Annotated in this window: 50 protein-coding genes and 1 pseudogene (1 of these 51 only partly in view); 37 read left to right on the forward strand and 14 right to left on the reverse strand. The window is 61.0% G+C overall.

What is annotated here, in order from left to right:
- Positions 1-222: 222 nt before the first annotated feature.
- Positions 223-1,209, reverse strand: coding sequence for a taurine ABC transporter substrate-binding protein (gene tauA / locus HBO24_RS07590; protein WP_170059517.1), 987 nt, complete (start codon positions 1,207-1,209; stop codon positions 223-225).
- Positions 1,210-1,578: 369 nt separating this feature from the next.
- On the opposite strand from tauA, the gene HBO24_RS07595 reads away from it, so the two are divergent.
- The 8 genes from HBO24_RS07595 (at position 1,579) to HBO24_RS07630 (ending at position 8,814) form a co-directional block, all read left to right on the forward strand.
- Positions 1,579-2,904, forward strand: a complete 1,326-nt coding sequence (locus HBO24_RS07595; RefSeq protein ID WP_057960930.1) for an OprD family outer membrane porin — start codon at positions 1,579-1,581, stop codon at positions 2,902-2,904.
- A gap of 281 nt (positions 2,905-3,185) precedes the next feature.
- Entirely contained in the window at positions 3,186-3,824 is a 639-nt protein-coding gene (locus tag HBO24_RS07600; protein ID WP_057960929.1) for a peroxiredoxin, read from the forward strand.
- A 316-nt stretch (positions 3,825-4,140) separates the two neighbouring features.
- Positions 4,141-4,734, forward strand: a complete 594-nt coding sequence (ssuE, locus tag HBO24_RS07605) for an NADPH-dependent FMN reductase (RefSeq protein ID WP_057440432.1) — start codon at positions 4,141-4,143, stop codon at positions 4,732-4,734.
- Between the two features lie 93 nt (positions 4,735-4,827).
- The gene (locus tag HBO24_RS07610) at positions 4,828-5,796 is read left to right on the forward strand and encodes a sulfonate ABC transporter substrate-binding protein (RefSeq protein WP_057440431.1); all 969 of its coding nucleotides are present in this window, start codon (positions 4,828-4,830) and stop codon (positions 5,794-5,796) included.
- Positions 5,797-5,821: 25 nt separating this feature from the next.
- Positions 5,822-6,970, forward strand: coding sequence for an FMNH2-dependent alkanesulfonate monooxygenase (gene ssuD, locus HBO24_RS07615; RefSeq protein ID WP_057960927.1), 1,149 nt, complete (start codon positions 5,822-5,824; stop codon positions 6,968-6,970).
- Between the two features lie 9 nt (positions 6,971-6,979).
- On the forward strand, positions 6,980-7,768 hold the full coding sequence (ssuC, locus tag HBO24_RS07620) for an aliphatic sulfonate ABC transporter permease SsuC (RefSeq protein ID WP_029289469.1): 789 nt from the start codon (positions 6,980-6,982) through the stop codon (positions 7,766-7,768).
- Entirely contained in the window at positions 7,765-8,571 is an 807-nt protein-coding gene (gene ssuB, locus HBO24_RS07625) for an aliphatic sulfonates ABC transporter ATP-binding protein (protein WP_115129236.1), read from the forward strand. The genes ssuC and ssuB overlap by 4 nt, the downstream gene beginning before the upstream one ends.
- Positions 8,572-8,598: 27 nt before the next feature.
- Entirely contained in the window at positions 8,599-8,814 is a 216-nt protein-coding gene (locus tag HBO24_RS07630; RefSeq protein ID WP_003213899.1) for a TOBE domain-containing protein, read from the forward strand.
- A 106-nt stretch (positions 8,815-8,920) separates the two neighbouring features.
- Here HBO24_RS07630 and HBO24_RS07635 read toward each other — a convergent pair whose 3' ends face one another.
- The gene (locus tag HBO24_RS07635) at positions 8,921-9,553 is read right to left on the reverse strand and encodes a TetR/AcrR family transcriptional regulator (protein ID WP_170059518.1); all 633 of its coding nucleotides are present in this window, start codon (positions 9,551-9,553) and stop codon (positions 8,921-8,923) included.
- A gap of 210 nt (positions 9,554-9,763) precedes the next feature.
- Entirely contained in the window at positions 9,764-11,140 is a 1,377-nt protein-coding gene (locus tag HBO24_RS07640) for a glutamine synthetase family protein (protein WP_057440427.1), read from the reverse strand.
- A gap of 278 nt (positions 11,141-11,418) precedes the next feature.
- On the opposite strand from HBO24_RS07640, the gene HBO24_RS07645 reads away from it, so the two are divergent.
- The 8 genes from HBO24_RS07645 (at position 11,419) to HBO24_RS07680 (ending at position 20,660) form a co-directional block, all read left to right on the forward strand.
- On the forward strand, positions 11,419-12,207 hold the full coding sequence (locus HBO24_RS07645; protein ID WP_170059519.1) for a gamma-glutamyl-gamma-aminobutyrate hydrolase family protein: 789 nt from the start codon (positions 11,419-11,421) through the stop codon (positions 12,205-12,207).
- A gap of 39 nt (positions 12,208-12,246) precedes the next feature.
- Complete coding sequence (locus tag HBO24_RS07650; protein WP_029289457.1) at positions 12,247-13,605, forward strand: glutamine synthetase family protein; 1,359 nt, start codon at positions 12,247-12,249, stop codon at positions 13,603-13,605.
- A 55-nt stretch (positions 13,606-13,660) separates the two neighbouring features.
- A complete protein-coding gene (locus HBO24_RS07655) occupies positions 13,661-15,025 on the forward strand; it encodes an aspartate aminotransferase family protein (RefSeq protein ID WP_057960974.1) in 1,365 nt (454 codons plus the stop codon).
- A gap of 178 nt (positions 15,026-15,203) precedes the next feature.
- Complete coding sequence (locus HBO24_RS07660; protein ID WP_057440608.1) at positions 15,204-16,316, forward strand: polyamine ABC transporter substrate-binding protein; 1,113 nt, start codon at positions 15,204-15,206, stop codon at positions 16,314-16,316.
- Positions 16,317-16,557: 241 nt separating this feature from the next.
- Positions 16,558-17,652, forward strand: a complete 1,095-nt coding sequence (locus tag HBO24_RS07665) for a polyamine ABC transporter substrate-binding protein (protein WP_057440426.1) — start codon at positions 16,558-16,560, stop codon at positions 17,650-17,652.
- 67 nt (positions 17,653-17,719) lie between these two features.
- Positions 17,720-18,862, forward strand: a complete 1,143-nt coding sequence (gene potA / locus HBO24_RS07670) for a polyamine ABC transporter ATP-binding protein (RefSeq protein ID WP_029289449.1) — start codon at positions 17,720-17,722, stop codon at positions 18,860-18,862.
- A 35-nt stretch (positions 18,863-18,897) separates the two neighbouring features.
- On the forward strand, positions 18,898-19,779 hold the full coding sequence (locus HBO24_RS07675) for an ABC transporter permease subunit (RefSeq protein ID WP_169851359.1): 882 nt from the start codon (positions 18,898-18,900) through the stop codon (positions 19,777-19,779).
- Positions 19,776-20,660: an ABC transporter permease subunit gene (locus HBO24_RS07680; RefSeq protein ID WP_057440425.1), complete on the forward strand. Its 885-nt coding sequence runs from the start codon at positions 19,776-19,778 to the stop codon at positions 20,658-20,660. The genes HBO24_RS07675 and HBO24_RS07680 overlap by 4 nt, the downstream gene beginning before the upstream one ends.
- Positions 20,661-20,790: 130 nt before the next feature.
- Here HBO24_RS07680 and HBO24_RS07685 read toward each other — a convergent pair whose 3' ends face one another.
- Positions 20,791-21,432, reverse strand: coding sequence for an HD domain-containing protein (locus HBO24_RS07685; protein WP_057960922.1), 642 nt, complete (start codon positions 21,430-21,432; stop codon positions 20,791-20,793).
- Between the two features lie 258 nt (positions 21,433-21,690).
- Between HBO24_RS07685 and HBO24_RS07690 the strand changes: the two genes are divergently transcribed.
- Entirely contained in the window at positions 21,691-22,656 is a 966-nt protein-coding gene (locus tag HBO24_RS07690) for a GlxA family transcriptional regulator (RefSeq protein WP_115129231.1), read from the forward strand.
- A gap of 25 nt (positions 22,657-22,681) precedes the next feature.
- Here HBO24_RS07690 and HBO24_RS07695 read toward each other — a convergent pair whose 3' ends face one another.
- Together HBO24_RS07695 and HBO24_RS07700 are read right to left on the reverse strand one after the other, a co-directional pair.
- On the reverse strand, positions 22,682-25,051 hold the full coding sequence (locus HBO24_RS07695) for a penicillin acylase family protein (protein WP_170059520.1): 2,370 nt from the start codon (positions 25,049-25,051) through the stop codon (positions 22,682-22,684).
- Between the two features lie 27 nt (positions 25,052-25,078).
- Positions 25,079-25,654 carry a DUF6436 domain-containing protein gene (locus HBO24_RS07700; protein ID WP_057440424.1) on the reverse strand — a complete coding sequence of 192 codons (576 nt, stop codon included), beginning with the start codon at positions 25,652-25,654 and terminating at the stop codon, positions 25,079-25,081.
- A 111-nt stretch (positions 25,655-25,765) separates the two neighbouring features.
- Between HBO24_RS07700 and HBO24_RS07705 the strand changes: the two genes are divergently transcribed.
- Positions 25,766-26,707 (forward strand): alpha/beta hydrolase, encoded by a 942-nt coding sequence (locus HBO24_RS07705; RefSeq protein WP_170059521.1) that lies wholly within the window; start codon positions 25,766-25,768, stop codon positions 26,705-26,707.
- Between the two features lie 41 nt (positions 26,708-26,748).
- On the opposite strand, the gene HBO24_RS07710 is transcribed toward HBO24_RS07705, so the two are convergent.
- Positions 26,749-27,501, reverse strand: a complete 753-nt coding sequence (locus HBO24_RS07710) for a DUF2059 domain-containing protein (protein WP_057440422.1) — start codon at positions 27,499-27,501, stop codon at positions 26,749-26,751.
- Between the two features lie 131 nt (positions 27,502-27,632).
- On the opposite strand from HBO24_RS07710, the gene HBO24_RS07715 reads away from it, so the two are divergent.
- Positions 27,633-28,265, forward strand: coding sequence for a 2OG-Fe(II) oxygenase (locus tag HBO24_RS07715; RefSeq protein WP_057440421.1), 633 nt, complete (start codon positions 27,633-27,635; stop codon positions 28,263-28,265).
- Positions 28,266-28,267: 2 nt separating this feature from the next.
- A complete protein-coding gene (locus HBO24_RS07720; protein WP_170059522.1) occupies positions 28,268-28,762 on the forward strand; it encodes a DUF523 domain-containing protein in 495 nt (164 codons plus the stop codon).
- Between the two features lie 147 nt (positions 28,763-28,909).
- Here the strand turns inward: HBO24_RS07720 and HBO24_RS07725 are convergent, their stop codons facing one another.
- Positions 28,910-29,533 carry a transporter substrate-binding domain-containing protein gene (locus HBO24_RS07725; protein ID WP_115129227.1) on the reverse strand — a complete coding sequence of 208 codons (624 nt, stop codon included), beginning with the start codon at positions 29,531-29,533 and terminating at the stop codon, positions 28,910-28,912.
- Between the two features lie 134 nt (positions 29,534-29,667).
- Between HBO24_RS07725 and HBO24_RS07730 the strand changes: the two are divergent.
- Positions 29,668-30,092, forward strand: a pseudogene (locus HBO24_RS07730) (DUF4399 domain-containing protein).
- Between the two features lie 63 nt (positions 30,093-30,155).
- Here HBO24_RS07730 and serA read toward each other — a convergent pair.
- On the reverse strand, positions 30,156-31,385 hold the full coding sequence (gene serA / locus HBO24_RS07735; protein WP_170059523.1) for a phosphoglycerate dehydrogenase: 1,230 nt from the start codon (positions 31,383-31,385) through the stop codon (positions 30,156-30,158).
- A gap of 205 nt (positions 31,386-31,590) precedes the next feature.
- Here serA and HBO24_RS07740 point away from each other — a divergent pair, with 205 nt between their 5' ends.
- The 4 genes from HBO24_RS07740 to HBO24_RS07755 all read left to right on the forward strand — a co-directional run bounded on the left by HBO24_RS07740 (position 31,591) and on the right by HBO24_RS07755 (position 35,907).
- Positions 31,591-32,985: an FAD-binding oxidoreductase gene (locus HBO24_RS07740; RefSeq protein WP_057960917.1), complete on the forward strand. Its 1,395-nt coding sequence runs from the start codon at positions 31,591-31,593 to the stop codon at positions 32,983-32,985.
- Positions 32,986-33,009: 24 nt separating this feature from the next.
- On the forward strand, positions 33,010-33,675 hold the full coding sequence (locus tag HBO24_RS07745) for a fumarylacetoacetate hydrolase family protein (RefSeq protein ID WP_057440416.1): 666 nt from the start codon (positions 33,010-33,012) through the stop codon (positions 33,673-33,675).
- Positions 33,676-33,939: 264 nt separating this feature from the next.
- Positions 33,940-34,866, forward strand: coding sequence for an SdiA-regulated domain-containing protein (locus HBO24_RS07750; RefSeq protein WP_170044515.1), 927 nt, complete (start codon positions 33,940-33,942; stop codon positions 34,864-34,866).
- A 120-nt stretch (positions 34,867-34,986) separates the two neighbouring features.
- Positions 34,987-35,907 (forward strand): SdiA-regulated domain-containing protein, encoded by a 921-nt coding sequence (locus HBO24_RS07755; protein ID WP_057960915.1) that lies wholly within the window; start codon positions 34,987-34,989, stop codon positions 35,905-35,907.
- A 7-nt stretch (positions 35,908-35,914) separates the two neighbouring features.
- On the opposite strand, the gene HBO24_RS07760 is transcribed toward HBO24_RS07755, so the two are convergent.
- Together HBO24_RS07760 and rpiA are read right to left on the reverse strand one after the other, a co-directional pair.
- The gene (locus HBO24_RS07760; RefSeq protein WP_170059524.1) at positions 35,915-37,861 is read right to left on the reverse strand and encodes an autotransporter domain-containing protein; all 1,947 of its coding nucleotides are present in this window, start codon (positions 37,859-37,861) and stop codon (positions 35,915-35,917) included.
- A gap of 362 nt (positions 37,862-38,223) precedes the next feature.
- Positions 38,224-38,895, reverse strand: coding sequence for a ribose-5-phosphate isomerase RpiA (rpiA, locus tag HBO24_RS07765; protein ID WP_057960913.1), 672 nt, complete (start codon positions 38,893-38,895; stop codon positions 38,224-38,226).
- A gap of 136 nt (positions 38,896-39,031) precedes the next feature.
- Here rpiA and ilvA point away from each other — a divergent pair, with 136 nt between their 5' ends.
- Both ilvA and HBO24_RS07775 read left to right on the forward strand, forming a co-directional pair.
- Positions 39,032-40,546: a threonine ammonia-lyase, biosynthetic gene (gene ilvA, locus HBO24_RS07770; RefSeq protein WP_057440412.1), complete on the forward strand. Its 1,515-nt coding sequence runs from the start codon at positions 39,032-39,034 to the stop codon at positions 40,544-40,546.
- 40 nt (positions 40,547-40,586) lie between these two features.
- Positions 40,587-41,000 carry a DUF2269 family protein gene (locus HBO24_RS07775; RefSeq protein WP_057960912.1) on the forward strand — a complete coding sequence of 138 codons (414 nt, stop codon included), beginning with the start codon at positions 40,587-40,589 and terminating at the stop codon, positions 40,998-41,000.
- A 112-nt stretch (positions 41,001-41,112) separates the two neighbouring features.
- On the opposite strand, the gene HBO24_RS07780 is transcribed toward HBO24_RS07775, so the two are convergent.
- Positions 41,113-41,769, reverse strand: a complete 657-nt coding sequence (locus HBO24_RS07780) for an HAD family hydrolase (RefSeq protein WP_169960097.1) — start codon at positions 41,767-41,769, stop codon at positions 41,113-41,115.
- A gap of 143 nt (positions 41,770-41,912) precedes the next feature.
- Between HBO24_RS07780 and HBO24_RS07785 the strand changes: the two genes are divergently transcribed.
- The gene (locus tag HBO24_RS07785) at positions 41,913-42,392 is read left to right on the forward strand and encodes an RNA pyrophosphohydrolase (protein ID WP_053128161.1); all 480 of its coding nucleotides are present in this window, start codon (positions 41,913-41,915) and stop codon (positions 42,390-42,392) included.
- Between the two features lie 22 nt (positions 42,393-42,414).
- A complete protein-coding gene (gene ptsP / locus HBO24_RS07790; RefSeq protein ID WP_057960910.1) occupies positions 42,415-44,694 on the forward strand; it encodes a phosphoenolpyruvate--protein phosphotransferase in 2,280 nt (759 codons plus the stop codon).
- Between the two features lie 100 nt (positions 44,695-44,794).
- On the opposite strand, the gene HBO24_RS07795 is transcribed toward ptsP, so the two are convergent.
- Complete coding sequence (locus HBO24_RS07795) at positions 44,795-45,541, reverse strand: NRDE family protein (RefSeq protein ID WP_115129222.1); 747 nt, start codon at positions 45,539-45,541, stop codon at positions 44,795-44,797.
- Between the two features lie 213 nt (positions 45,542-45,754).
- On the opposite strand from HBO24_RS07795, the gene lgt reads away from it, so the two are divergent.
- Together lgt and HBO24_RS07805 are read left to right on the forward strand one after the other, a co-directional pair.
- Positions 45,755-46,567, forward strand: coding sequence for a prolipoprotein diacylglyceryl transferase (lgt, locus tag HBO24_RS07800; RefSeq protein WP_057440408.1), 813 nt, complete (start codon positions 45,755-45,757; stop codon positions 46,565-46,567).
- A gap of 51 nt (positions 46,568-46,618) precedes the next feature.
- Positions 46,619-47,590, forward strand: a complete 972-nt coding sequence (locus HBO24_RS07805) for a thymidylate synthase (protein ID WP_057960909.1) — start codon at positions 46,619-46,621, stop codon at positions 47,588-47,590.
- A 114-nt stretch (positions 47,591-47,704) separates the two neighbouring features.
- Here HBO24_RS07805 and cadR read toward each other — a convergent pair whose 3' ends face one another.
- The gene (gene cadR, locus HBO24_RS07810; RefSeq protein ID WP_057440406.1) at positions 47,705-48,154 is read right to left on the reverse strand and encodes a Cd(II)/Pb(II)-responsive transcriptional regulator; all 450 of its coding nucleotides are present in this window, start codon (positions 48,152-48,154) and stop codon (positions 47,705-47,707) included.
- Between the two features lie 85 nt (positions 48,155-48,239).
- Between cadR and HBO24_RS07815 the strand changes: the two genes are divergently transcribed.
- The 6 genes from HBO24_RS07815 to HBO24_RS07840 form a co-directional block, all read left to right on the forward strand.
- Positions 48,240-50,558: a heavy metal translocating P-type ATPase gene (locus tag HBO24_RS07815; protein WP_170059525.1), complete on the forward strand. Its 2,319-nt coding sequence runs from the start codon at positions 48,240-48,242 to the stop codon at positions 50,556-50,558.
- A 16-nt stretch (positions 50,559-50,574) separates the two neighbouring features.
- Positions 50,575-51,438, forward strand: a complete 864-nt coding sequence (locus tag HBO24_RS07820; RefSeq protein WP_057440404.1) for a LysR family transcriptional regulator — start codon at positions 50,575-50,577, stop codon at positions 51,436-51,438.
- Positions 51,439-51,675: 237 nt separating this feature from the next.
- Positions 51,676-52,740, forward strand: a complete 1,065-nt coding sequence (locus HBO24_RS07825; RefSeq protein WP_057440403.1) for a putative 2-aminoethylphosphonate ABC transporter ATP-binding protein — start codon at positions 51,676-51,678, stop codon at positions 52,738-52,740.
- A 1-nt stretch (position 52,741) separates the two neighbouring features.
- Positions 52,742-54,466 (forward strand): putative 2-aminoethylphosphonate ABC transporter permease subunit, encoded by a 1,725-nt coding sequence (locus HBO24_RS07830; protein ID WP_057960906.1) that lies wholly within the window; start codon positions 52,742-52,744, stop codon positions 54,464-54,466.
- Positions 54,467-54,492: 26 nt separating this feature from the next.
- Positions 54,493-55,518 carry a putative 2-aminoethylphosphonate ABC transporter substrate-binding protein gene (locus HBO24_RS07835; RefSeq protein WP_057440401.1) on the forward strand — a complete coding sequence of 342 codons (1,026 nt, stop codon included), beginning with the start codon at positions 54,493-54,495 and terminating at the stop codon, positions 55,516-55,518.
- 123 nt (positions 55,519-55,641) lie between these two features.
- A protein-coding gene (locus HBO24_RS07840; protein ID WP_115129217.1) for a TIGR03364 family FAD-dependent oxidoreductase crosses the window boundary here: on the forward strand, positions 55,642-56,700 show its 5' portion. Its footprint extends 75 nt past the window's final position; 1,059 of the gene's 1,134 nt are visible here — the first part of the coding sequence; it begins with the start codon at positions 55,642-55,644; the stop codon falls past the right edge of the window.

Consider the following 56,700-nt stretch of genomic DNA (forward strand, 5'->3'; position numbering starts at 1 on the left):
CATGGCCGATGCATTCCTTATCGGCGCTTTGGTGAAGGGGTGGGGCGAAGTCTCCCACGGTCTGTACTGGCTAGAGTCAGATGCTGGCTTTTAGTCCCACCACCCCTACAAGTCTAACCATACAAGCGGGCTTGCTCGCGAAGGCAGTGTGTCAGTCAGCGCATTTATTGACTGGCACACCGCCTTCGCAAGCAAGCCCGCTCCCACATTCTTTGTCCGGGTTTATTCTTTGATGAATTTTCCGGTCACATAGGCCGAATAGTCCGGTAACACGGTCTCTACTTTCCCTTGTTCCTTAAGAAACTTCGCCGTCTCCCCAATGGCCTTGGCTGTCCCACCATTGAGCAAGGCGTCGGTTCGCTGCGCCTGTGCATCGGGGAAGGTGCTGCCTTCCAGCAGTTCGGGGATGTCTGCGGCGTTTGCGCCGGTCAACCGGGCGATCTTTTGCACCGGGCCGGAATCCACCGTCCAGCTGCTTTTATTGGCTGCATAGTCGGCAAACGAATCCAGGGTGATCTTGGCAAACTTGGCCACGACCTCCGGATGTTTCTCGGCAAAGTCCTTGCGCACTACCCACACCTCGAACGTCGGCGCGCCCCATTGGCCCACCTCGGTAGCGTCGGTCAACGTCTTGCCGGTCTTGCGGATTTCTCCCAGGGCCGGCGACCAGACAAAGGCGCCGTCGATATCCCCGCGTTTCCAGGCTGCGGCAATTTGCGCCGGTTGCAGGTTCACCACTTTCACCTGGCGGGTGTCCAGGCCCCAGTGTTTCAAGGCCCCGAGCAGGCTGTAGTGGGATGTGGAGACAAAAGGAGTGGCAATGGTTTTGCCGATCAGGTCCTTGGGTGCGTCAATTTGGCTACCGTTACGTACTACCAAAGCTTCAGAACTATTGATTTGAGCCGATACGATGAACGCCACAATGGGTAGATTACGGGATGCGGCGGCCGCCAACGGGCTGGAGCCGAGATTGCCGATCTGCACATCGCCTGAGGCAATCGCGGTGATGACTTCCGGGCCACTGTTGAAGCGGCGCCAGTCGATTTTCTCGCCAATGGCTTGTTCGTAAAGGCCATCGGCCTGGGGCACTTTGCTCGGATCGATGCCGGTCTGGTAGCCGATGGTGAGGTTGGCTGCCTGCACGCCAATAGAAAGTGTAAGTGATAGTAAAACTGTAACAAATTGACTAGAGGATGCGCGTTTGGCCATGATGGCGTCGCCTTTTTGATCGTGAGTGACGTGTGCGGGATTCTGCTCACACTAAACGATCTAAAAAATGGCCAACAAATACCCTTTAGGAATTAGCTTATGGAGCGATACCCCACTGCGGGCTGGTTGCTCCATGGAAGGTGTTATTCCTGAATGGTATGAAAAAGGATGAAATAATTCTTTTTGGGTGTATGAAAAACTCATTACCCTGCAAGGACCAAATCAACTGCGGTTAGACGAAAGTAGTAGACACACAAGGTTACGATTGACTTGTCAGTCACTATCTGGCGCTAATCGCGCATCTGTGGATCGAGGGCGTCAGACCCGAGACCAAAGAACTACAAAAATTAGAAACGAGAGGAGCGGTACATGAAGAAGTCCACATTGGCGTTCGCCATCGCGGCTGGGGTTTTGGCTCAGCAAGCAGGCGCCGCTGGTTTTGTTGAAGACACCAAGGCATCCGTCAGTTCTCGGACCCTGTATTTTGATAACGATCAACGCGAAGGCGGTGCAGACCAGCGCGAAACGGCTACTGGCCTGAAGTTCAACGTCCAGTCTGGTTTCACTGAGGGCACAGTTGGCTTTGGTATCGATGCCCAGGCATTGGTCGGCTTTCACCTGGACGGTGGCCGTGGTCACCACCCAGACAGCAACTCCTTTGTTCCAAGCGACACCGACGGTTCGGCCGTGAGCAGTTGGAGCAGCGCAAGCGCCAACGTAAAAGCTCGCTTCTCCAAGACCGAAGCCCACCTGGGTGGCGCTCTGGCGCCAAACCTGCCGGTCGTGATCGCAAGCGATGGTCGTCTGCTGCCACAAACCTTTGACGGTGGCACTATCACCTCCAAAGAAATCGACAATGTAACGTTCAACGCCGGTCAGCTTGAGCACGCTACCGGGCGTGCTTCGACCAACAGCACGGGCCTGTCTGTTGCCGGTGCTAGTCAGGAAAGCAACCAGTTCCGTTATGGTGGTGCTGACTGGAAGGTCACCAAAGACCTGACCCTGCAGTACTACTACGCCAACCTGGAAGACTTCTATAAGCAGCACTTCCTGGGTCTGGTTCACGTCTACCCGATCACCGAAGGCCAGTCGTTCAAAACCGACGTGCGCTACTTCGATAGCAGCTCCGACGGTAAGAACGGTCAGGCTGGCTACCAGTTCAACAACAATGGTGGTTACGCGAAGGATGCTGGCGAGGTTAATAACAAAACCTGGAGCGCCATGTTCACCTACTCCCTGGGTGGCAGCGCGTTCATGGTCGGTCACCAGCGTGTCAACGATGACGGCGGTTTCGTTTGGTTGAACCAGGGCGGTGTGGTTGACGGCAATGGCCGTAACGAAGGTGCCGGGGGTTCCAGTTTCTACCTCTTCACCGACAGCATGATCAACTCCTTCGTGCGTGCGGGTGAAAACACCACCTTCGGCCAGTACTCCTATGACTTCGCAGCATTGGGCGTTCCAGGTTTGAAAACCTCGATTGCTTACCTGCATGGCGACAACATCAAAGCCAAGAACGGTGGCAGCGATCAGTCCGAGTGGGAACGCGATATGCGTGTCGACTACACCATTCAACAGGGCGCGCTGAAAGGTTTCGGTACTACGCTGCGTCATGGTGTCTACCGCGGTAGCGGTACCGGCATTCAGGATCAGGATCAGACTCGTCTGATCTTTAACTACACTTACAGCTTCCTGTAAGCCAAGTTAAGAAAAAAACCTCGCGATAAACGCGAGGTTTTTTTTTGCTCGTTTTGCACAAGTCAGGCTCACCCCCGCAAGCCCTTCCTGAATCCCTCTTTTTTACAGCGTCTCAAGGCCTTCTCGAACCTTGGGTGCATGTTGGTCTACGCCTCCGCCGCGGTCCAGTGAACAGACTTTTAATATTCCTTTATCGTCTAAATAAATTGATATTTATTCTTTTTAAAAATCCTTCAGCGCAGGCACAGTGGTTCCCATAAGCACTCATCAGGAGCCACACCATGAGCCTCAGACTGGGCGATATCGCCCCCGACTTTGAACAGGATTCCAGCGCTGGCAAGATTCGTTTCCACGAGTGGCTGGGCGACAGCTGGGGTGTGTTGTTTTCCCACCCGGCGGACTTCACCCCGGTGTGCACCACCGAGCTGGGTTTTACCGCCAAGCTCAAGGACGAGTTCGCCAACCGTGGGGTCAAGGCCATTGCCCTGTCGGTGGATCCGGTGGACTCCCACCACAAGTGGATCGAGGACATCAACGAGACCCAGCACACCGTCGTCAACTTCCCGATCCTGGCCGATGCCGACCGCAAGGTCTCGGACCTGTACGACCTGATCCATCCCAATGCCAATGACACGCTTACTGTGCGTTCGCTGTTCGTGATCGACCCGAACAAAAAGATTCGCCTGACCATCACCTACCCGGCCAGCACCGGGCGTAACTTCCATGAAATCCTGCGGGTCATTGACTCGCTGCAGCTGACCGACAACTACAAGGTCGCGACGCCGGCCAACTGGCAGGACGGTGATGAGGTGGTGATCGTGCCTTCGCTCAAGGATGAGGACGAGATCAAGAAACGCTTTCCCAAGGGCTATCGTGCGGTTAAGCCCTATCTGCGGCTGACCCCACAGCCCAACCGGTAACCCGAATCCAATGTGGGAGCGGGCTTGCTCGCGAATGCGGTGGTTCAGCAAGAAATGTGCTGACTGATACGCCGCAATCGCGAGCAAGCCCGCTCCCACAAGTTAATCGCATTTCAGGACTCACATAGCAGGGGTTTTCAGGCCGTTTCGACGGCCTTTTTTTTCGCCCGCCGAATGCTCTTTCTCATATGCAATTTAAGAATAAACAAATGAATAAATAAGATTTATAGATATATAAATCTGCTGATATGGTCTGTTCCATCTTGGCGCCATCGCTGCACTGCGAACCGCCGACACTTGCTCAAGGAAACTCCAGATGCTGGTCGTAACACTTGGTGGCAGTCCCAGTCAGCGTTCCCGCTCCGGGGTCTTGCTGGATCATTCCCGGCGCTGGTTGCAGCAGCAAGGCGTGGAAGTGGTGAGTTATCAGGTGCGGGACTTCCCGGCCGAAGATTTGCTGTATGCCCGCTTTGACAGCCCGAAGGTGCTCGACCTGCTGGCCCAAGTGGCCAATGCCGATGGTCTGGTGATTGCCACGCCGGTGTACAAGGCCTCGTTTTCCGGCGCGTTGAAAACCGTCCTCGACCTGCTGCCGGAACGGGCCCTGGCCCACAAAGTGGTGTTGCCCATGGCCACCGGCGGCAGCATTGCCCACATGCTGGCAGTGGATTACGCCTTGAAACCGGTGCTGTCGGCGCTGAAAGCTCAGGAGCTGCTGCATGGGATTTTTGCCGAAGACAGCCAAATTGCCTACGGCGAAGGCAGTGCCCAGGCGCAGTTGGTGCCGATCCTTGAACAACGCTTGAGCGAAGCCCTGGAGCAGTTCTACAGCGCCATGGCTCGCCGCCCGCAACCGCTGGACCCCCATGTGTTGAATGAACGTTTGTTGAGTGCTCGCTGGAGCATCTAAGCCGAACCCGAATACCAGAAACCCTCACCTTACTCAGCCGCCAACGGCCAAGCAGGTGCAGCCACAACCCTCATCGTCAATTTGGAGAGCGCCATGCGCACTGTCATCTTGCGTCGGGGCCTGGTCGCACTGTTTGCTGCGGCTGTGTCCTTCGGCGCCATTGTTCAAGCCCAAGCCGCAGAAACCCTGCGGATCGGTTATCAGAAGTACGGCACCCTGGTGCTGCTCAAAGCCAAGGGCACCCTGGAAAAACGCCTGGCGGACCAGGGCGTGAACGTGCAGTGGACCGAATTTCCCGGCGGCCCGCAGTTGCTTGAAGGGCTGAATGTGGGCTCCATCGACTTTGGCGTCACCGGCGAGACTCCGCCGGTGTTCGCCCAGGCCGCCGGTGCCGATCTGCTCTATGTGGCCTACGAACCGCCAGCGCCGACCAGCGAAGCCATCCTGGTACCCAAGGACTCGCCGATCACATCGGTGGCCGAGCTCAAGGGCAAGAAAGTCGTGCTCAATAAGGGCTCCAACGTGCATTACCTGCTGGTGCGCGCCCTGGAAGACGCGGGCCTGAAATACACCGACGTACAGACCGTGTTCCTGCCACCCGCCGACGCCCGTGCCGCCTTCGAGCGTGGCAGTGTCGACGCCTGGGTCATCTGGGACCCGTACCAGGCGGCTGCCGAGAAGCAACTGCAAGCCCGCACCCTGCGTGACGCCACCGGCATTGCCGATAACCACCAGTTCTACCTGGCCACCAAGCCTTACACCGAAAAACACCCCGAGGTGATCAAGGCGCTGATTGAGGAAGTGCGCGCCGTGGGCGAATGGTCCAAGGCCAACCCCCAGGAAGTCACTGAGCAAGTCGCACCGCTGCTCGGCCTGCCGGCTGACATCACCCTGACTTCGGTGAAGCGCCAAGGCTACGGCGCGCTGTTCCTGACCCCGGCAGTGGTCGCCGCCCAGCAGAAAATCGCCGACAGCTTCTACCAACTCAAATTGATTCCCAAGCCCTTGAGCATCAAGGACGTGATCTGGACGCCACCTGCGAGCGTTGCCAAAGCGCCGTAATCCGATTTCTTCAGGAGACAACTCCATGAGCCTCACTATTTTCTGGTTCCTGCCTACCCATGGCGACGGCCATTATCTGGGCACCGCTGAAGGCGCTCGCGCCGTGGATCACGGTTATCTGCAACAGGTGGCCCAGGCCGCTGATCGCCTGGGCTTTGGCGGGGTGTTGATCCCTACCGGACGCTCCTGCGAAGACTCGTGGCTGGTGGCCGCCTCGTTGATCCCGGTGACCCAGCGTTTGAAGTTTCTTGTCGCTCTGCGCCCCGGGATCATTTCCCCGACGGTGGCGGCGCGGCAGGCGGCGACCCTGGACCGGCTGTCCGGTGGCCGGGCGCTGTTCAACCTGGTGACCGGCGGTGATCCGGAGGAGTTGGCCGGCGACGGTCTGTTCCTCAGCCATGAGGAGCGTTACCAGGCCTCGGTGGAATTCACCCGCATCTGGCGTCGCGTGCTGGAAGGCGAAACCGTGGACTACGACGGCCAGCACATCAGCGTCAAAGGCGCCAAGCTGCTGTACCCGCCGATCCAGCAACCTCGGCCGCCGCTGTATTTCGGCGGCTCTTCCGAAGCGGCCCAGGACCTGGCAGCCGAACAAGTGGAAATGGTCCTGACCTGGGGTGAACCCCCGGCTGCGGTGGCGGAAAAAATCGAACAGGTGCGGGCCAAGGCGGCCAAGCTCGGGCGCACTGTGCGCTTCGGTATTCGCCTGCATGTGATCGTGCGTGAAACCAACGAGGAGGCATGGAAAGCCGCCGACAAACTGATCTCCCATCTGGACGACGACACCATTGCGCGGGCCCAGGCATCCCTGGCGCGCTTTGATTCGGTGGGCCAGCAACGCATGGCCGCCCTGCATGGTGGCAGTCGCGACAACCTCGAAGTCAGCCCCAACCTGTGGGCCGGCGTCGGCCTGGTACGCGGCGGTGCCGGCACGGCGCTGGTGGGCGACGGCCCGACCGTGGCGGCGCGGGTCAAGGAGTACGCGGACCTGGGCATCGACACCTTTATCTTCTCCGGCTATCCCCACCTGGAAGAGTCGTACCGGGTCGCGGAGCTGCTGTTCCCGCACCTGGATATCGAACGTCCCGAGCTGCCGAAAAGCGCCGGCTACGTCAGCCCGTTTGGCGAAATGGTGGCCAACGACATTCTTCCCAAAGCCGCGTCACAGAGCTGAGGCGCCGTCATGAACAGTCAACGGATTTTGCATCGACTGGCACCCTGGGCGCTGCCGATCCTGTTGCTGGCGGTGTGGCAGTTGTCGGTGTCGGCGGGCTGGTTGTCGACACGGATTCTGCCGGCCCCCAGCGCGGTGATTGCAGCCGGGGTGCACCTGGTCAGCAGCGGTGAAATCTGGACGCACCTGGCCATCAGCGGCTGGCGCGCCGGCCTCGGTTTTGTGATCGGCGGCGGCATCGGCCTGGCCCTGGGGTTTATCACCGGCCTGTCGAAATGGGGTGAGCGCCTGCTGGACAGCTCGGTGCAGATGATTCGCAACGTGCCGCACCTGGCGCTGATCCCGCTGGTGATTCTGTGGTTTGGCATTGATGAAACGGCGAAGATTTTCCTGGTCGCCCTCGGCACGCTGTTCCCGATCTACCTCAACACCTATCACGGTATCCGCAACGTCGACCCGGCGCTGGTGGAGATGGCACGCAGTTATGGCTTATCGGGCTTCAGCCTGTTTCGCCAGGTGATCCTGCCCGGGGCCCTGCCCTCGATCCTGGTGGGGGTGCGTTTTGCCCTGGGTTTTATGTGGCTGACGCTGATCGTTGCAGAAACCATCTCTGCCAGTTCCGGTATTGGCTACCTGGCGATGAATGCCCGGGAGTTCCTGCAAACTGACGTAGTGGTGCTGGCGATTGTGCTGTACGCGGTACTCGGCAAGTTGGCGGACCTTGCCGCGCGTGGCCTGGAGCGGGTTTGGCTGCGCTGGCATCCGGCCTATCAAGTGCATAAAGGAGGTGCGGCATGACCGCCCAACAACCTCCACGTCTGCTACGGGGCATCCCGCTGGCAGTGCGCACGTTGCGCAAGGCATTTGGCGCGCGGGAAGTGCTCAAGGGCATCGACCTGCATATTCCGGCGGGTCAATTTGTCGCCGTGGTCGGGCGCAGCGGCTGCGGCAAAAGTACCTTGCTGCGCCTGCTGGCCGGCCTGGATGAAGCCAGCAGCGGCGAGTTGCTGGCCGGCTCTGCAGCGTTGAGCGAAGCCCTGGAAGACACGCGGCTGATGTTTCAGGAAGCGCGCCTGCTGCCGTGGAAAAAGATCATTGATAACGTCGGCCTGGGCCTTAAGGGCAACTGGCGACCCCAGGCCCTGGAGGCGTTGGAAGCGGTCGGCCTGGCCGAGCGTGCCGATGAATGGCCAGCGGCGTTGTCCGGTGGCCAGAAACAACGGGTGGCCCTGGCCCGCGCCTTGATTCACCAACCGCGCCTGTTGCTGCTGGATGAGCCCTTGGGCGCGCTGGATGCCCTGACCCGGATCGAGATGCAGCAACTGATCGAGAACCTGTGGCGCAAACACGGTTTTACCGTGTTGCTGGTGACCCATGACGTCAGCGAAGCCGTGGCCATTGCCGACCGGGTGATCCTGATCGAAGACGGCGAAATCGGCCTCGACCTGCACGTCGAACTACCGCGCCCGCGGGTCCGTGGCTCCCATCGCCTGGCGGCCCTGGAAACCGAAGTGCTTAACCGTGTGTTGTCACTGCCCGGCACGCCGCCTGAGCCGGAACCTGTTTCACCGTTGCCTACGCAGTTGCGTTGGGCGCACTAACTCACTTGTCCCTTGAGGAATAACACCATGACTATCAAAGCGATCAACGTGCGTAACCAGTTCAAAGGCACCATCAAGGAAATCGTCGAAGGCGACGTACTGTCGGAAATCGACGTGCAGACCGCGTCCGGTATCGTCACGTCGGTGATCACCACCCGCTCGGTGAAAGAGCTGGAGCTGGTGATTGGCAGTGAAGTGATTGCCTTTGTGAAATCCACCGAGGTGTCGATCGCTAAACTGTGATGATCGCTCCCACGCTCCGCGTGGGAATGCACCCCGTGACGCTCTGCGTCACAAGAGCGGACGCAGAGCGTCCTATGAGGCGTTCCCACGCAGAGCGTGGGAACGATCATTGAGGGCGCTTGGGCAAAAACACCGGCAAATAAAGCCCCACATACGCATCAAACACCCGCATCCCTTCCTCCGCCATGCGCGGGGTGATCTGCCCATGTTGATGCACCGAGCGTGCATACACGCGGTCGCTCAGCTCCAGTGCCAGGGCAAACACGTCCACATCCGCCGGCAGCACCGGCACTTCAAAGTGGCGGTTGAACACTTGCTGCATCAAGTCCCCCAACTCCAGGTCATGCTGGCGGTCGGCCTGGGTCACTTCGGTGAGGCCGTGCTGGGCGAGGATTAGTTGGCGGGCGGCGGCGTCCTTGCTGTAGATCGCCAGCATGCGCAACTCCACCAGGCGCGACAGGTCGCGCCAGTGGTGCAGTCTGTCGTGGTCGATGGGGGCTTGCAGCGCGGCGCGGAAGGCGGCGTGAATGTCAGCGGTCAGGGCTTCGAGCAAGGCCGGGACGCTGGCGAAAAAGTGATACACCGATGACGGCGGAATCTGCGCCCGTTCGGCCACGCTGTAGATCGACAGACTGGCCACGCCTTCGGCGGCCAGCAAGGTGCGGGCAGCATCGAGGATCGCGTCGATCCGGGCCTGGCTGCGGGCGCGGGGTTTGCGAGGGGCGGCGGGGCGGGTCATGGATGTCTCCTACAGGGCAGCGGGCATTGTACGCGACCTTGATCGTTCCCACGCTTTGCGTAGGCACGCCTCTTAGGACGCTCTGCGTCCGCTGTTGTGACGCAGAGCATCACGGGCTGCATTCCCACGCAGAGCGTGGGAACGAGATAGCAGGCCATAAAAAACGCCGCAGGCCATAAGCCTGCAGCGTTCATTTGTTGCAGCATCCGCTTACACGGTATGCAGGTACCAGTTGTACTCAAGGTCGGAGATGGAGTGTTCAAACTCCTCCAGCTCACTTTCCTTACAGGCGACGAAGATATCGATGTATTTCGGGTCGATGTACTTGGCCATCACCTCGCTGTCGTCCAACTCGCGCAGGGCATCACGCAGGTTGTTCGGGAGGCTTTGCTCGTTCTGCTCGTAGCTGTTGCCTTCCACCGGTGCGCCAGGTTCGATCTTGTTGGTCAGACCGTGGTGCACGCCTGCCAGGACCGAAGCCATCAGCAGGTAAGGGTTGGCATCGGCGCCGGCCACGCGGTGTTCGATACGGACGGCGTCGGACGAGCCGGTCGGTACGCGAATCGCCACGGTGCGGTTGTCCAGGCCCCAGCACGGCGAGTTCGGCACGTAGAACTGTGCGCCGAAACGACGGTAGGAGTTGACGTTGGGGCACAGGAAGGCCATTTGTGCAGGCAGGGTCTCCAGCACACCGCCGATCGCGTGACGCAATGCGGCGTTCTGCTCGGGATCCTCGCTGGCAAAGATGTTCTTGCCGTCTTTGTCCAGGATCGAAATATGCACGTGCAAACCATTGCCGGCCTGGCCTGGGTAAGGCTTGGCCATGAAGGTGGTGTCCATCTCATGGTCGTAGGCAATGTTTTTGATCAAACGCTTGAGCAGTACCGCGTAGTCGCACGCCTTGATCGGGTCGGCGACGTGGTGCAGGTTCACTTCGAACTGCGCCGGGGCACTTTCCTTGACGATGGCGTCAGCCGGGATGCCTTGCTCTTTGGCACCTTCCAGAATGTCCTGGAGGCAGTCGACGTATTCGTCGAGGTCGTCGATCAGGTAGACCTGTGTCGAGTGCGGGCGTTTGCCGGAAATCGGCGAGCGGGGAGGTTGTGGCCGGCCGTTCACGTTCTCCTGGTCGATCAGGTAGAACTCAAGCTCGAAGGCGGCGCAGATGGTCAGGCCCATGTCGTCAAACTTGGTTACAACTTGGCGGAGCACTTCGCGCGGATCGGCGAAGAAAGGTTCACCTTCAAGTTCGTGCATGGTCATCAGCAGTTGCGCGGTAGGGCGCTTTTGCCAGGGTTCATTGCACAGGGTGTCGGGGATTGGATAACAGATTCGGTCAGCATCACCGATGTCCAGACCCAGGCCGGTGCTTTCCACCGTTGAGCCATTGATATCCAGGGCAAATAAAGAGGCCGGCAAGTTGATGCCTTTCTCGTAAACCTTGTGGAGGCTGGTGCGTTCGATGCGCTTACCGCGCACCACACCATTCATATCCGCAATTAGAAGGTCTACGTACAGAACCTCAGGATGATCCTTAAGGAACGCGTTCGCTTCGTTAAGCTGAACGGCACGCGGGGGTACCGACATGATGCAACACCTTTGTTGTTAAAAATATCAATCATTGATCTTTTCTGGTTTCAGTCAACCCGAACGGCTTGCCGAAGTCAAGCGAGGCCTTTTTTGCCCTAAAAAAGCGCCTTGAGGGGTTTTTTGCGGCTTTTTTGGGCAGTTTTGCCAGTTTGACCGGCTTAGGACTAGCAGGCTTGAGCGGGCCGTGTTGTATTTTTTACGGGGGTGTTGTGTAAAAAAATGAACAAGGCTAAGCTCGATTCAAACCCATAACAGCAATAATACCGGGGTGCTTCATGTCTGGCCTGCCGTTAATCGGCGTCACCGCCTGCTCCAAACAGGTTGGTCTGCATGCTTATCACATCAGTGGCGACAAATACGTCCGCGCCGTGGCAGTCGCTGCCAAGGGCCTGCCATTGATTATTCCGTCCCTGGCGGAGCTGTTCGAACCGGCCAATATTCTTGACGGTCTGGATGGCATTCTCTTTACCGGCTCCCCTTCCAATATCGAACCCTTTCATTACGACGGTCCGGCCAGCGCGCCCGGGACTGCTCATGATCCTGCACGGGACCAGAGCACCCTGCCGCTGATTCGTGCTGCGATTGCCGCAGGTGTGCCGGTGCTGGGGATCTGCCGGGGCTTCCAGGAAATGAACGTGGCCCTGGGCGGCAGCCTGCACCAGAAGGTTCATGAGTTGCCGGGTATGCTTGATCACCGCGAAGACGATACCCAGCCGCTGGACATCCAGTACGGCCCGGCGCACGCCGTGGCGATCACGCCGGGCGGGGTATTGGCGGGCCTGGGCTTGCCGGCCACGATCCAGGTCAATTCGATCCACAGCCAGGGCGTTGAGCGCCTGGCGCGGGGCCTGCAGGTCGAAGCGACCGCGCCGGATGGCCTGATCGAGGCTTTTTCGCTCAAACAGGGCAAGGCATTTGCAGACGCTTTTGCATTAGGAGTGCAATGGCACCCCGAATGGCAGGTAAGCTCCAACCCGTACTACCTCGCGATCTTCCAGGCATTTGGCGATGCCTGCCGAACGCGGGCGAAACAAAGAGACGCACACGCGTCAAACAACGCCTGACCTTTAATGGATGTCAGGAAACCCAGCCCAGAGGCATTTATGAGTAACAACCTCGACCAGCTCACCGATTGGTTGAAAGACCACAAGATCACAGAAGTCGAATGCATGATTGGCGACCTCACGGGGATCACCCGGGGCAAGATCTCGCCGACCAACAAGTTCATTGCCGAAAAAGGCATGCGCCTGCCCGAGAGCGTTCTGTTGCAGACCGTGACCGGCGACTATGTCGAAGACGACATCTATTACGAATTGCTCGACCCGGCCGACATCGACATGATCTGCCGTCCCGACCAGAACGCGGTGTTCCTGGTGCCCTGGGCCATCGAGCCCACCGCCCAGGTGATCCACGACACCTACGACAAGCAAGGCAACCCGATCGAGCTGTCGCCGCGCAACGTGCTCAAGAAAGTCCTCAAGCTCTACGCCGACAAAGGCTGGCAGCCCATTGTGGCGCCGGAGATGGAGTTCTACCTGACCAAGCGCTGCGAAGACCCGGACTTCCCGTTGCAACCGCCGATTGGCCGTTCCGGCCGCCCGGAAACCGGTCGCCAGTCCTTCTCTATAGAAGCGGCCAACGAATTCGACCCACTGTTCGAAGACGTCTACGACTGGTGCGAGCTGCAGGAGCTGGACCTGGACACCCTGATCCACGAGGACGGCACGGCGCAGATGGAAATCAACTTCCGTCACGGCGATGCCCTGTCCCTGGCCGACCAGATCCTAGTGTTCAAGCGCACCATGCGTGAAGCCGCGCTCAAGCACAACGTGGCCGCCACCTTTATGGCCAAGCCGATGACCGGCGAGCCCGGCAGCGCCATGCACCTGCACCAGAGCATTATTGATATCGCCACCGGCAAGAACGTGTTCTCCAATGAGGACGGCTCCAAGAGCGAGCTGTTTCTGCACCACATCGGTGGCCTGCAGAAGTTCATCCCCGAGCTGTTGCCGCTGTTTGCGCCCAACGTCAACTCGTTCCGCCGCTTCCTGCCCGACACCTCGGCGCCGGTGAACGTGGAGTGGGGCGAAGAGAACCGCACCGTGGGCCTGCGCGTGCCGGATGCCGGCCCGCAGAACCGCCGCGTGGAAAACCGCCTGCCGGGCGCCGATGCCAACCCGTACCTGGCCATCGCCGCCAGCCTGCTGTGCGGTTATATCGGCATGGTCGAAGGCATCAGCCCGAGCGCCCCGGTGGTCGGTCGTGGCTACGAGCGACGCAACCTGCGCCTGCCGTTGACCATCGAAGATGCACTGGAACGCATGGAAAACAGCAAGACCATCGAGAAATACCTGGGTCACAAATTCATCACTGGCTACGTCGCGGTCAAGCGGGCCGAGCATGAAAACTTCAAGCGCGTGATCAGTTCGTGGGAGCGGGAATTCCTGCTCTTCGCCGTCTGATGCGCCGGGTGCGGCCAGGATGGGCCGCACCTTCACCTACTTTTTGGAGATTGGTATGTCCAGCAACAACCCGCAAACCCGTGAATGGCAAGCCCTGAGCAACGATCATCACCTGGCGCCGTTCAGCGACTTCAAGCAGTTGAAAGAGAAAGGCCCACGCATCATCACCAACGCCAAGGGCGTTTACCTGTGGGACAGCGAAGGCAACAAGATCCTCGACGGCATGGCCGGCCTGTGGTGTGTGGCCATCGGTTATGGCCGCGATGAGCTGGCTGACGCCGCCGCCAAGCAGATGAAACAACTGCCCTACTACAACCTGTTCTTCCAGACTGCCCACCCGCCGGTGCTGGAACTGGCCAAGGCCATCGCCGATATCGCCCCGGCCGGCATGAACCACGTGTTCTTCACCGGCTCCGGCTCCGAAGGCAACGACACCATGTTGCGTATGGTCCGCCACTACTGGGCGATCAAGGGCCAGCCGAACAAAAAAACCATCATCAGCCGCAAGAATGGCTACCACGGTTCCACCGTGGCCGGCGCCAGCCTGGGCGGCATGACTTATATGCACGAGCAGGGCGACTTGCCGATCCCGGGCATCGTGCATATCGCCCAGCCGTACTGGTTCGGCGAAGGCGGCGACATGAGCCCTGAAGAGTTCGGGGTGTGGGCCGCCAACCAACTGGAAGAGAAAATTCTGGAACTCGGCGTGGACAACGTCGGTGCCTTTATTGCCGAGCCGATCCAGGGCGCCGGCGGTGTGATCGTGCCGCCAGCCAGCTACTGGCCGCGCATCAAGGAAATCCTCGCCAAGTACGACATCCTGTTTGTCGCCGACGAAGTGATCTGTGGCTTTGGCCGCACCGGTGAGTGGTTCGGTAGCGATTTCTACGATCTCAAGCCGGACATGATGACCATCGCCAAGGGCCTGACCTCGGGCTATATCCCCATGGGCGGCCTGATTGTGCGCGACGAAGTGGTGGCGGTGCTCAACGAAGGCGGCGATTTCAACCACGGCTTCACCTATTCCGGGCACCCGGTGGCTGCTGCGGTGGCCCTGGAAAACATCCGCATCATGCGCGATGAAAAAATTGTCAGCCGCGTCCATGACGAAACGGCACCGTATTTGCAGAAGCGTCTACGTGAGCTGGCGGATCATCCGCTGGTGGGCGAAGTGCGCGGTGTCGGCATGTTGGGTGCGATCGAGCTGGTCCAGGACAAGGCCACGCGCAAGCGTTATGAAGGAAAGGGCGTGGGCATGATCTGCCGCACCTTCTGCTTCGAAAATGGCCTGATCATGCGCGCCGTGGGCGACACCATGATCATTTCGCCGCCGCTGGTGATCAGCAAGGCCGAGATTGACGAGCTGGTGACCAAGGCTCGCCATTGCCTGGACCTGACTTTGGCGGCATTGCAGGGCTAAGTGCTAGGCTCAGGATGCAGCGGCTGCGGCTGTTGCATTCAGGTAATGATAAATGCGGGGCTTTGGTTGAAAGCCGGCCCCTGAACTTGCCAGACTGTCGCCCTGTTTTGTCGCCCTTCGACGGGCCATGAAACGTAGAAAAATGTGGCCCAAAAAAGAAAAATTGGAGCATGACCGAATGAAGGCATTAGGTTTGAAGAACGCCGGCAAGACCCTCCTGGCCTTGTCCCTGATGGGCGCAATGGCAGGCACGGCCCAGGCTGCCGACAAAGTGCTGCACGTCTACAACTGGTCCGACTACATTGCACCGGACACCGTAGCCAACTTTGAGAAAGAGTCCGGCATCAAGGTGGTGTACGACGTTTTCGACAGCAACGAAACCCTGGAAGCCAAGCTGCTGGCGGGCAAGTCCGGCTACGACATCGTCGTACCGTCGAACAACTTCCTGGCCAAGCAGATCAAGGCCGGTGTGTATCAGGAGCTGGACAAGTCCAAGCTGCCAAACTGGAAGAACCTCGACACCGACCTGCTCAAGGCCGTGGGTGATGCCAGCGACAAAGGCAACCTGCACGCATTCCCGTACATGTGGGGCACCATCGGCATCGGCTACAACCCGGACAAGGTCAAAGCTGCGCTGGGCGTCGACAAGATCGACTCGTGGGATGTGCTGTTCAAGCCCGAGAACATCGAAAAACTCAAAAGCTGTGGCGTGAGCTTCCTCGACTCGCCAACCGAAATGATCCCGGTGGCCCTGCACTACCTGGGCTACCCGACCGACAGCCAGGACAAGAAGCAACTGGCTGAAGCCGAAGCGCTGTTCCTCAAGATCCGTCCTTCGGTGGGTTACTTCCACTCCTCCAAGTACATCTCGGACCTGGCCAACGGCAACATCTGCGTGGCCGTGGGTTACTCGGGTGATCTGGAACAGTCCAAATCCCGCGCGGCTGAAGCCGGTGGCAAGGTTAAAGTTTCCTACGCCATTCCCAAGGAAGGCGCAGGCAGCTTCTACGACATGGTCGCCATCCCTAAAGATGCCGAGAACCTGGACGCCGCCTACCAGTTCATGAACTACCTGCTCAAGCCTGAAGTCATGGCTGAAATCACCAACAGCGTACGTTTCCCGAACGGTAACAAGGCTGCCACGCCGCTGGTGAGCAAGGATATCTCGGGTGACCCGAGCATCTATCCGTCGGATGCAGTGAAGGCCAAGCTGTATGCAATCAGCGATCTGCCGGCCGCTACCCAGCGCCTGCTGACGCGCAGCTGGACCAAGATCAAGTCGGGTAAATAAGCCTTGATAGGTGTGGGAGGGGGTTTGAATGGGAGCGGGCTTGCTCGCGAAAGCGGCGTGTCAGTAGAGGCATATGCAGGCTGACACGCCGCCTTCGCGAGCAAGCTCGCTCCCACACAAGCCCGCTCCCACCCATTAAATGACAGAAAGCTTTGCCGGATCGGTTTATCGAAGGTAAGTTGCGCGCCGGTTTTGTTGTCGGGCAACAACTTTGGGCCCAACTATTTAAGAGGACCTCCACTTGCCAATTTCTTTATTTCGCAAAGCCTTGCTGGTAGGGGCGGGTCTCACGTTGGCAGTCAGCGTGCAGGCGGCTTCGACTGTGCATGTTTATAACTGGTCGGACTATATCGGCCCCGACACCCTGGCCAACTTTGAAAAGGCCACCGGCATCAAGCCCGTCTACGACGTGTTCGATTCCAACGAAACCCTGGAAGGCAAATTGCTGGCCGGGCGCACCGGGTATGACGTGGTGGTGCCGTCCAACCACTTCCTGGGCAAGCAGATCAAGGCGGGCGCGTTCCAGAAAATCGACAAGGCGCAGTTGAGCAACTACGCCAACCTCGACCCGGCGCTGCTCAAGCGCCTGGAAAAGAACGACCCGGGTAACCAATACGCCGTGCCTTACCTGTGGGGCACCAACGGCATTGGCTACAACGTCGACAAAGTCAAAGAAGTGCTGGGTGTCGACAAAATCGACTCCTGGGCCGTGCTGTTCGAGCCGGAAAACATGAAGAAGCTGGCCAGTTGCGGCGTGTCCTTTATGGACTCGGCGGATGAAATGCTGCCAGCGGTGCTCAACTACATGGGCCTGGACCCCAACAGTACCAACCCGGCCGACTACAAAAAGGCTGAGGAAAAACTCCTGAAAGTGCGTCCCTACGTGACCTACTTCCACTCATCCAAATACATCTCGGACCTGGCCAACGGCAATATCTGCGTGGCCGCCGGGTTCTCCGGCGATGTGTTCCAGGCCAAGGCCCGCGCCAGCGAGGCAGGCAAGGGCGTAAACATCGCCTACGCGATTCCGAAAGAAGGCGGCAACCTGTGGTTTGACGTGCTGGCGATCCCCAAGGACTCGACCAACGTCAAGGAGGCCCACGCCTTCATCAACTATTTACTGCAACCTGAAGTGATCGCTCAGGTCAGTGATTACGTCGGCTACGCCAACCCTAACCCTGGGTCGGATACGTTGATGGAGCAATCAATACGCACCGACGAAGCGGTTTACCCACCGCAGGCGGTTCTCGACCGGACGTTTGTCAACTTCGAGCTACCCCCGAAAGTGCAACGCTTGATGACCCGTAGCTGGACCAAGGTCAAGACAGGCAAGTAAGGCTCACACTATCTAAGGTTCGTCTGTATTGGACGTTCTGCACTCTTTTTTTCTGGGAGTTTCGTAAATGGCAGTTGCCTCCGGCGCCTATAAGAAAGCCCTCGAGGGCGACCAGACACCGAAAAAGGTGTTGGTCAAAATCGACCGGGTCACGAAGAAGTTCGACGAGACGATTGCCGTGGACGATGTGTCCCTGGAAATCAAGAAAGGCGAGATCTTCGCCTTGCTCGGCGGATCGGGTTCGGGCAAATCCACCTTGCTGCGCATGCTCGCAGGTTTCGAGCGCCCGACCGAAGGGCGGATTTTCCTCGACGGTGTTGATATCACCGATATGCCGCCCTACGAGCGGCCGATCAACATGATGTTCCAGTCCTACGCCTTGTTCCCCCACATGACCGTGGCGCAGAACATCGCCTTCGGCCTGCAACAGGACAAGATCCCCAAGGCCGAAGTCGAGGCCCGCGTGGCCGAGATGCTCAAGCTGGTACAGATGAGCCAGTACGCCAAGCGCAAGCCGCACCAGTTGTCTGGCGGCCAGCGTCAGCGAGTGGCCCTGGCCCGTTCCCTGGCCAAACGCCCGAAACTGCTGCTGCTCGATGAGCCGATGGGCGCCCTGGACAAGAAGCTGCGTTCGCAGATGCAGCTTGAACTCGTCGAAATCATCGAGCGCGTCGGCGTGACCTGCGTGATGGTGACCCACGACCAGGAAGAGGCCATGACCATGGCCGAGCGCATCGCGATCATGCACCTGGGCTGGATCGCGCAGATCGGCAGCCCGATCGACATCTACGAAACCCCCACCAGCCGCCTGGTGTGCGAGTTCATCGGCAACGTCAATATCTTCGACACCGTGGTGGTGGATGACGCCGAAGGCCACGCAGTGCTCAAGTGCGCCGACCTGGACCGCGATATCTACGTGGGTTATGGCATTGCCACGTCGGTGGAAGACAAGTCGGTGACCTACGCTATCCGCCCGGAAAAGCTGCTGGTCACCACCGAGATGCCAACCTGCGAGCACAACTGGTCCAGCGGCAAGGTGCATGACATCGCCTACCTGGGCGGCCATTCGGTGTTCTACGTCGAGCTGCCGAGCGGCAAGCTGGTGCAGTCCTTCGTCGCCAACGCCGAACGCCGTGGCGCGCGGCCGACCTGGGGTGACCAGGTCTACGTGTGGTGGGAAGACGACAGCGGCGTGGTACTTCGCTCATGAACATGAAGAAATTCAAACGGCGATTGCACCGAATAATTCCCAGCGGCAAGCAGGTGGTCATCGGGATTCCGTTCCTGTGGCTGTTCCTGTTCTTCATGCTGCCGTTCTTCATCGTCCTGAAGATCAGCTTTGCCGAAGCCGACGTGGCGATCCCGCCCTACACCGAGATCTACACCTACATCGAGCAGAAGCTGGAGGTGGTGCTCAACCTGGCCAACTACAGCCTGCTGGCCGGCGACGAGCTGTACATCGCGGCCTACCTGGGCTCGTTGAAGATGGCGTTTTTCAGCACGGCCTTGTGCCTGCTGATCGGCTACCCGATGGCCTACGCCATTGCCAGTGCGCGCAAAGAGATGCAGACCGTGCTGGTGCTGCTGATCATGATGCCGACCTGGACCGCGATCCTGATCCGCGTGTATGCGTGGATGGGCATCCTCAGCAACAACGGCTTGCTCAATGGCTTCCTGATGTCCATGGGCCTGATCAACGAGCCATTGCAGATCCTCAACACCAATATCGCGGTGTATATCGGCGTGGTCTATTCGTACCTGCCGTTTATGATCCTGCCGCTGTACGCCAACCTGGTGAAGCACGACCAGAGCCTGCTGGAGGCCGCGTCGGACCTGGGTTCGAGCACCTTCAACAGCTTCTGGAAAATCACCGTGCCGCTGTCCAAGAACGGCATCATCGCCGGCTGCATGCTGGTATTCATCCCGGTGGTGGGCGAGTTCGTGATCCCGGAACTGCTGGGCGGCCCGGAAACCCTGATGATCGGTAAAGTGTTGTGGCAAGAGTTCTTCAACAACCGTGACTGGCCGGTGGCTTCTGCGCTGGCGGTGGTGATGCTGGCGATCCTGATCGTGCCGATCATTCTGTTTAACCGCAGCCAAGCCAAAGAGATGGAGGGCAAGGTATGAAGCGCTTCAGTTTCTCCAGCTTCATGCTGGTCGTAGGGCTGCTGTTCATCTACCTGCCGATGCTGATCCTGGTGATCTATTCGTTCAACGAATCGAAGCTGGTGACGGTGTGGGGCGGTTGGTCGATCAAGTGGTACGTGGGCCTGTTGGACAACACCCAGTTGATGGGCTCGGTGGCGCGCTCCCTGGAAATCGCCTGCTACACGGCGGTGGCCGCGGTGGCGCTGGGTACGTTGGCAGCGTTCGTGCTGACCCGTATCAGCCAGTTCAAGGGCCGTACGCTGTTTGGCGGCCTGGTGACCGCGCCGCTGGTGATGCCGGAAGTGATCACCGGTCTGTCGCTGTTGCTGCTGTTCGTGGCCATGGCGCAGATGATCGGCTGGCCCCAGGAGCGTGGCATCGTCACCATCTGGATCGCCCACACCACGTTCTGTGCGGCGTATGTGGCGGTGGTGGTGTCGGCGCGCTTGCGTGAGCTGGACCTGTCGATCGAAGAGGCGGCCATGGACCTCGGTGCGCGGCCGTGGAAGGTGTTCTTCCTGATCACCATCCCGATGATCGCGCCGTCGCTGGCGGCGGGCGGCATGATGTCCTTCGCGTTGTCCCTGGATGACCTGGTACTGGCCAGCTTCGTCTCGGGCCCGGGTTCGACCACCTTGCCGATGGAAGTGTTCTCGGCGGTGCGCCTTGGGGTCAAACCCGAGATCAACGCCGTGGCCAGCCTGATTTTGCTGGCGGTGTCGCTGGTGACGTTCCTGGTGTGGTTCTTCAGCCGCCGTGCTGAAGAGCGGCGCAAGAAGGCCATCCAGCAAGCCATCGAAGAAGCGGCAGCGGATGGCTGGAAACAGCCGGATGTACGCCGGGCGCCAGCACCGGTCTAAACGCCGGAACAGGCTCAAAATGTGGGAGCTGGCTTGCCTGCGATAGCAGAGTGTCAGTCACTGAAGATGTGACTGAACCACCGCTATAGCAGGCAAGCCAGCTCCCACATTTGATTGCATTTCAAGTTGATTAAGCCGTCCACGGCGACTGGCGAATCACTTCGACAAAGTTCATCGGCTTGAACCCCGGCTCCTGATCCACCAGCACATCGGTCTTCACGTTGCCAAACGTGGTCTGCGGGCGATGGCGCAACCCGTCGGCAAACGCGCAGATGATGCACTCCTTGAACCCTTCACCCCGTGGATGCGCATGCACCACCGCCTCGCGCTGCACGTGGGTAAACGCGGCGTAGTCCATGCCCAGCACGTCCATCTCTACGCCAGCGGTCACCAGGGCGACGGTAGGGCGCAGGTGCTTGGGCACGCCTGGCGTGGTGTGCAGGGCGATGGACAGCCATACTTGCTCGATATCGTCATCGCTCAAGCCATAGGGCTTGAGAAAGGCGGCGGCCGCGTTGGCGCCGTCCACTTCAAAACGCTCGTCATCGCTGCGGTGCCCGTCCATCAGGCCCAGGTCATGGAACATCGCGCCGACGTACAGCAGTTCCGGGTTATAGGCCATCTGCTTGCGCTCGCCGCTCAAGGCGCCAAACAGGAACACCCGGCGGGAGTGGTGGTAGAGCAGGTCGGATTCAATGTCGCGGATATATTCGGTGGTGGCCTTGGCCAGGGCGCTGTCGGGGATTTGGATGCCGGCGATGGTGGTGCTCATGGTCATGATCCTCAAAAAAGCGCGGGGTTGGCGCTGATGAGTGCAGTCTGATCGCCCAGTTGCCAGGCAACCACCGCCGCGGGGGCGCGATCCCGGCCAATGTGCCTTCATATCGCGCCATGGTTGTACACGATCCAATGTGGGAGCTGGCTTGTCTGCGATAGCATCGCCTCGGTACATCAGGTATACCCAGGTGATGCCATCGCAGACAAGCCAGCTCCCACAGGGTTTTGCGACAGTCCAGAGGAAGGTGTACCCATGCACAAGACCGTCGCGATCCTGATCTTTCCCGGCGTCCAGTCACTGGATGTGACCGGTCCCATGGATGTGTTCTGCGAGGCCAATCGCTTCCTGGCGCCGGAAGATCATTACCAACTCGAAGTCATCGGCCAGGTCCAGGGTCAGATCGCCTGCTCCAACGGCCTGTCATTGCAGGCCCACACCCATTACAGCGAAGCCCTGCAAGCCTATGACCTGCTGTTGGTCGCTGGCGGCCCGCAGTTGCCCTTCGAGGATTTCGGCCTGGCGTTCAATCAATGGCTGCAGGACGCCAGCGCCAGGGCCCGGCGCTTCGGTTCGATCTGTAACGGCGCCTTCATGCTGGCCCGGGCCGGATTGCTGGATGGCAAAACCGTTACCACCCACTGGAGCGATGCGGCTGATCTGGCGCGTCTGTGCCCCTCGACTCGGGTCGACGCCGACCGCCTCTACGTGCAGGACGGCAACCTCTACACGTCGGCCGGGGTCACGGCGGGTATCGACCTGTCGTTGTACCTGCTGGCCCAGGACCACGGCCCGGAAGTGGCCCTGAGCGTGGCCAAGCGCCTGGTGGTGTTTACCCAGCGCAGCGGCGGCCAATCGCAGTTCAGCCCGTTTCTCACGCCCCACGCCGAAGCCACCTCAGCCGTGGCACAGGTGCAGTTGTATGTGCTGGCGAACCTGACCGGCGACCTGGGCATTGCTGACCTGGCCCGCGCGGCCAATATGAGTGCGCGTAATTTCTCGCGGGTATTTGCCCGTGAAGCGCAGATCACCCCGGCGGAGTTTGTCGAGCGGGCGCGGGTGGATGCGGCGCGGGTGCTACTGGAAAGCAGCACGGCGCCGCTGAAGACCGTGGCCTACCAATGCGGCTTTCGCGACGCCCAGCACCTGCGCAGTGTGTTCAATCGCCGGCTGGGGGTGACGCCGCAGCAGTTCCGACTCAACTTTGCGGCGCCGGTTTGAGCTCCCACATGTTTAGTGTGTTTCTTCAGGGCTGTTGTGGGGGGCGGGCGGGCAACAGTTTGAGGGTGCCACGGGTATTGGCCTGGACCTCTTCTTCATCAAAATGCGCCTGTTCGTACCCGCCTTCGATATAGGTCTCGGCCTGATCGGCATAGTGCTTGTCGAATGGCACGCCGCTTTGGCCCACCGGGTTGATGGTCAGGGCGTGAGCGGCGTCGGCGAAGTCCACCAGGCGTCGGGTGGACGGGCCGTAAGTCACCGGCCACGGTGCCGGGCCAATGATTGCCGACAGGTTGTTCGGCACTTCGTGGCTGCCCGGTGCGGCAAACGGCCCGACATTGACGATCTGGTCCAGCGGCTGCTTGATGCCCAGTGGATGGCCGTGGGTCAGGGTATGGGCCTTGCCCCACTGCCATTGTGCCGGGTCGTCGCCGAAGGTGCTTTTCAGATGGGCCAGGCTGTTGTCCCAGGCGCGCTTGACGGTCGCGGCGCGCTGCCCGTTCCACCACGGCGAATCGGCAGTAGCGGCCAGGCGCGGCAAGGCGGCGTCGACCACACGGGTGGTGATCAGGGTCTTGAACATCTCGTCACCCAGCTTGGGACGAAAGGCCGCGTCGGTCAGGTCGTATAACAGTTGGTTGAACAGCGTGGCCGGGATCGACTCCACCGGGTAATCACCTTTCCACGCGGCCAACTGTTCCAGCAACTTGAGTTCGGCGGGATCCTTGACCACCTCGCGCAGCACCGGCAACAGCGGCGCCAGCAGGCGTGGCCCGTAGGCGGTGGTGGTGCCCAGTTGCAGGGCCTGGCTGTTGTCCAGGTCCCATTTGACCTGGTTGTCGCTCAATTGCGCGTTCAACTGTTGGCCACGGTCCGCCAGGTTGTAGTAGCCGGGGATCTGCATGCCAGTAGGTGACACCGGCTGGGCATTGGCCGAGACCACGTAGCCACGGGCCGGGTTTTCTTCCTGGGGGTTGGCGCTGAAGGGGTAGAAGCCCAGCTTGTCGGCCTGGGCGGTGCTGCCATCGAGGATGAATCCGGCGTTGGCCCCGGCCGGGCGGATCGGCAACTGCGCTGCAGCCCACCAGCCAATATCGCCCTTGGCATTGGCCCACACGATATTCAGCCCCGGCGCATGCACCTTGGCTACTGCCATGCGGGCCTTGGCCAGGGTGTCGGCGCGGTTGAGCTGGTAAAAGCCATCGAGGATCGGGTTTTCGGTATCGAGGAACGCCCACCACATGGCAATCGGCGTGGTGCCGGCATTGGCGCCGAGCACGTCGTTGATGATCGGGCCGTGGGGCGACTGGCGCAGGGTCAGCGTCACCGGGGCCTGGCCCTTGACCGCGATCTGTTGCTCGCTGGTCGTCATGTCGACCCACTGGTCGTGGTAGCGCACCTGGTTGGGGTTGTCCGGGTTGACCTGCTCGGCGATCAGGTCGAGGTCATCGTTCTGGAACATCGTCAGGCTCCAGCCGAACGCTTTGTTGTGGCCCAGGAACGCCACCGGCACCAGGGCGTTGTGATAACCGTAGAGTTCAAAGCCGGGCGCCGACAGGTGCGCCTCGTACCACACCGACGGCACCGAGAAGCGGATATGCGGGTCGCCCGCCAGCAACGGCTTGCCGCTCTTGGTGCGGTTGCCGCTGATGGCCCAGGCGTTGCTGCCTTCGAACTGCGGCAGGCCATTGTCGGCCAGGGCCTGCTCGCTGAGGCGGGCGATGGCACTCAAGCCCTGCCAGTCGGCGGCGGCCAGGCTCAGGTCGCCCTTGGGTTTCCAGTCGAGGTCAAACACCTTCAGGTAGTCGCTGCCCAGTTGGTCGCGCACGTAGGTCAGCAAGGGCTCTGTGCGAAAAGCTGCGGCAAAGCTGTAGGCCAGGTAGCCGGCGATGCTGATGGTGTCTTCGGCGGTGAACGGCCGCTTGGGGATGCCCAGCACGTCAAACTCCATGGGGCTGGCGTGGCGGTCCTGATATTGGTTGATCCCGTCCAGATAGGCTTGCAGGGCCTTCCAGTGCGGTGACTGGCGGTCCATCTGCGCCGCGTAGGTGGTGGCGCGCTCGCGGATGCGCAGGCTGCGGAACAGTTTGTCGGTGTCGAGCAACTTGGCGCCGAGCACCTCGGCCAGCTCACCGCGCGCCAGGCGGCGCATGATTTCCATCTGGAACAGGCGGTCCTGGGCGTGCACATACCCCAGGGCGCGATACAGGTCGGCCTCGTTCTCGGCGCGGATATGTGGCACCCCACGGTCGTCGTAGCGCACCGTCACCGAGCCTTGCAGGTTGGCCAGCTCCACCGTGCCCTGGCGGGTCGGTTGCTTGCTGTAGACGTACCAGCCAGCCCCGAGGGCGATCAACACCAGCAGGGCCGCGAGACCCGACAAGACGCGCTTCATGAACGATCCTTATTATTAGAAGTTGGGCTAGGAGCCTTTTGGCCAGGAACAATAGCAGCCCACCGCCAGGGTGTGGGTCGCATTCACCGCGCGGCCGCCGTTGAGCGCCTGCAGGATCGGTTCGATAAAGCTGTTGCTCGAATTACAGGTCAGGCCCTCGCTGTACGGGCCGAAATACGCCAGTTTGCCGTTGCGGTCCCAGATGCCTACCGCTGGGCTGGCGGGTACCTGGTCGGCGCCGGGCAGGGCGGTGATGATTTTCATCGCGCCGAGGTTCTCGGGCAGTTGGCCGTGGCTGCCGGCTTTTTGCAGGGCATAGAACTCCACGCCCTGGGGCGCGTATTGCTCGATCAGTTCGCTCAGGTGCTGCTGGTTGCCGACATTGCACGGGCAGGCCGGGTCCCAGAAGTGCACCAGGCGGATCGGGCCGGGCCCGGCGAGGTCGTCGGGCAGGCGCAGCAGGTCGCCGGAGAACACCGCCGTATGTTCGCTGAATGCCCGCAGGTAGCGGCCCTGGAACCAGTCATACGCGGCCCACAGCACGGCGGCGCAGATCAGCAGGATCAGGCTGGCGAGCAGGGCAGAGCGGTAGGGTTTTCGCATTCAGAACAATCCTCGACGGTGGCGTAGCTTGCCATGCTTGCCCTGACAGATGAATATCGCGACTCGATATTCATCTGTTCACTGCTGTGAAGCCCTAGTCTGGAAGTACTTATGCCCGTTACCTTTGACCCCGATCATCTGCGCGAAAGCTTGCGGCCCCTGGTGGACGCGCAGCCGCTTTCGGCTGAGGCCAGGGTCTACCAGCGCTTCTACGGGCTGGACCTCGCCGCGCGCAAAACCCCGGTGGCCAGCCGCCTGGGGCGCTTCGAAGTGGATGGGTTCGAGGTGGTCAGCCAGGTCTGGTGGCCGGCGCAACCTGTGGCAACACTGTTTATGTTCCACGGTTTCTACGACCACATGGGGTTGTACCGCAGCGTGGTGGAATGGGGGCTGGACCAGGGCTTCGTGGTGATTGCCTGCGATTTGCCGGGTCATGGCCTGTCCAGCGGTGAGCGCGCCAGTATCGACGACTTCGCGGTGTACCAGCATGTGGTGCAGGGCTTGTTCGCACAGGCCGACGCGCTGCAGCTGCCCAAGCCCTGGCATCTGTTCGGGCAAAGCACTGGCGGGGCGATTGTGGTGGACCATCTGCTCAACCAGGGCGCCAGCAGCCCGGCGCAAGGCCAGACCTTCCTGTTGTCGCCACTGGTGCGGCCGCGTGCCTGGGGTTGGTCGCAACTGAGCTATTACCTGCTCAAGCCGTTCGTCAAAGGCATCGCCCGACGTTTCAGCGATAACAGCAATGACCCGGCGTTCCGTCCGTTCCTCGAAGCCGATCCGCTACAGCCCCGGCAGTTGCCGACCGCCTGGGTGGGCGCGCTGGCGCGCTGGATCAAACGTATCGAGGCCGCGCCGCGCAGCACGCGGCGGCCCCTGATCGTGCAGGGCGAGGAGGATATGACGGTGGATTGGCAGCACAACCTGCAGGTGCTGCGCGGCAAGTTTGATCAGCCGCAGATCCTGATGTTGCCCAAGGGCCGGCATCATCTGGCCAATGAACTGCCGCAAATTCGCGAGGAATACTTCAAGTTCCTCAGCGACCATCTGACCTGACGCAATCAAATCTGGGAGCAGGCAAACCCGTTCGCAGATTGTTACGGGGCCAGGCTTGAAGTGCTTTGCCCCACCGCCAGCCCGGCGCGGATCGCCGCCAGTGCCGCCTGGTAGTAAGCCTTGCCTTCTGGCGATTCGGCAAAGGTGGCGAACTCTTCCAGCTCCGGGTCCGACAGATCCCGATAGACGTACAGCAAAGTGTTGTTCAGGTCATTGCCGATCTGCTGCATCAAGCGCTCGCGCTGGCCGTTGAGCATGCTTTGCGCCTGACCGCCGCCCAACAGGCCGGGGATCATCTGGCTCAGGCTGTCTGCGGCCACGCCGGCAATCGCCAGGCTGACCTCGGCCCCGGCTTCGCGGGCGGGCAGGGCCTGGGCCAGGTGACCGATGATCAGGCTGCGGGTGGCGTCGGCCTGGATCTGCGGCAAACCCTGGGCGTTCTTGGCCAACTGGTCACGGCGGGTCGCCAGTAACTCGGCGGCGACAATCTTGCGCCCCAGCGGCGATTGGAAAAACGCCAGCGCCGGTTTGGGGTCCGCCAGGTTCTGGCGCAACTGGGCTTCGGCGCGCTGATCCATGGCCTTGGGGGCGAAGCGTTTATTGCTGTTGTCCACCAGCGCCTGGTACACCGCCGGCGGCAAGCTGTTGCGGTAGCGCTGCTGGGCAGCACTCAAGGCGTCATTAAAATGCGCGCGTTGTTCCGGCCAGCCGGCGACCGCATACAACTGGTCATGGCTGTCTGCCCAGGCGGGCAATACGCAGAACATCAGCAAGGATAAAAACAAACGACGCATAGGGACTCCTGTCAGTCGGCCACTATTGTCCGTGTCGGGCGTAGGATTTGTCGAGAAGTCCTATCAGTCACCTGACTAAAGTGTGTTTAGGCGCTAGGCGGCGCTGTCGGTTTGCCAGGCGTATGGATACTATGCGCGCCATGCAAATATCCCCTGATGACCCGCTGCTGCTACGCATTGTCGACGACCTGGCCGTGAAGGGCTGGTCGCAGCAGAACATCTTCCTGCCAGAGGCTCTGACCCTGGAACTGGCGGCTGAGTGCCATAAACGTGCCGCTGAAGGTGAATTGGCACCGGCCGCTGTCGGACGCGGCCCGGCCCAGGAGATTCGCGAGGGGATCCGTGGCGACCATATCCAGTGGCTGGAGCCCGGCCAGGCAGCTATCTGTGACCGCTATCTGGCGTTGATGGACAGCCTGCGGCTGGCGATGAACCGTGGGCTGTTCCTCGGCCTGGAAGAGTTCGAATGCCACTTCGCCATGTACCCGCCGGGGGCGTTTTACCTCAAGCACCTCGACCGTTTTCGCGACGATGACCGGCGCATGGTCTCGGCGGTGGTCTACCTGAACCAGGACTGGCTGCCCGAGCACGGCGGCCAGTTACGCATGTACCTCAAGGACGGCGTTGAGCACGATGTGGACCCCGCCGGCGGTTGCCTGGTGGTGTTCCTGTCGGGGGAAGTGCCCCATGAAGTCCTGCCTGCCCACCGCGAACGCTTGTCCCTGACCGGCTGGTTTCGCCGGCGGGGCAACGAGCCGTTTTGAGCATGCAAAAGATTCTGGTCAGCCGCTGCCTGCTGGGGCATCGCGTACGTTACGACGGTGGGACCAGCGGGCCGTTTGACCAACTTGCGACCTGGCAAGCCGAGGGCCGAGTGGTCGCGGTGTGTCCGGAAGTGGCCGGTGGCCTGCCTACCCCACGGCCATCTGCCGAGATTCCGGGCGGGCAGGGCATGGATGTGTGGGAAGGCCGCGCCCAAGTGTTGACCGCCAATGGCGAGGACTTCAGCGAAGCCTTCCTTGACGGCGCGCGCCAGGCCCTGGCTTTGGTGCAGCTTCATGGCATCCGCATCGCCGTACTCAAGGCCAACAGCCCGTCATGCGGCAACCTGCTGACGTATGACGGCACCTTCAGTGGGGTGAAAGTCACGGGCGAAGGCGTGACGGCGGCGTTGCTCAAGCGCCATGGGGTACTGGTGTTCAGCGAGCTGGAGCTGGTTGAGGCGGCTGCCGCACTGGACCAGCTCTCAAACCCCGCTTAAATCCCATGTAGGACCAGCCTTTTGTGGGAGCGGGCTTGCTCGCGAATGCGGTTTATCAGTGCCAGATTTGTTGACTGACACACCGCTTTCGCGAGCAAGCCCGCTCCCACACAAGCCCGCTCTCACACAAACCTGGCCCCACATTGGTTATTTGGCGGGTTTGCTGGTATCTGCCTCAAACCACTTTTCCGACAGCGCCGTCAGCCGCCCATCGGCCTTGATCCGCTCCAGTGCCTTGTCCAGGCTCGATTTGAACGCCGGGTTGCCCTTCTGGAAGGGGATGGCCAGGGTCAACGTGGCCTTGGCATCGACACGGCTGCGCAAATCCACGCCCGCGGTGGGCTTGGCGGCAAATTGACTGCTGGTGAGTGTATTCAGGCCGCTCAACAGGGGTTTTTGCTGCTTGTTAGCAAGCATCTGGGCATTGGCATAGCTATAAGGCGCGCTGAAATCGAAACGATCCTGCAGTTCAGGAGTCACAGCGATGTGGTTGATCGCCACGTCGTACTTGCCGCTTTCCACGCCGGGCAGCAAGTCGCTGTCGTCGGTGGTGATAAAGGAGGCGCGTACGTCCATTTCCCGAGCCAGTAACTCACCCAGTTCCACTTCAAAACCGGTGAGTTTGTCGCCTTCCTTGAAGTTGAAGGGCGGCGTGTCCGCTTCCAGGGCAATGCGCAGCTCCCCACGGTCAAACACGTCGTCGAACAGTTCGGCGTGAGCCAGGGGGCTCAGCAAAGGCAGCACAAGTAACAGGCCAGGCAGAAAACGCATGGTCACTCCTAAAGAATTCGAAGGTGCGAGACGCGGTTAAGGCTCGCTTTGCTATGGTGTCGAGTGCCTTGGACAACGTTTCGTCACTAAGTTGTCATAACCCTACAGATTTCACAGAAAAACTGGAGAAGTTAATGAAAACCATTTTGTCTCGTGCAACCCTGGCCAGCCTGCTGCTGGGGGCTTCAATGCTGGCGTCTGCCGCAGATATCCCACGTACACCGGCGCCAAAGGGTGCTGAAGTGTTCATTGTTTCACCCAAGGATGGTGCTACGGTCGATAAGACCTTCACCGTCGAGTTCGGCATCAAAGGCATGGACCTGGAACCCATCGACAAACAGGTGCCAGGCGCAGGCCATCACCACCTGCTGGTCGACCAGACCCAATTGCCTGACCCAAGCCAGCCGATTCCGTGATCCACTTCGGCAAGGCGCAAACCAAGACCGAGCTGACCCTGGCCCCAGGCAAGCACACCCTGCAACTGGTGGCGGGCGATAACCTGCATCGTCAGTTCGAGCCTACTGTAGCCTCAAAAGTGATCACCGTTACCGTCAAGTAAGATTTGTTCAGACGAAAAAAAGGGAGCCCCGAGGGGCTCCCTTTTTCGTACACGCTTGAAACCTTAGAACAACACGCGGCTACGAATAGTGCCGCTGATGTGCTGCAGCTTCTCTTGCGCCAGGTCCGAGTACTCGGCGTCGACGTCGATCACCACGTAGCCGACCTTCTCGTTGGTCTGCAGGAACTGACCGGAGATGTTGATGCCGTTTTCCGCGAAAACCTTGTTGATCTCCATCATCACACCCGGGATGTTCTGGTGGATGTGCAGCAGGCGGTGCTTGCCAGGGTGAGCCGGCAGGGCCACTTCCGGGAAGTTGACCGAGGACACCGACGTACCGTTGTCGCTGTACTTGACCAGCTTCTCTGCCACTTCCAGGCCGATGTTGGCCTGGGCTTCAGCGGTGGAGCCGCCGATGTGCGGGGTCAGGATCACGTTGTCCAGGCCGCGCAGCGGGCTTTCGAAGATGTCGTCGTTGGAGCGTGGCTCCAACGGGAACACGTCGATGGCGGCGCCGATCAGGTGCTTGTCCTTGATCGCGTCGGCCAGGGCATCCAGCTCGACCACGGTGCCGCGCGCGGCGTTGATCAGGATCCCGCCCTTCTTGATGGCGCGGATTTCTTTCTCGCTGATCATCCACTGGGTCTCAGCGGTTTCCGGCACGTGCAGGGTAACGATGTCGGACATGCCCAGCAGTTCGGTCAGGCTCGACACCTGGGTGGCGTTGCCCAACGGCAGCTTGGTCAGGGTGTCGTAGAAGAACACCTGCATGCCCAGGCCTTCAGCCAGTACCGACAGTTGGGTACCAATGGAGCCGTAGCCGACGATACCCAGCTTCTTGCCGCGGATTTCGAAGGAGTTGGCCGCGCTCTTGATCCAGCCGCCACGGTGGCAGGAAGCGTTCTTCTCAGGGATACCGCGCAACAGCAGGATGGCTTCCGCCAACACCAGCTCCGCCACGGAACGGGTGTTGGAGTACGGGGCGTTGAACACCGCGATACCGCGCTCGCGCGCTGCATTGAGGTCGACCTGGTTGGTGCCGATGCAGAAACAGCCGACCGCCACCAACTTCTTGGCGTGGTCGAAGATCTCTTCGGTCAACTGGGTGCGGGAGCGAATGCCGATAAAGTGCGCGTCGGCGATCTTTTCCTTGAGCTGGGATTCCGGCAGAGAACTGGTGATGTACTCAATGCTGGTGTACCCGGCGGCCTTTAGGACGTCGACGGCCGATGGGTGGACGCCTTCCAGAAGAAGGAACTTGATCTTGCTCTTATCGAGAGAAGTCTTGCTCATCTGCGTAAACCTGTATCCCGGAGAAAAATGGCAGGGAATCGGATCGCTTAAGCTGACCCGGACGGCAGGAAAGCCGTCACCGCAGAAACGCCCTTGGGCTCTGTCCTGCGGGGGCGGTATGCTAGCATACGCGCCCCGCTAAACACTCATTCCTGCGACGTGAAGCGTTCTCAGGATGACCATGAATTGTTCGAGAGTTCTGTCGATGACCCATCCTGCCCTGATTGATGAGCTAAAGACCCTGGTTGAGCCCGGCAAAGTGCTGACCGATGCCGACTCCCTGGAGGCTTACGGCAAGGATTGGACCAAGCACTTCGCCCCCGCCCCGACCGCTATCGTCTTCCCCAAGACCATTGAACAGGTGCAGGCCATTGTCCGCTGGGCCAACACGCACAAGGTGGCGCTGGTGCCATCCGGTGGGCGTACCGGTCTGTCGGCGGCCGCCGTGGCGGCCAATGGCGAAGTGGTGGTGTCGTTCGACTATATGAACCAGATCCTCGACGTGAACCTCACCGATCGCACCGCCGTGTGCCAGCCGGGTGTGGTCACCAAGCAGTTGCAGAACGTCGCCGAAGAAAACGGCCTGTACTACCCGGTGGACTTCGCCTCGTCCGGTTCCAGTCAGATTGGCGGCAATATCGGCACCAATGCCGGCGGGATCAAGGTCATTCGCTACGGCATGACCCGCAACTGGGTGGCGGGCATGAAGGTCGTCACCGGCAAGGGCGATGTGCTGGAACTGAACCGCGACTTGATCAAGAACGCCACCGGCTATGACATGCGCCAGCTGTTTATCGGCGCCGAAGGCACCCTGGGCTTTGTGGTCGAAGCCACCATGCGCCTGGACCGGGCGCCGAAAAACCTCACCGCCATGGTGTTGGGCACTGCTGACTTCGACTCGATCATGCCGGTACTGCACGCGTTCCAGAGCAAGCTGGACCTGACCGCCTTTGAGTTCTTTTCCGACAAGGCATTGGCCAAAGTCCTCGGCCGTGGCGATGTGCCGGCGCCGTTCGACACCGAGTGCCCTTTCTACGCCCTGCTGGAATTCGAAGCCACTACCGAAGAAGTGGCCAACCACGCCCTGGAAACCTTCGAACACTGCGTCGAGCAGGGCTGGGTGCTGGATGGCGTGATGAGCCAGAGCGAAACCCAGTTGCACAACCTGTGGAAGCTGCGCGAGTACATCTCCGAGACCATCTCCCACTGGACGCCGTACAAGAACGACATCTCGGTCACCGTGTCGAAAGTGCCGGCATTTCTCAAGGAAATCGACGCGATCGTCGGCGAACACTACCCAGACTTCGAAATTGTCTGGTTCGGCCATATCGGTGACGGTAACTTGCACTTGAATATCCTCAAGCCGCAAAACCTGTCCAAGGACGAGTTCTTCGCCAAGTGCGCCACCGTCAACAAGTGGGTGTTCGAGACCGTCGAGAAGTACAACGGCTCGATCTCCGCCGAGCATGGCGTGGGCATGACCAAGCGCGACTACCTGACGTACAGCCGTTCCCCGGTTGAAATCGAATATATGAAGGCAGTGAAAGCGGTGTTCGACCCGAACGGGATCATGAACCCGGGCAAGATCTTCGCTGTTTAACCATCACGAAAGAGGAAGCGGGCCATGAGCTATCAGCACAAGTACGTCGACGGCACCAACATCCACTTTCCACTGGGTAAAGTGGTCTGCATCGGGCGCAACTACGCCGAACACGCGAAGGAACTGGATAACCCGGTGCCGACCGAGCCTCTGCTGTTTATCAAGCCGGGCAGTTGCGTGGTGCCGTTGGAAGGCGGCTTTGCCATTCCAGCCGAGCGCGGTTCGGTGCATTACGAAGCGGAAATCGCGGTGCTGATCGGCAAACCCCTGTCGAAAACCCCGAGCCGTGAAGAAGTGCTGGACGCCATCTCCGGCTTCGCCCCGGCCCTGGACCTGACCTTGCGCGACAAGCAGGCCGAACTCAAGGCCAAGGGCCTGCCGTGGGAAATCGCCAAGTCCTTCGACGGCGCGGCGGTCATTGCCCCGTTCGTGGTGGGCAGCACCTTCCCGGACTTTACCGATATCGGCATTCGCCTGACCATCAATGGCCAGGTGCGCCAGGACGGTAACAGCGCGCAGATGCTCAACCCGATCGTGCCGATGATCCAGCACATGGCCGGTTGCTTCTCGCTGCAGGCCGGGGATGTGATCCTGACCGGCACCCCTGTGGGCGTGGGCCCGCTGCAAGTGGGTGACGAACTGGTGCTGGAATTGCCGGGTGTCAGTCGCTTCGAAAGCGCCGTACGCTAACCCCATCTCTCTGTAGGAGCCGGCTTGTGTGGGAGCTGGCTTGCCTGCGATAGCATCACCGCGGTGTGCCTGATACACCACGGTGCTTGCATCGCGGGCAAGCCCGGCTCCCACACAAGCCCGTACACAGATTATTTGTGCGTGCTGCGCACATCGGGGTTTTGCATTTTTTTCACACGCCATCCGGATAATCCTCGGCCATATGGCACCCAGGCGCTCTGAGCCCTGGGCCATCACCGACAGCCGATTATCTGGAATGCCTCCATGGCCGTACCCCTTTCTTCTGCGAATCCCACCCCGCGCCCGCGCCTGAATATGCGCTGGTACTCCTGGCTGTTGCTGGCCGGGGTGATCATGTATGGGGTTTCCTGGTTGATGCACTGGGATGACCGGGGCGCGTTATGGGTGTTGGAGCGCTTTGAAAGCCCGGTCGAACGCCGAGAAAGCGTCTGGCTTCCGGATTACCAGGCGGTGATCGACGCCAAGCCATTGCCCGGCATGGAAAAGGACGAAGCGTCGGACCTGGCCTACAACCCGCAGACCAAAACCTTATTCGCAGTGATGGGGCGCAACCCGTTCCTGGTGGAACTCAGCCTGCAGGGCGATGTGCTGCGCAAGATTCCCCTGGTGGGCTGGAGCAACCCGGAAGGCGTGACGGTCATGGAAAACGGCGTGCTGGGCATCGTGGATGAGCGCAGGCACAACGTGACGCTGGTCAAGGTGGATGCCGACACGCGCCAACTGGCTTTCGCCGACTTCCCAAGCTACGACCTGGGCCCCTCCGAGAACCAGAACAAGGCATTCGAGGCCATTACCTGGGACAAACGCAATCAACAGCTGGTGCTGGGTATCGAGCGTCCGGCGCAGTTGTTTACCTGGGCCAGCGACGGCGGCCAGGTCCTGGCGGGCGACAAGCAGAAGTTGCCCAGCTCCGAACTGGATATCCGCAACCTCTCGGCCTTGAGTGTCGATCCGCGTACCGGCCACCTGTTGGTGCTGTCCGCCGACTCTCATCTGCTGCTGGAGCTGGACGAAAAGGGTCAACAGGTCAGCTTCATGACCGTGCTGGGCGGCTTCAATGGCCTGAAAAACACGATCCCCCGCGCCGAAGGCGTGACCATGGACGAAAACGGCACGCTGTACATGGTCAGCGAGCCCAATCTGTTTTATCGGTTCGATAAGCAGAAATAGCCGACTAATACGTCGGACTCTTCTCTATGCGCGGCATTCCCCAGACATTGAGCTGCGTTTAAGTTTAAATTCAGACGGCTGTGATATTCATTTGCCAGTTTTGACTTTGAGCCAGCCCCCATGCGCCGATTTGCCCGCCCCAAACCTGCCCTTCTTATTCTGTTGCTGATCGCCCTGGTTGCCGTGGGCGTGGTCGCCCAGCAGTTTCGATTATTCGAGCGCGCCTGGTTCAACTGGCAGACCTGGCGCCAGCCGCTGGATGAACGCTCCATTGGCCTGGCGGACTATGAGGTGGTGCTGGAAGCCCAGGTGATTGAGGGCCTGGATGATGATGTCTCGGCGCTGACCTACGACCCGGTGCGCAAGAGCCTGTTTACCGTGACCAATCAAAACGCCGAACTGGTTGAACTGTCCCTGGACGGCAAGATCCTGCGGCGTATCAACCTGGTGGGGTTTGGCGATGCCGAAGCGGTGGAGTTCATCAGCGAGAACACCTATGTGGTCAGCGATGAGCGTCAGCAGCGGCTGATCAAGATTCACCTGGAGGACGACACGCAGTTTCTCGACGCGGCCGAGGCCGAGCAGATGACCCTGGGTGTGCACCTGAAGGGCAATAAAGGCTTTGAAGGGCTGGCCTATGACTCGGTGGGCAAGCGCCTGTTTGTCGCCAAGGAGCGGGACCCGATGTTGATCTACGAAGTGCACGGCTTTCCCCATTTCAAACCGGAAAAAACCTACTCGGTCCACGTAGTCAACAACCCCCGACGCGATGCCGGGCTGTTTGTACGCGACCTGTCCAGCCTGCAATACGACGAGCGCAGCGGCCATTTACTGGCGCTGTCCGATGAGTCGTACCTGGTGCTGGAGCTGGATATCGACGGTCGTCCCTTGAGCAGCTTGTCGCTGCTCAAGGGGCGCAATGGCTTGAAAAAACGCGTGCCCCAAGCCGAGGGTATCGCCATGGATGACGATGGCACGTTGTACCTGGTGAGTGAGCCGAACCTGTTCTATGTCTTCAAGAAAAAGCCCGAGCAGCGGTAGACGCGGATCAGAACATCCACTGCACACCCAGCGAATAGCCGGTCTGGCTGCCTTCGGCATGGCCCAGGCGGCCGTTCACTTCGGCGTACACCCCAAGCTGCGGGGTGATCGCCAATTGGCTGCCGACCTGCGCGCGGCCGAAACTCTTGTCCACTGAACCCAGGCGTGCGGTGCGGGCCTGGCCGTCGGCGCGGGCGGTCAGCTCGAGATCGTCGAGGCGGCCGTCGGCCAATTCCTTGACCCAGGCGATGTCGCCGTAGGGCATCAGGCTCAGGCCGTAAGGCAGGGCCACGGCACCGCGCACACGCCAGCCGAGGCTGGCTTCCAGGGAGTCGAAGGATTGCTCTTCATATTCGAGGGCGGTGCGCAGGTTCTGCTTCTCGTGGAACTTGTCGATGCGCGAGTGGCTGTAATCGAGCCCGGCAAACGGTCCGGTCTTGATCGCGCCCAGATCGAAGTCATAACCGCCGAGCACTCGGGCACCCAGGGACAGGGCGTCGGTCTCGCCAGTCAGTTGCTGGTTAAGCAGCACGGGGCCACCATTGGCCTGGATCAGCAGGTTGCGTTTTGAGTCGAAGCTGCTGTGGCCCACGCTCAGGTCGCCGGCCAGCCAGGTCGGGCCGCCATCGTTCAACAGGGCGTAGACCGCAGCTTGCCAGGTGTCGCTTTGCAGCTTGCCACGGTGTTCCAGCTTGTCGCGGCCGTTGAGGTAGCTGAGGCTGGCGCCGATGTTCAGGCTGCTGCTCAGTTGATAGTCGCCCAGGGCATGCAGGCCCAGGCGCCGGGCCTCGGGGTTGGGGGCGGTGTCGAAGCCGCTGTCCGGGTTGTATTCGCCGTCTACGCCGATCTCGCCATCGAAACTGCCCACTTCACGGCTGACCGATTGCAGGGTCAGCCAGCGCCGGTCATGCAGGCGCACCATGGCTTGGTGCTGGCGCTGCAGGTTGTCCTGCATATTGCGCGCAACCGCGCCGCCCGAGCTGGTGGAAGCCATCAAGTCGGCATTGGTCAGCTCCAGCACCAGGCGGCTGAGCAGGCGCGAATAGTCGCGCAGGCGCTGGTCGATGCGTTCCTGGCCGAAGGCGTTGGTCAGGACCGTCTTGTTGTCTTCGGTGGGGTCGTGCCAGGTCGAGCCGCCGGGGATCGCCGGGTTGTCGGTCTGGGTGTAGCCGTCCAGGGCACCCAGTTCCCAGTTGGTGGCTTCCACATACAGGATTGGGATATTGAGCCCCTCGAAGGCTTCGCCGTCACTGCAACAGCCAGTGCCGGCGGGGTATTGCGCGTCCAGGCCGGGGTTGGTGAACAGGTTGATGTTCAGCTCCTTGGCGATCTGGAAGGTGTGCTCGCGCAATGAGGCGAGGGCCGGGTTGGCGGTGCTGTTTTGGCCGGCGTGGGCGTACATCATGTCGCCGGTGATCAGGCTGTCGAGGTTGATCATGGCCAGCATATTGGCGCGCTGGCTGGCGCTCAACGAATCGACAAACGCCTTGGAGCCACGCAAGCCTTCCTCTTCGGCGCCGAAGCCGACGATCTGCAAGCCGTTTTCCAGTTGCAGGCCGCCAAGGTTCTTCGCTACTTCGGTCAGCACGCTGGCGCCGGAACCGTTGTCGTCCAGGCCTTGCAGGGCCGGGCGGCCGAAGTAGGTATCGAAGTGCGCGCCAATCACCACGTACTGCGGTTTGGTGCCGGCGGCGTAGGCCACCACGTTCTGCGAGGCGCGGCTGCCGCCATTCCAGGTGAAATCCTGGCGGCTGATGTCATAGGCGCTGCCCATCTGGCTCTGCATCCAGTCGGCGGCCCCGGCGAAGTTGGCCGTGCCGCGATAGCGGCCGGGGTAGTCGGTGATCAGCTTTTCCAGGGTGACATTGGCGTGCTCGCCATAGTCGTAGGCATGGGATTGAGTCGACAGCAGGGCACAGGCAACGCTGACAGCGAGGGCTAGGGGCTTGATCACAAGGTCTTCCTTGAGGTGGTTGAGGGAGTGGCTCGGCGGGACCGATTGCACAATGCGCGCCTCATTCCATGGGGCAAGCGCGAATTGGCGCGTTGTTGGAAGTGGGGGTCGCCTGGCTATAAGTTGTAACGGATTTGATACCAGATGCGGCGGGGGCTGCCGTGACCTGGCGCACAGATTGGGGCAAGCGGGGGAGGGGTTGCTGCGAAAAGTAGCGTTTTTGTTACATGTCCATCGGATGGAGCGCGGTCAAAAATGTGGGAGCGGGCTTGCTCGCGAATGCGGTGTGTCAGCTAGCAAAATCGGTGACTGGCACACCGTATTCGCGAGCAAACCCGCTCCCACAGGGGTTCTGTGTGTACTTAGGCCTTGAGGGTCTTCACGCCTTCACGGGTCCCCAGCAGCAGCACATCCGCAGGCCGTGCCGCAAACAAGCCATTGGTGACCACACCGACGATGGCATTGATCTGGGTCTCCAGCTCCACCGGGTTGGTGATCTGCATGTTGAACACGTCGAGGATGATGTTGCCGTTATCGGTCAGCACACCTTCGCGGTACACCGGGTCGCCGCCCAGTTTCACCAGCTCGCGAGCCACGTGGCTGCGGGCCATGGGGATCACTTCGACGGGCAGCGGGAAGTTGCCCAGTACCGGCACCAGCTTGCTGGCGTCGGCGATGCAGATAAAGGTCTTGGCCACGGCCGCGACGATTTTCTCGCGGGTCAGGGCTGCGCCGCCGCCCTTGATCAGGTTCAGGTGCTCGTCGCTTTCATCGGCGCCGTCGACGTAGAACTCCAGGTCGCTCACGGTATTGAGTTCGTACACCGGAATGCCATGGCCCTTGAGGCGCGCGGCGGTGGCTTCGGAGCTGGCCACGGCGCCGTCGAATGCGCCCTTGTGCAAGGCCAGCGCGTCAATGAAGCAATTGGCGGTGGAGCCGGTGCCGACGCCGACGATGCTTTTATCGTCGAGTTTAGGAAGGATTAAATCGACGGCGGCCTGGGCCACTGCCTGTTTGAGTTGATCCTGGGTCATGCGGGCTCCGGAACGGGCGGGGAGTAAAGAGGGGCGCGAGTATAACCCAACAAAACCTCTGGATTCGTGTGGTCGTCCGGCCAAAAGGCGGGTTAGACTCCTCGGCCCTGCCCAACCCGCCCAGTGATGCTTTCCGATGCTCGAACAGTACGTCAAAAAGATCCTCACCTCGCGCGTTTACGACGTTGCCGTGGAAACCCCGTTGCAGACCGCCCGCCAGCTCTCCGAGCGCCTGGGCAACAAGGTCTGGCTCAAGCGCGAAGACTTGCAGCCGGTGTTTTCCTTCAAGATTCGCGGCGCCTACAACAAGTTGACCCAACTGACGGCCGAAGAACGTGCCCGTGGCGTGGTCACCGCCTCGGCGGGTAACCATGCCCAGGGCCTGGCCCTGGCGGCCAAGGTGCTGGGGGTCAAGGCCACGATCGTGATGCCCAAGACCACCCCGGAAATCAAAGTCGAAGGCGTACGCTCCCGTGGCGGCAAAGTGGTGCTGCATGGCGACTCCTTTCCGGAAGCGCTGGCGTATTCGCTGAAGCTGGTCGACGAAAAAGGCTACGTCTACATTCACCCCTATGATGATCCACACACCATTGCCGGGCAGGGCACCGTGGCGATGGAGATCCTGCGCCAGCACCCGGGGCCGCTGGACGCGATTTTCGTCCCAGTGGGCGGTGGTGGCCTGATTGCCGGTATCGCGGCGTATGTGAAGTACCTGCGCCCGGAGATCAAGATCATCGGCGTCGAGCCGGACGACTCCAACTGCCTGCAGGCTGCCATGGCCGCGGGCGAACGCGTGGTGCTGCCGGCCGTGGGGATCTTTGCCGATGGCGTGGCGGTGGCGCAGATCGGTCAGCACACCTTCGATATCTGCAAGGACTATGTGGATGAAGTGATCACCGTCAGCACCGATGAAATCTGCGCGGCGATCAAGGATATCTACGACGACACCCGCTCCATCACCGAGCCTGCAGGGGCATTGGGCGTGGCGGGGATCAAGAAGTATGTAGAAACCCGTGGTGTCAGTGGCCAGACCTTTGTCGCCATAGATTCCGGGGCCAACGTCAACTTCGACCGCCTACGCCATGTGGCCGAGCGCGCCGAGTTGGGTGAAGGTCGCGAGGCGATCATTGCCGTGACCATTCCCGAGCGCCCGGGCAGCTTCAAGGCCTTCTGCGAGGCTGTGGGCAAGCGCCAGATCACCGAATTCAACTACCGCTACCATTCCGGCAGCGAAGCGCACATTTTTGTCGGGGTGCAGACCCACCCGGAAACCGACCCGCGCAGCGCGCTGATTGCCAGCCTGAGCGAGCAGGGTTTCCCGGTGCTGGACCTGACCGAGAACGAACTGGCCAAGTTGCACATCCGCCATATGGTCGGCGGCCACGCGGCGCACGTCAGCAATGAGCTGGTGTTCCGCTTCGAGTTCCCGGAGCGTCCGGGGGCCTTGTTCAACTTTCTTAACAAATTGGGCGGGCGCTGGAACATCTCGATGTTCCACTATCGCAACCACGGCGCGGCCGACGGCCGTGTGGTCGCCGGGCTGCAAGTGCCGGCCAACGAGCGCCATCTGGTGCCGGCGGCGTTGGCAGCGATTGGTTACCCGTATTGGGATGAAAGCGACAACCCGGCCTATCAGCTGTTCCTCGGTTGAGCGACTACGCTGATTGGGCGGCCTTTAAGGAATCGAGAGCATGGAATATCTGACAACCCTCAAGACGATCCACATGGTGGCAACGGTGCTGCTGTTGGCCAGTGGCCTGGCCCTGGCCGTGCTGAGCTGGCGCAAGCGCGCCGCTGGCCCGGCGGTTACGTTGCATCGGCCATGGCTGTTTGTCTGGTTGTTGATGGGCGTAAGCCTGGTGAGCATGCCGTTTACCGGCTGGTGGCTGGTGCACCTGGTCGGCTGGCCGCTGGGGCAGACGTGGATCCTGGGTTCCAGCGTGATCTACAGCGTCGCGGCGCTGGCCTGGTTCTGGCTGGTGGTGCGCCTCAATCGCCTGCGGCTGGGCGGTACGGGCAGTGCGAAGTTCACCCTGGCCCTGGCGATTGTCAGCCTGGTGGGGTTTGTGGCGATTGCCGGGTTGATGGGCGCCAAACCCGTTTAAGGCTTGAAACCGGGTCGCCTTCATTCGCGAGCAAGCCCGCTCCCACATTCGATTGCATTCCAGAGGTGGAACCCGATCAAATGTGGGAGCGGGCTTGCTCGCGAAAGCTTTATCAGCCGCGCAGGCTAATCACCGGCCAACCACGCTTCTGGGCCTTGGCCCGCAGATTCGCATCCGGATCCACCGCCACCGGATGAGTCACCTGCTCCAGCAGCGGCAGGTCATTCATCGAATCGCTGTAAAAATAGCTGTCTTGCAGGCTAAAGCCGGTTTCTTCCAGCCACCGATTCAAGCGCGTCACCTTGCCCTCACGGAAGCACGGTACATCGGTGCTGCGCCCGGTGTAGCGGCCATCGGCCATCTCGCATTCGGTGGCGATCAGGGTTTCAACCCCCAACCGTGCGGCAATCGGCGCGGTGACAAAGCGGTTGGTGGCGGTGATGATCACCAGCGTGTCACCGGCGGCGCGGTGTTTGGCCAGCAGTTCCACGGCCTGGGGCAGGATGATCGGCTCGATGCAGTCGCGCATGAAGTCGCGGTGCCATTCGTCGAGCTGGGCCATCTCGGTGCTGCCGAGGATTTCCAGGCTGAAGTTCAGGTACGCGGCGTTATCCAGCTTGCCGGCCAGGTAATCCTGGTAGAACTCGTCGTTGCGGGTCTTGTAGGCAACGGCATCGAGGATGCCGCGTTCACACAGGTAATCACCCCAGGCGTGGTCACTGTCGCCGCCCAAAAGCGTGTTGTCCAAGTCGAATAAAGCCAGGCGCATTGCGGTTACTCGCTGAAAAGTCTGTAAAAAGGCGTCCAGAATACGGTCTTTTCACAAGAGTGCACATAAGGTAAGCAGCCTCGTTGCCGCTGCAACAAGCTTTGTGGAACAATGCGGCGACATGCGTTTGCGAGGTTGTTGCCGTGATCGACCCCGATGGTTTCCGTCCAAATGTCGGGATTATTCTTACGAATGATGCCGGACAGGTGCTATGGGCTCGCCGAATCAACCAAGATGCCTGGCAGTTTCCCCAGGGTGGGATCAACCCCGACGAAACCCCTGAAGACGCCCTGTACCGTGAGTTGAACGAAGAAGTCGGCCTGGAGCGCGAAGATGTGCAAATTCTGGCCTGTACCCGAGGCTGGTTGCGCTATCGTTTGCCGCAACGCCTGGTGCGTACCCACAGCCAACCGCTGTGCATCGGCCAGAAGCAAAAGTGGTTTCTCCTGCGCCTGATCTCCAACGAGCAGCGGGTGCGGATGGATTTGACCGGTAAACCGGAGTTCGATGGCTGGCGCTGGGTCAGTTATTGGTATCCGTTGGGCCAGGTGGTGACATTCAAGCGCGAGGTTTATCGTCGCGCTCTCAAAGAGCTTGCCCCGCGCCTTTTATCGCGCGACTGACGACGGAGTTCGACCCCGAGCCATGCTCAATACGCTGCGCAAGATCGTCCAGGAAGTTAACTCCGCCAAGGATCTCAAGGCGGCGTTGGGGATTATTGTGTTGCGCGTCAAGGAAGCCATGGGCAGCCAGGTCTGCTCGGTTTACCTGCTGGACCCCGAGACCAACCGTTTTGTGCTGATGGCCACGGAGGGCTTGAACAAGCGCTCCATCGGCAAGGTCAGCATGGCGCCCAATGAAGGTCTGGTGGGCCTGGTGGGGACGCGTGAAGAACCCCTGAACCTTGAAAACGCGGCCGATCACCCGCGTTATCGCTACTTTGCCGAAACCGGTGAAGAGCGCTACGCCTCATTCCTCGGCGCACCGATCATCCACCACCGCCGCGTTGTCGGCGTATTGGTCATCCAGCAGAAAGAGCGCCGCCAGTTCGATGAAGGTGAAGAAGCCTTCCTCGTGACCATGAGTGCGCAGTTGGCCGGGGTGATCGCCCATGCCGAAGCCACCGGCTCGATTCGCGGCCTGGGGCGCCAGGGCAAGGGGATCCAGGAAGCCAAGTTCGTCGGCGTGCCGGGTTCACCTGGCGCGGCGGTCGGTACTGCGGTGGTCATGCTGCCCCCGGCCGACCTGGACGTGGTGCCGGACAAGTCCGTCGACGACATCGACGCAGAAATCAAACTGTTCAAGACCGCCCTGGAAGGCGTGCGCGCCGACATGCGCAACCTGTCGACCAAGCTGGCCACCCAGCTGCGCCCCGAGGAACGGGCGCTGTTCGACGTGTACCAGATGATGCTCGACGACGCGTCCCTGGGTAACGAAGTCAAGACCGTGATCAAGACCGGCCAGTGGGCCCAGGGCGCGCTGCGCCAGGTGGTCACCGATCACGTCAACCGCTTTGAACTGATGGACGACGCCTACCTGCGCGAGCGCGCCTCGGATGTGCGCGACCTCGGTCGGCGCCTGCTGGCCTACCTGCAGGAAGACCGCACCACCAACCTGGTCTACCCCGACAACACCATCCTGATCAGTGAAGAGCTGACTGCCACCATGCTCGGCGAAGTGCCGGAAGGCAAACTGGTGGGCCTGGTCTCGGTGTTGGGCTCGGGCAACTCCCACGTGGCGATCCTGGCCCGGGCCATGGGCATCCCGACGGTGATGGGCCTGGTGGACCTGCCGTATTCCAAGGTCGACGGCATCTCGATGATCGTCGACGGGCACCGTGGTGAGGTGTATACCAACCCCAGCGAAGTGCTGCGCAAGCAATACGCCGAAATCGTCGAGGAGGAGCGCCAGCTGTCCCAGGGGCTCGATGCCCTGCGCGAACTGCCCTGCGTGACCCTCGACGGCCACCGTGTACCGCTGCTGGTCAATACGGGCCTGCTGGCGGACGTGGCGCGTGCGCAACAACGTGGCGCTGAAGGGGTGGGCCTGTACCGCACCGAAGTGCCGTTCATGATCAACCAACGTTTCCCGAGCGAGAAGGAGCAGCTGGCGATTTATCGCGAGCAACTGTCCGCCTTCCATCCGTTACCGGTGACGATGCGCAGCCTGGATATCGGCGGCGACAAGTCACTGTCTTATTTCCCCATCAAGGAAGACAACCCCTTCCTTGGCTGGCGCGGCATCCGCGTTACCCTCGACCACCCCGAAATATTCCTCGTCCAGACCCGCGCCATGCTCAAGGCCAGCGAAGGCCTGAACAACCTGCGCATCCTCCTTCCGATGATCTCCGGCACCCACGAGCTGGAAGAAGCCCTGCACCTGATCCACCGGGCCTGGGGCGAAGTGCGCGACGAAGGCGCCGACGTGCCGATGCCGCCGGTTGGCGTGATGATCGAAATCCCGGCAGCGGTGTACCAGGCCAAGGAATTGGCACGGCAGGTGGACTTCCTGTCGGTGGGCTCCAACGACCTGACCCAATACCTGCTGGCCGTGGACCGCAACAACCCACGGGTGGCCGACCTCTACGACTACCTGCACCCGGCGGTGCTGCAAGCCTTGCAGAACGTGGTGCGCGATGCCCATGCCGAAGGCAAGCCGGTGAGTATCTGTGGGGAAATGGCCGGTGATCCGGCGGCGGCGGTGCTGTTGATGGCCATGGGCTTTGACAGCCTGTCGATGAACGCCACCAACCTGCCGAAGGTCAAGTGGATGCTGCGCCAGATCAACCTGAGCAAGGCCAAGGATCTGCTGGCGGAATTGATGACCATCGACAACCCGCAAGTTATCCACAGCTCGCTGCAGTTGGCCCTGAAAAGCCTGGGGTTGGCGCGGATGATCAATCCGTCTGCGACCAAAACCCTCTAGACCGAGGGGGGGCCATCGCAGGCAAGCCAGCTCCCACACTTGGAATGTATTTCAAACGGTGGGAGCTGGCTTGCCTGCGATGACGGTGGCCCAGTCTCCACTAAATCCTCAGTTCCACCTCGCCCAGCCGCCCGCCATGGGGCCCAAAGCTGCGCTCGACCATGTGCCGCAGCCCATCGGCATGCACAATCAGCGCGGTACTCGCTCGCGTCCCGTAACTGGGGCTGGCGATAAACACACTCGATAACAGACTTTCCGTGGCCAACCCGACACCGGTATCCGGCAGTTCGGCAAAGGGTGCGGTCTGTGGGTCGCTCAAAATCCCCAGCAAGGCTTCAGGGTGCGGATCATCCAGCACTTGGGCCAGTGCTGCCTTGGCCTTGAGCAGCTTTGGCCAGGGCGTATCCAGCCCGGCATTGGATAAGCCATAGATCCCGGCCGTCAGTTGGGTAGGCGTCGACTCATTGGCGTTGTAGTGCCACAGCTCTTGCGGCGTGCCAATCAGCAGGTTGAAGCCGGCATATTCAATTGATCTGCCGTTAACATCGGCTAAATAGTGGTCAATCGGCAGGGAACCGTGGAGAAAACGCGCCACCAACTCGCCCCGGGACTTGCGCGCCGGTGGCTGGTGCGGGTCACGGATATTGGTCAGCGCGGCAAACCGTCCGTCGGCGCCGATCCCCAGCCAGGTGCCCCCGGCTTCCTGGTCGCGACCGGCATACACCTGCGGTGTATCGGGCCACTGGGCCAAGGGCAGGCTGGGCCGGGCGTAGAATTCGTCACGGTTGGCCGCGACGATCAGGGGCTGGGCATGGCCCGGCCGCCAGGCGAAAACAATCAGGCACATAAGGCGATCCTTTTGTGTTTTGCTCACTCTACCCATAGAACCGCCGGCTATCCATCGTATCCAAGTTGGGCCAGATGCCTCCCATCCGTTAACATGCCAGGCTGCTTGGCGCGGGTGCGAACTTCTTCATTTGATCGAGCCGCTGTAACGCAGGCTTAATCGTCCACCGGCAAGGTCCGTGCGCAATAACGAATGATTTAACGAGGAGTCGCAATGCTGCCTTACCCGCAGATCGACCCGGTGGCCCTGGCCATCGGTCCGCTGAAAATCCACTGGTACGGGTTGATGTACCTGATCGGCATCGGCGGCGCCTGGCTGTTGGCTTCCCGACGCCTGAACCGCTTTGATCCGACCTGGACCAAGGAGAAGCTCTCCGACATGGTGTTCTGGATGTCGATGGGCGTGATTGTCGGCGGGCGCCTGGGTTATGTGTTGTTCTACGACCTGAGCGCGTACCTGGCCAACCCTACCCTGATTTTCGAGGTGTGGAAGGGCGGCATGGCGTTCCACGGCGGTTTTATCGGCGTGATGCTCGCGGCCTGGTGGTTTGGCCGACGCAATGGCAAGTCATTCTTCCAACTGATGGACTTTATCGCGCCGATGGTGCCGATTGGCCTGGGTGCCGGGCGTATCGGTAACTTCATCAACGCCGAATTGTGGGGCAAGCCGACCGACGTGCCGTGGGCCATGGTGTTCCCGCCGTTCAGCGACCCGGCGCAGTTGGCGCGCCATCCGTCGCAGTTGTACCAGTTCGCCTTGGAAGGCGTGGCGCTGTTCCTGATCCTCTACATCTACTCGCGCAAACCCCGCCCAACCATGGCGGTTTCGGGGATGTTCGCCCTGTTCTACGGGATTTTCCGTTTCATCGTCGAGTTCGTGCGGGTGCCGGATGCGCAGTTGGGCTACCTGGCGTTCGGCTGGCTGACCATGGGTCAGGTTCTCAGCATTCCGATGATTCTTGCTGGCCTGGGCCTGCTCTGGTGGGCTTACAACCGCCCGCAGGCGATCAAGACCAGCGCGCTATAAATTCGAACGCCGGGGCCTGAGGGCCTCGGCTTCACCGATACAGGTAATGTCATGAAGCAATATCTCGAGCTGGTTTCCCACGTCATTAACAACGGCACCAAGCAGGCCAACCGCACTGGCGTGAACACCATCAGCTTCCCCGGTGCGATGTTGCGCTTTGATCTGCAGGAAGGTTTCCCAGCCATCACCACTCGCAAAATGGCCTTCAAGTCGGCGATTGGCGAGATGTGTGGCTTTTTGCGTGGGGTGAACAACGCCGCCGAATTCCGCGCCCTGGGCTGCAAGGTGTGGGACCAGAACGCTAACGAAAACGCGCAGTGGCTGGCCAACCCGTTCCGCCAGGGCGAGGACGACCTGGGCGAGATCTACGGTGTGCAATGGCGCAAATGGCCGGCGTACAAGCAGATCCCGTTGAGCAACCAGGCCGCTATCGAGCAGACCCTGGCCCAGGGCTATCGCCAGATCGCCGAAGGCGAGGAAGACGGTCAGGCCTATGTGGTGCTGTACAAGGCCATTGACCAGATTCGCCAGTGCGTCGACACCATCATCAAGGACCCGGGCAGCCGGCGCATCCTGTTCCACGGCTGGAACTGCGCCCAGCTCGATGAAATGGCCTTGCCGCCGTGCCACCTGCTGTACCAGTTCCACCCGAATGTCGAGACCAGGGAGATTTCCCTGACCCTCTACATCCGCTCCAACGACCTGGGCCTGGGCACGCCGTTCAACCTCACCGAAGGCGCCGCACTGCTGAGCCTGATCGGCCGCCTGACTGGCTACACGCCGCGCTGGTTCACCTATTTCATCGGTGACGCGCACGTCTACGAAAACCACCTGGACATGCTCAACGAACAGCTCAAGCGCGAGCCTTTCGCCGCGCCGAAGCTGGTGATCAGCGAGCGCGTGCCGGAGTTTGCCAAGACCGGGGTGTACCAGCCGGAGTGGCTGGAGCTGATCGAGCCGAGCGATTTCTCGCTGGAAGGCTATGAGCACCATGCGCCGATGACGGCGCCGATGGCGGTCTAGTCGAGACCGCATCGTCTGCATCGCAGGCAAGCCAGCTCCCACAAGTGACCGAGTACACAGGCACATGTGGGAGCTGGCTTGCCTGCGATGGCGTCAACTCAGTCACCCCATTATCTAATGCCCGTGACTACGACCCACATGTGAATGCTCCGCCTCACTGGCCGCCACACTCCCACTGACCTCCAGCCGCTGCAAAATCCCACACTGGTCGATCTCCGGCCCTTCGCCACAGCGCTGGCGCAGGTCGATCAACTGTTTCTGCAAGGCCAGCAACCCATCAATCCGCGCCTTGACGTGATGGATATGCTCGTCGATCAGCGCATTTACATTTTCACACTGGTCCTGGGGGCTGTCGCGCAGGCCCAGCAGGCTGCGGATTTCCTCCAGGGTCATGTCCAGGCTGCGGCAGTTGCGGATAAACGTCAGGCGCTCGGTGTGGGCCTGGGTGTACAGGCGGTAGTTGCCCTCGCTGCGCGCCGGTGGCGGCAGCAGGCCTTCCTTCTCGTAATAACGGATGGTCTCCACCGGGCAGTCGGTCAGTTTGGCCAATTCACCGATCTTCATCGCAGCAATCTCCAAAAGGGTGCTTGACCCTATAGTGGCTACAGGGTCTTTACTTGGCAACAGGCACCTTCATGGACGCGACACAATGAGCGAATCCCTGCGCACCCCGCACAAGCACGACCACAGCCACGATCATGATCACGACCATGATCATAGCCATCACGACCACGGCCATGATCATGACCACAGCCATCATGATCACGCGCAAAAGCTTGCCCCTGTGAAAGAGCATGATCATGGCGGCGGCTCCTGCTGTTCCGGCGCGGCAGCCCCCTCGTTGGTGACATTGACGCAAACAACCAGCGCCAACGCGCGCCTGAGCACTTTCCGCATCGAGGCCATGGACTGCCCCACCGAGCAAACGCTGATCCAGAACAAACTGGGCAAGATGGCCGGTGTGCAGCAGTTGGAATTCAACCTGATCAACCGCATCCTCGGTGTCACCCACGACCTGCCGAGCACCGCGCCGATCGTCGAGGCCATCAAGTCCCTGGGCATGCAGGCCGATCCGATCGAGGAGGGCGTGCCGGCCGCCGCACCACCGGCCAAGAAGCACTGGTGGCCGCTGGCCCTGTCCGGCTTTTGCGCCCTGGCGGCGGAGGTGATCCATTTCACCGACGCGGCTCCGACCTGGGTGGTGGCGCTGGTGGCGCTGGTGTCGATCCTCAGTGGCGGCCTCACCACCTACAAAAAGGGCTGGATTGCCCTGAAAAACCTCAACCTGAACATCAACGCGCTGATGAGCATCGCCGTGACCGGTGCGATCCTGATCGGCCAGTGGCCGGAAGCGGCGATGGTGATGTTCCTGTTTACCGTGGCCGAGTTGATCGAGGCCAAGTCCCTGGACCGTGCGCGCAATGCCATCAGTGGCTTGATGCAAATGACCCCGGAGCAGGCCACGGTGCGCCAGGCTGACGGTAGCTGGGTCGAACAAGAGGTCAAGACCATTGAACTGGGTGCCATCGTGCGGGTACGCCCCGGCGAGCGCATTGGTCTGGATGGTGAAGTCACCGCCGGCCAGTCCACCATCGACCAGGCGCCGATCACCGGCGAAAGCCTGCCGATCGAGAAAACCGTGGGCGATAAAGTCTTCGCCGGCACCATCAACCAGGCCGGTTCCCTGGAATACCAGGTGACCGCTGCCGCCAATAACTCGACCCTGGCGCGCATCATCCACGCAGTGGAACAGGCCCAGGGCTCGCGGGCGCCGACCCAGCGCTTTGTGGATAGCTTCTCGAAAATCTACACCCCGGCGGTGTTCCTGTTTGCCCTCGGCGTGGCCGTGATCCCGCCGCTGTTCATGGGCGCGGTGTGGTTTGACTGGATCTACCGCGCCCTGGTGCTGTTGGTGGTCGCGTGCCCTTGTGCCTTGGTGATTTCCACCCCGGTGACCATCGTCAGCGGCCTGGCGGCGGCAGCGCGCAAAGGCATCCTGATCAAGGGCGGCGTGTACCTGGAGGCCGGCTACAAGCTCGACTACCTGGCCCTGGACAAGACCGGCACTATCACCCACGGCAAGCCGGTGCAGACCGACTACCTGGCGTTGTTCCCCAATGTAGAAGACAACGCGCCGGCCCTGGCCGCCAGCCTGGCCGCGCGTTCCGACCACCCAGTGTCGCTGGCGATCGCCAATGCGGCTGTGGATAAAAAACTCCCGCTGCAGGTTGTGGATAACTTCGAGGCCCTGGCCGGGCGCGGGGTCCGTGGCGAGATCAACGGTGAGGTCTATCACCTGGGCAACCACCGCCTGGTGGAAGAGCTGGGCCTGTGCTCGCCGGCCCTTGAAGAAAAACTCTTCGCCCTGGAAAAACAAGGCAAGTCCGTGGTGCTGCTGCTCGACAAATCCGGCCCGCTGGCGCTGTTCGCCGTGGCCGATACGGTCAAGGACAGCAGTCGCGAAGCCATCCAGCAGTTGCACGACCTGGGCATCAAGACCCTGATGCTCACCGGCGACAACACCCACACCGCCCAGGCAATTGCCGCCCAGGTGGGCATCGACCAGGCCCAGGGCGATCTGTTGCCCACCGACAAGCTCAAGGCTATCGAGGACCTGTACGGGAAAAACCACCGGGTCGGCATGGTCGGCGACGGCATCAACGACGCCCCGGCCCTGGCCCGCGCCGAAATTGGCTTTGCCATGGCCGCAGCAGGCACCGACACGGCCATCGAGACCGCCGACGTGGCGCTGATGGACGATGATTTGCGCAAGATTCCGGCATTCATACGCTTGTCGCGACAAACGTCGAGTATCCTCAAGCAGAACATCGCCCTGGCGCTGGTGATCAAGGCGATCTTCCTGGCCGTCACCTTCATGGGCATGGCCACCATGTGGATGGCGGTGTTTGCTGACATGGGCGTGAGCCTGCTGGTGGTATTCAATGGTCTGCGCTTGTTGCGCAAATAGTCGATGAGAGGGTGGTGTGCTGAGTGCCGAGTTGAAGGCGTTTTACATGGTCGCCCGCCTGGGCAGCATTACCCAGGCGGCGAAAAAACTCGGCCTGAGCCAACCTACGGTGACCACCCAGATCCGCCATCTGGAAAGCCAGTACTCGGTTGAGCTGTTCTATCGCGGTGGCCGCCGCCTCACCGTCAGCGACGAAGGGGCGCGGCTGTTGCCGATGGTCAAGGCGCTGTTGCAGCAGGAGGCGGATATCGAGTTTTTCCTGCGCAACAGCGGCCAGGTGCAGGGCACGTTGCGCATCGCCGCGACCGCGCCCTATTACATCCTCGACCTGGTGAAAACCTTCCGCGAACGCTTGCCCCACGTGGAAGTGGCAGTGGAAATCGGCAACTCCCAGCAGGTCCTCGAAGCACTGGATGATTACCGGGTGGACGTCGCCGCCTCCTCGCAATTGCTGGAAGACCCGCGCCTGATCCGCCGGGTGCTGGGCTCCGACCCGCTGGTGCTGGCGGTGCATCGCAATCATCCGCTGGCCGTGCTGGAACATGTGCCGCTCAGTGCGCTGGCGGGGCATACCCTGTTGATGCGCGAGGCAGGTTCCACCACCCGGCGCTTGACCGAAGAGATGCTCAAAGGCGCTGGCGTGGGTTATGGGCCGCTGCTGGAAATCGGCAGCCGTGAGTCGATCCGCGAGGCGGTGCTGCGCAATATCGGCATCAGCATCATCGCCCGCCAGGAAGTGCCCCATGACCCGCAACTGCGGGTGCTGACCATCGAGAATGCGCCGCAGATTCCTGAATACCTGTACTGCCTCAAGGAGCGTAAAGGTGCGCGGTTGCCGGCGGCATTTCTGGGGTTGGCGCAGGAAATGTCGCCGCTCTGAAAGATTTTGGGTGGTTTTGAAATCGCCATCGCAGGCAAGCCAGCTCCCACATGTGAAGGTATTCACAGCTCCAAATGTGGGAGCCGGCTTGCCTGCGATAGCGGTAGACCCAACACCCCATGGCTCTGCCCCTACCCAAATCCACCAATACCACTATCACCCGCTTTTGCCTTCCTGCCACACCAGGGACGCATTTGCTGCCTAGCATGGCCTTCATCAGTTTGATGAGGTGCCACCATGAACACAGCCCAGCTCAACCCCGGCGCGCCGATGACGGTGCGTGGTATCCAGAAGCGCTTTGGCGCCTTTACTGCCCTGGACCATGTGTCCCTGGACGTCGCCGCCGGTGAACTGGTGTGCCTGCTCGGCCCCTCGGGCTGCGGCAAGACCACCTTGCTGCGCTGCATCGCCGGCCTGGAGCGCCAGGACAGCGGCGAGTTGTACCTGGGTGATCGTGACGTTTCCCTTCTGGCACCCCAGGCGCGGGACTACGGCATTCTGTTCCAGTCCTACGCGCTGTTCCCTAACCTCAGCGTCGAGGCCAATATCGGCTACGGCCTGGCCGGCAGCGGTCGCGATGAAGTGCGCAAACGCGTGGCGCAGATGCTGGAACTGGTGGGCCTGACCGGCAGCGAAAAGAAATACCCCGGCCAACTGTCCGGCGGCCAGCAGCAACGGGTCGCCCTGGCCCGTGCCCTGGCGCCGGCCCCGTCGCTGTTGCTGCTGGATGAGCCGATGTCGGCCCTCGATGCCCGGGTGCGCGAGCACCTGTGCACCGAGTTGCGCCAGTTGCAACGCCGCCTGGGCATCACCACCCTGATGGTCACCCACAACCAGGACGAGGCCATGCTGATGGCCGACCGCATCGCCGTGATGAACAATGGCAAGGTCGAGCAGTACGCCACCCCTCAAGAGATCTATGACCGCCCGGCCACCCCGTTCGTGGCCGAGTTTGTCGGCCAGGGCAACTGGCTGCCCTTCAGCCGCAACAGCGCCAGCCACGCCCAGGTTGGCGGGATGAATGTGCGCCTGGCCGAAGACAGCGGCAAGGCCGCGTCGGGCCGCCTGTTCTGCCGGCCGGAAGCGATCAGCGTCAACCCGCCCGTACACGAGGAAAACCTGTTCCCGGCCAAGGTCCGCGAGATCACCTTCCTCGGCAACCGTTGCCGCATGAGCTTTGAACTGGACCAGTTGCCTGGTCATCCGCTGCTGGCCGAACTGGCGCCGGAAGCCATGCCACGTCTGGGCGCCCAGGATATCTGGGTGGCGCTGCCGCCGCGCAGCCTGCAGGTGTTTGCCTGAGATGGCCACTGATATGACCCTGCCAGTACCCGGCCGTGTGGCGCGTCAGGCTTCCCGTGCGCAAATCGGCGACCGTATCTTCGTACTGGGCGGCAAGCTACTGCTGCTGTGCCTGTTGGGCCTCGCCGTACTGTTGCCGCTGCTGGCGATCTTCTGGCGCGGTTTCAGCGCCGAAGACGGCCAGGGCGGCGGGCTGGTGGCGGCGCGTGAGCTGCTGACCAGCGCCAACTTCCACTGGCTGCTGGGCAACAGCCTGAAGGTTTCCCTGAGCGTCGCGATCATTGTCGTACCCCTGGCCTACCTGTTTGCCTACGCCTTGCAACGCACGCTGATCCCCGGCAAGACCCTCTGGCGCGGCCTGTCGTTGCTGCCGCTGATGGCGCCGTCGATGCTGCCGGGCATCGCCCTGGTGTACCTGTTCGGCAACCAGGGCATGTTGCGCGGCCTGCTGTCCGACAACATCTACGGCTTCTGGGGGATTGTCCTCGGTGAAGTGATCTACACCTTTCCCCATGCGCTGATGATCCTGCTGTCGGCGCTGTCCCTGGCGGATGCGCGGTTGTTCGATGCCGCCTCGAGCATGGGCGCCAGCCCGGCCCGGGCGTTTCGCAGCATCACCTGGCCGGCGACGCGCCAGGCCGTGTTCGCCGCGTTCTGCCTGGTGTTCACCCTGACCATCACGGACTTCGGCGTACCGGTGGTGGTGGGTGGTGACTATCAAGTGCTGGCGCTGGAGGCCTACAAGGCCGTGGTTGGCCAACAGCAGTTCGGTCGCGGCGCCTTGATCGGCATGGTGCTGCTGCTGCCGGCGTTGCTCAGTTTCGCGGTGGATACCTGGCTGCGCCGGCGCCACGGCGACTCCATGAGCGGCCGCGCCCAGGTGTTCCAGCCGGCGCCATCGCGTCTGCGTGATGGCTGCTACCTGGCGATTGTGCTGCTGATCTGCGCGGTGCTGCTGTTGGTGTTCGGCATGGCGGTGTACTCGTCGCTGGTGAAGTTCTGGCCGTACAACCTGTCGCTGTCGCTCAACCACTACCAGTTCAACGACACCGCTGGCGGCGGCTGGCTGGCCTATCGCAACAGCCTGACCATGGCGATCTGCACCGCACTGATTGGCAGCGTGCTGATCTTCACCGGCGCTTATCTGATGGAAAAGACCAAGGGGCAGAAGGGCTTGAACCTGGCGCTGCGCATGCTCAGCTTTGTGCCGATGGCGGTGCCTGGCCTGGTGCTGGGCCTGGGCTACGTGTTCTTTTTCAACCTCAACGGCAACCCGCTGCATGTGCTCTACGGGACCATGACGCTGCTGGTGGTGTGCACCATTGCTCACTATTTGACCACCGCGCAAATGACCGCCACCACCGCCCTGCGCCAACTCGACGCCGAGTTCGAAGCCGCCGCGCTGTCGCTCAAGGCGCCGCTGTACCGCCACTTTATGCGGGTCACCGTGCCGATCTGCCTGCCGGCGCTGTTGGACATCCTGCGCTACCTGTTTGTCTCGGCGATGACCACCGTATCGGCCGCGATCTTTCTCTACAGCCCCGACACCATCCTTGCGGCGGTGGCGGTGCTGAACATGGACGACGCCGGCAACGTGGGCGGCGCGGCGGCCATGTCGACCCTGATTCTGTTCACCTCAGCCGGCGTCTCGCTGCTGCTGGCGTGGGCCTCACGCGGCTTGTTGCGCCGCTCCCAGGCCTGGCGCCAAACCGCGCCCGGTCAATAACTCTGCCCCACACAAGGAAACGCACCATGTTCAAGCCCCTGGCCCTCGCCGCTGCTGTGCTCACCGCGTTCAGCCTGAATGCCTTTGCTGCCAAGACCGAGTTGACCGTGTACACGGCCCTTGAAGCCGAGCAGTTGAAGACCTACAAGAAAGCCTTCGAAGCGGCCAACCCGGACGTCGAGATCAAGTGGGTGCGCGACTCCACCGGCATCATCACCGCCAAGCTGCTGGCAGAAAAAGCCCGCCCACAAGCCGATGCGGTGTGGGGCCTGGCGGCCTCCAGCCTGGCGATCCTCGATCAGCAAGGCATGCTGCAAAGCTATGCGCCGAAGGATCTGGACAAAATTGGCAAGAACTACCGCGACGCCGCCAACCCACCGGCCTGGGTCGGCATGGACGTGTGGGCTGCGACCATTTGCTTCAACACTGTCGAAGCCGAGAAACAGGGCCTGAGCAAGCCGATCAGTTGGCAAGACCTGACCAAGCCTGAGTACAAGGGCAAGATCGTCATGCCTAACCCGGCGTCGTCCGGCACCGGTTTTCTCGACGTCAGCGCCTGGTTGCAGACCTTCGGCGAGAAGCAGGGCTGGCAGTACATGGATGACCTGCACCAGAACATCGGCCAGTACGTGCACTCCGGTTCCAAGCCATGCAAGTTGGCGGCTTCCGGTGAGTTCCCAATCGGCATTTCCTTCGAATACCCAGCGGTGCAGCTCAAGCGCCAGGGCGCGCCACTGGATATCGTATTGCCCAAGGAAGGCCTGGGCTGGGACATCGAAGCCACTGCGGTGATCAAGGGCACGGCCCACCCGGAAGCGGCACAGAAGCTCGCCGATTTCTCTGCAAGCCCCGCAGCGATGGAGCTGTACAAGGAAAACTTTGCCGTGCTGGCCCAGCCAGGCATTGCCAAGCCACAGACAGAATTGCCGGCGGACTATGAGCAGCGCCTGATCAAGAATGACTTTGCCTGGGCCTCGAAAAACCGCGATAACATCCTGGCTGAATGGCGTAAGCGCTATGACGGCAAGTCGGAGAAAGTGGCAGGTCAATAATATTCGTTGGGGCTGATGGCCTCGTCGCCGGCAAGCCAGCTCCCACATTTGAAGGTGTTCACAATTCACCCTGTGGGAGCTGGCTTGCCGGCGATTGCGGCCTCAAATTCAGGACATCACTTAATGACACACCACAGCGATCTGCTGATCATCGGCGCCGGCATCCTCGGCCTGTCCCATGCCTACGCCGCCGCCAAACGCGGCCTCAAGGTCACGGTGTTCGAGCGCACGGCCACGCCCCTGGGCGCCTCGGTGCGCAACTTCGGCCAGGCCCTGGTCACCGGCCAACCGCCGGGGCAGATGCTCGACCTGGCCCGGCAAAGCCGCGAGATCTGGGGCCAGTGGGCGCAACAGGCGAACCTGCAACTCAAGCGCAATGGCTCTTACCTGTTTGCCCGCACCGAAGCCGAAGAGCACCTGCTGGAGGCTTTTTGCGCCGGGCGCGCCAAGGCGCATGGCTACCGCGTCAACCTGTTGCAAGGCGCAGCGCTGAACGACTTGTATGGCGGCCAGTTCCGCCATCACCGCGCCGCGCTGCACGGCCTGGACGATCAGCAACTGTATTCCCGTGAGGCGCTGCCGGCGCTGATCGAGTACCTGCGCCGCGACCTCAAGGTGGAGTTCCACTTCTCCACCCTGGTGCGCGACATCGCGCCGGGCCAGGTGCACAGCACCGCCGGCAGCTTTCGTGGCAAGCAGATCATCGTGTGCTCCGGCCACGACTACCAAACCCTGCTGGCCGAACAGATCGCCGCACTCCAGCCGCAAATCTGCCAACTGCAAATGCTGCGCGCCCGGCCCAAGGTGGAGCTGAACCTGCAACACGCGCTGCTGACCGGCCTGAGCTGTGTGCACTACGGCGCCTTTGCCGACTTGCCGGAAGCGGCGCCCGTGCAGGCGCAGATCCTGCGCGATACACCGCACCTGCATGAACATGGCATCCACCTGCTGATCAGCCCGACGCCCCATGGCGAGTTGATCATCGGGGATTCCCACCATTACGGCAGCGATCCTTCGCCATTCAACGCCGAACAGGTGGACAACTGGATGATCGAGCTGGCCGAGCAGACCCTGGGCTGTCAGATTCAGGTCGTCGAGCGCTGGCAAGGGGTCTATGGTTCCCGTGGGCCGGGGCCGTTTTCGTTCCTGCGCGCCGCCGAGGGGGTCAGCGTGGCGTTGATG

Origin of the sequence: Pseudomonas sp. WS 5410, from assembly GCF_012985645.1 — a bacterium.
GTDB classification, from domain to species: Bacteria; Pseudomonadota; Gammaproteobacteria; order Pseudomonadales; family Pseudomonadaceae; genus Aquipseudomonas; species Aquipseudomonas shahriarae.

Excerpts from the sequence above, each read along its gene's own strand:
- HBO24_RS07755 (WP_057960915.1), top strand. The coding sequence starts at position 34,987 with ATGCGCCGATTTGCCCGCCCCAAACCTGCCCTTCTTATTCTGTTGCTG.
- HBO24_RS07825 (WP_057440403.1), top strand. The coding sequence starts at position 51,676 with ATGAACACAGCCCAGCTCAACCCCGGCGCGCCGATGACGGTGCGTGGT.
- potA (WP_029289449.1), top strand. The coding sequence starts at position 17,720 with ATGGCAGTTGCCTCCGGCGCCTATAAGAAAGCCCTCGAGGGCGACCAG.
- HBO24_RS07635 (WP_170059518.1), bottom strand. The coding sequence starts at position 9,553 with ATGACCCGCCCCGCCGCCCCTCGCAAACCCCGCGCCCGCAGCCAGGCC.
- HBO24_RS07705 (WP_170059521.1), top strand. The coding sequence starts at position 25,766 with ATGCCCGTTACCTTTGACCCCGATCATCTGCGCGAAAGCTTGCGGCCC.
- HBO24_RS07780 (WP_169960097.1), bottom strand. The coding sequence starts at position 41,769 with ATGCGCCTGGCTTTATTCGACTTGGACAACACGCTTTTGGGCGGCGAC.
- HBO24_RS07685 (WP_057960922.1), bottom strand. The coding sequence starts at position 21,432 with ATGAGCACCACCATCGCCGGCATCCAAATCCCCGACAGCGCCCTGGCC.
- serA (WP_170059523.1), bottom strand. The coding sequence starts at position 31,385 with ATGAGCAAGACTTCTCTCGATAAGAGCAAGATCAAGTTCCTTCTTCTG.
- HBO24_RS07645 (WP_170059519.1), top strand. The coding sequence starts at position 11,419 with ATGTCTGGCCTGCCGTTAATCGGCGTCACCGCCTGCTCCAAACAGGTT.
- HBO24_RS07775 (WP_057960912.1), top strand. The coding sequence starts at position 40,587 with ATGGAATATCTGACAACCCTCAAGACGATCCACATGGTGGCAACGGTG.
- HBO24_RS07690 (WP_115129231.1), top strand. The coding sequence starts at position 21,691 with ATGCACAAGACCGTCGCGATCCTGATCTTTCCCGGCGTCCAGTCACTG.
- HBO24_RS07740 (WP_057960917.1), top strand. The coding sequence starts at position 31,591 with ATGACCCATCCTGCCCTGATTGATGAGCTAAAGACCCTGGTTGAGCCC.
- HBO24_RS07750 (WP_170044515.1), top strand. The coding sequence starts at position 33,940 with ATGGCCGTACCCCTTTCTTCTGCGAATCCCACCCCGCGCCCGCGCCTG.
- HBO24_RS07640 (WP_057440427.1), bottom strand. The coding sequence starts at position 11,140 with ATGTCGGTACCCCCGCGTGCCGTTCAGCTTAACGAAGCGAACGCGTTC.
- HBO24_RS07720 (WP_170059522.1), top strand. The coding sequence starts at position 28,268 with ATGCAAAAGATTCTGGTCAGCCGCTGCCTGCTGGGGCATCGCGTACGT.
- HBO24_RS07700 (WP_057440424.1), bottom strand. The coding sequence starts at position 25,654 with ATGCGAAAACCCTACCGCTCTGCCCTGCTCGCCAGCCTGATCCTGCTG.
- HBO24_RS07805 (WP_057960909.1), top strand. The coding sequence starts at position 46,619 with ATGAAGCAATATCTCGAGCTGGTTTCCCACGTCATTAACAACGGCACC.
- HBO24_RS07745 (WP_057440416.1), top strand. The coding sequence starts at position 33,010 with ATGAGCTATCAGCACAAGTACGTCGACGGCACCAACATCCACTTTCCA.
- HBO24_RS07830 (WP_057960906.1), top strand. The coding sequence starts at position 52,742 with ATGGCCACTGATATGACCCTGCCAGTACCCGGCCGTGTGGCGCGTCAG.
- ptsP (WP_057960910.1), top strand. The coding sequence starts at position 42,415 with ATGCTCAATACGCTGCGCAAGATCGTCCAGGAAGTTAACTCCGCCAAG.
- HBO24_RS07695 (WP_170059520.1), bottom strand. The coding sequence starts at position 25,051 with ATGAAGCGCGTCTTGTCGGGTCTCGCGGCCCTGCTGGTGTTGATCGCC.
- HBO24_RS07610 (WP_057440431.1), top strand. The coding sequence starts at position 4,828 with ATGCGCACTGTCATCTTGCGTCGGGGCCTGGTCGCACTGTTTGCTGCG.
- ssuE (WP_057440432.1), top strand. The coding sequence starts at position 4,141 with ATGCTGGTCGTAACACTTGGTGGCAGTCCCAGTCAGCGTTCCCGCTCC.
- tauA (WP_170059517.1), bottom strand. The coding sequence starts at position 1,209 with ATGGCCAAACGCGCATCCTCTAGTCAATTTGTTACAGTTTTACTATCA.
- HBO24_RS07715 (WP_057440421.1), top strand. The coding sequence starts at position 27,633 with ATGCGCGCCATGCAAATATCCCCTGATGACCCGCTGCTGCTACGCATT.
- HBO24_RS07680 (WP_057440425.1), top strand. The coding sequence starts at position 19,776 with ATGAAGCGCTTCAGTTTCTCCAGCTTCATGCTGGTCGTAGGGCTGCTG.
- cadR (WP_057440406.1), bottom strand. The coding sequence starts at position 48,154 with ATGAAGATCGGTGAATTGGCCAAACTGACCGACTGCCCGGTGGAGACC.
- ssuB (WP_115129236.1), top strand. The coding sequence starts at position 7,765 with ATGACCGCCCAACAACCTCCACGTCTGCTACGGGGCATCCCGCTGGCA.
- HBO24_RS07725 (WP_115129227.1), bottom strand. The coding sequence starts at position 29,533 with ATGCGTTTTCTGCCTGGCCTGTTACTTGTGCTGCCTTTGCTGAGCCCC.
- HBO24_RS07710 (WP_057440422.1), bottom strand. The coding sequence starts at position 27,501 with ATGCGTCGTTTGTTTTTATCCTTGCTGATGTTCTGCGTATTGCCCGCC.
- rpiA (WP_057960913.1), bottom strand. The coding sequence starts at position 38,895 with ATGACCCAGGATCAACTCAAACAGGCAGTGGCCCAGGCCGCCGTCGAT.
- HBO24_RS07655 (WP_057960974.1), top strand. The coding sequence starts at position 13,661 with ATGTCCAGCAACAACCCGCAAACCCGTGAATGGCAAGCCCTGAGCAAC.
- ssuC (WP_029289469.1), top strand. The coding sequence starts at position 6,980 with ATGAACAGTCAACGGATTTTGCATCGACTGGCACCCTGGGCGCTGCCG.
- HBO24_RS07795 (WP_115129222.1), bottom strand. The coding sequence starts at position 45,541 with ATGTGCCTGATTGTTTTCGCCTGGCGGCCGGGCCATGCCCAGCCCCTG.
- HBO24_RS07815 (WP_170059525.1), top strand. The coding sequence starts at position 48,240 with ATGAGCGAATCCCTGCGCACCCCGCACAAGCACGACCACAGCCACGAT.
- ilvA (WP_057440412.1), top strand. The coding sequence starts at position 39,032 with ATGCTCGAACAGTACGTCAAAAAGATCCTCACCTCGCGCGTTTACGAC.
- lgt (WP_057440408.1), top strand. The coding sequence starts at position 45,755 with ATGCTGCCTTACCCGCAGATCGACCCGGTGGCCCTGGCCATCGGTCCG.
- HBO24_RS07600 (WP_057960929.1), top strand. The coding sequence starts at position 3,186 with ATGAGCCTCAGACTGGGCGATATCGCCCCCGACTTTGAACAGGATTCC.
- HBO24_RS07595 (WP_057960930.1), top strand. The coding sequence starts at position 1,579 with ATGAAGAAGTCCACATTGGCGTTCGCCATCGCGGCTGGGGTTTTGGCT.
- HBO24_RS07650 (WP_029289457.1), top strand. The coding sequence starts at position 12,247 with ATGAGTAACAACCTCGACCAGCTCACCGATTGGTTGAAAGACCACAAG.
- HBO24_RS07835 (WP_057440401.1), top strand. The coding sequence starts at position 54,493 with ATGTTCAAGCCCCTGGCCCTCGCCGCTGCTGTGCTCACCGCGTTCAGC.
- HBO24_RS07660 (WP_057440608.1), top strand. The coding sequence starts at position 15,204 with ATGAAGGCATTAGGTTTGAAGAACGCCGGCAAGACCCTCCTGGCCTTG.
- ssuD (WP_057960927.1), top strand. The coding sequence starts at position 5,822 with ATGAGCCTCACTATTTTCTGGTTCCTGCCTACCCATGGCGACGGCCAT.
- HBO24_RS07630 (WP_003213899.1), top strand. The coding sequence starts at position 8,599 with ATGACTATCAAAGCGATCAACGTGCGTAACCAGTTCAAAGGCACCATC.